The 56,230-nt window shown below is 72.4% G+C and carries 52 protein-coding genes and 2 tRNA genes (1 of these 54 only partly in view); 12 read left to right on the top strand and 42 right to left on the bottom strand.

What is annotated here, in order from left to right:
* Positions 1 to 141 precede the first annotated feature (141 nt).
* From nusB to ACZ7IF_RS13405, 14 genes are all read right to left on the bottom strand, one after another.
* A complete protein-coding gene (gene nusB, locus ACZ7IF_RS13340) occupies positions 142 to 573 on the bottom strand; it encodes a transcription antitermination factor NusB (RefSeq protein ID WP_470968616.1) in 432 nt (143 codons plus the stop codon).
* A gap of 2 nt (positions 574 to 575) precedes the next feature.
* Positions 576 to 1,142, bottom strand: a complete 567-nt coding sequence (efp, locus tag ACZ7IF_RS13345) for an elongation factor P (protein ID WP_470968622.1) — start codon at positions 1,140 to 1,142, stop codon at positions 576 to 578.
* Positions 1,143 to 1,201: 59 nt separating this feature from the next.
* Positions 1,202 to 2,308, bottom strand: a complete 1,107-nt coding sequence (locus tag ACZ7IF_RS13350) for an aminopeptidase P family protein (RefSeq protein ID WP_470968626.1) — start codon at positions 2,306 to 2,308, stop codon at positions 1,202 to 1,204.
* Between the two features lie 79 nt (positions 2,309 to 2,387).
* Positions 2,388 to 3,119, bottom strand: a complete 732-nt coding sequence (locus tag ACZ7IF_RS13355; RefSeq protein WP_470968630.1) for an AAA family ATPase — start codon at positions 3,117 to 3,119, stop codon at positions 2,388 to 2,390.
* Between the two features lie 46 nt (positions 3,120 to 3,165).
* Complete coding sequence (gene aroQ, locus ACZ7IF_RS13360) at positions 3,166 to 3,606, bottom strand: type II 3-dehydroquinate dehydratase (RefSeq protein WP_281205782.1); 441 nt, start codon at positions 3,604 to 3,606, stop codon at positions 3,166 to 3,168.
* Complete coding sequence (gene aroB / locus ACZ7IF_RS13365) at positions 3,603 to 4,694, bottom strand: 3-dehydroquinate synthase (RefSeq protein ID WP_470968636.1); 1,092 nt, start codon at positions 4,692 to 4,694, stop codon at positions 3,603 to 3,605. Before aroB ends, aroQ begins: the two co-directional genes overlap by 4 nt.
* Positions 4,691 to 5,209, bottom strand: coding sequence for a shikimate kinase (locus tag ACZ7IF_RS13370; protein ID WP_470968643.1), 519 nt, complete (start codon positions 5,207 to 5,209; stop codon positions 4,691 to 4,693). The genes aroB and ACZ7IF_RS13370 overlap by 4 nt, the downstream gene beginning before the upstream one ends.
* On the bottom strand, positions 5,206 to 6,390 hold the full coding sequence (gene aroC, locus ACZ7IF_RS13375; RefSeq protein WP_470968650.1) for a chorismate synthase: 1,185 nt from the start codon (positions 6,388 to 6,390) through the stop codon (positions 5,206 to 5,208). The genes ACZ7IF_RS13370 and aroC overlap by 4 nt, the downstream gene beginning before the upstream one ends.
* A gap of 187 nt (positions 6,391 to 6,577) precedes the next feature.
* Positions 6,578 to 7,402 (bottom strand): shikimate dehydrogenase, encoded by an 825-nt coding sequence (locus ACZ7IF_RS13380; RefSeq protein ID WP_470968657.1) that lies wholly within the window; start codon positions 7,400 to 7,402, stop codon positions 6,578 to 6,580.
* A gap of 7 nt (positions 7,403 to 7,409) precedes the next feature.
* Positions 7,410 to 9,137, bottom strand: a complete 1,728-nt coding sequence (gene mltG, locus ACZ7IF_RS13385; RefSeq protein ID WP_470968660.1) for an endolytic transglycosylase MltG — start codon at positions 9,135 to 9,137, stop codon at positions 7,410 to 7,412.
* Positions 9,138 to 9,265: 128 nt separating this feature from the next.
* Entirely contained in the window at positions 9,266 to 9,736 is a 471-nt protein-coding gene (gene ruvX, locus ACZ7IF_RS13390) for a Holliday junction resolvase RuvX (RefSeq protein WP_401248797.1), read from the bottom strand.
* Between the two features lie 2 nt (positions 9,737 to 9,738).
* The gene (gene alaS / locus ACZ7IF_RS13395) at positions 9,739 to 12,408 is read right to left on the bottom strand and encodes an alanine--tRNA ligase (protein ID WP_470968666.1); all 2,670 of its coding nucleotides are present in this window, start codon (positions 12,406 to 12,408) and stop codon (positions 9,739 to 9,741) included.
* Positions 12,408 to 12,779 (bottom strand): DUF6167 family protein, encoded by a 372-nt coding sequence (locus ACZ7IF_RS13400; protein WP_470968669.1) that lies wholly within the window; start codon positions 12,777 to 12,779, stop codon positions 12,408 to 12,410. Before ACZ7IF_RS13400 ends, alaS begins: the two co-directional genes overlap by 1 nt.
* A gap of 8 nt (positions 12,780 to 12,787) precedes the next feature.
* Positions 12,788 to 13,216, bottom strand: coding sequence for a DUF948 domain-containing protein (locus ACZ7IF_RS13405; protein ID WP_469115006.1), 429 nt, complete (start codon positions 13,214 to 13,216; stop codon positions 12,788 to 12,790).
* A gap of 180 nt (positions 13,217 to 13,396) precedes the next feature.
* On the opposite strand from ACZ7IF_RS13405, the gene ACZ7IF_RS13410 reads away from it, so the two are divergent.
* Complete coding sequence (locus ACZ7IF_RS13410; RefSeq protein ID WP_470968679.1) at positions 13,397 to 15,565, top strand: ATP-binding protein; 2,169 nt, start codon at positions 13,397 to 13,399, stop codon at positions 15,563 to 15,565.
* 17 nt (positions 15,566 to 15,582) lie between these two features.
* Here ACZ7IF_RS13410 and rpsD read toward each other — a convergent pair whose 3' ends face one another.
* On the bottom strand, positions 15,583 to 16,194 hold the full coding sequence (gene rpsD, locus ACZ7IF_RS13415) for a 30S ribosomal protein S4 (RefSeq protein ID WP_365156943.1): 612 nt from the start codon (positions 16,192 to 16,194) through the stop codon (positions 15,583 to 15,585).
* 55 nt (positions 16,195 to 16,249) lie between these two features.
* On the opposite strand from rpsD, the gene ACZ7IF_RS13420 reads away from it, so the two are divergent.
* Positions 16,250 to 17,152 (top strand): DUF2470 domain-containing protein, encoded by a 903-nt coding sequence (locus ACZ7IF_RS13420; RefSeq protein ID WP_470968684.1) that lies wholly within the window; start codon positions 16,250 to 16,252, stop codon positions 17,150 to 17,152.
* A 4-nt stretch (positions 17,153 to 17,156) separates the two neighbouring features.
* Here ACZ7IF_RS13420 and ACZ7IF_RS13425 read toward each other — a convergent pair whose 3' ends face one another.
* The 5 genes from ACZ7IF_RS13425 to ACZ7IF_RS13445 all read right to left on the bottom strand — a co-directional run bounded on the left by ACZ7IF_RS13425 (position 17,157) and on the right by ACZ7IF_RS13445 (position 22,145).
* Positions 17,157 to 17,801 carry a GmrSD restriction endonuclease domain-containing protein gene (locus tag ACZ7IF_RS13425; protein WP_470968687.1) on the bottom strand — a complete coding sequence of 215 codons (645 nt, stop codon included), beginning with the start codon at positions 17,799 to 17,801 and terminating at the stop codon, positions 17,157 to 17,159.
* A 170-nt stretch (positions 17,802 to 17,971) separates the two neighbouring features.
* Entirely contained in the window at positions 17,972 to 19,324 is a 1,353-nt protein-coding gene (locus tag ACZ7IF_RS13430) for a replication-associated recombination protein A (RefSeq protein WP_470968692.1), read from the bottom strand.
* Positions 19,325 to 19,364: 40 nt separating this feature from the next.
* Positions 19,365 to 19,979, bottom strand: coding sequence for a vitamin K epoxide reductase family protein (locus ACZ7IF_RS13435; RefSeq protein WP_470968695.1), 615 nt, complete (start codon positions 19,977 to 19,979; stop codon positions 19,365 to 19,367).
* Positions 19,980 to 20,164: 185 nt separating this feature from the next.
* Positions 20,165 to 21,424 (bottom strand): histidine--tRNA ligase, encoded by a 1,260-nt coding sequence (hisS, locus tag ACZ7IF_RS13440; RefSeq protein WP_470968699.1) that lies wholly within the window; start codon positions 21,422 to 21,424, stop codon positions 20,165 to 20,167.
* Between the two features lie 10 nt (positions 21,425 to 21,434).
* Positions 21,435 to 22,145: an MBL fold metallo-hydrolase gene (locus ACZ7IF_RS13445; RefSeq protein WP_470968702.1), complete on the bottom strand. Its 711-nt coding sequence runs from the start codon at positions 22,143 to 22,145 to the stop codon at positions 21,435 to 21,437.
* A 152-nt stretch (positions 22,146 to 22,297) separates the two neighbouring features.
* Between ACZ7IF_RS13445 and ACZ7IF_RS13450 the strand changes: the two genes are divergently transcribed.
* From ACZ7IF_RS13450 to ACZ7IF_RS13460, 3 genes are all read left to right on the top strand, one after another.
* Complete coding sequence (locus tag ACZ7IF_RS13450) at positions 22,298 to 23,080, top strand: peptidylprolyl isomerase (RefSeq protein ID WP_470968706.1); 783 nt, start codon at positions 22,298 to 22,300, stop codon at positions 23,078 to 23,080.
* 189 nt (positions 23,081 to 23,269) lie between these two features.
* Positions 23,270 to 24,499, top strand: coding sequence for a DUF349 domain-containing protein (locus ACZ7IF_RS13455; RefSeq protein WP_470968711.1), 1,230 nt, complete (start codon positions 23,270 to 23,272; stop codon positions 24,497 to 24,499).
* Positions 24,500 to 24,766: 267 nt separating this feature from the next.
* Complete coding sequence (locus tag ACZ7IF_RS13460) at positions 24,767 to 26,017, top strand: glycosyltransferase family 39 protein (protein ID WP_470968717.1); 1,251 nt, start codon at positions 24,767 to 24,769, stop codon at positions 26,015 to 26,017.
* 78 nt (positions 26,018 to 26,095) lie between these two features.
* On the opposite strand, the gene ACZ7IF_RS13465 is transcribed toward ACZ7IF_RS13460, so the two are convergent.
* The 15 genes from ACZ7IF_RS13465 to pgsA form a co-directional block, all read right to left on the bottom strand.
* Positions 26,096 to 28,519, bottom strand: coding sequence for a RelA/SpoT family protein (locus ACZ7IF_RS13465; RefSeq protein ID WP_470968721.1), 2,424 nt, complete (start codon positions 28,517 to 28,519; stop codon positions 26,096 to 26,098).
* A gap of 234 nt (positions 28,520 to 28,753) precedes the next feature.
* Positions 28,754 to 29,311 carry an adenine phosphoribosyltransferase gene (locus ACZ7IF_RS13470; RefSeq protein ID WP_470968724.1) on the bottom strand — a complete coding sequence of 186 codons (558 nt, stop codon included), beginning with the start codon at positions 29,309 to 29,311 and terminating at the stop codon, positions 28,754 to 28,756.
* The gene (secF, locus tag ACZ7IF_RS13475) at positions 29,308 to 30,363 is read right to left on the bottom strand and encodes a protein translocase subunit SecF (RefSeq protein ID WP_470968727.1); all 1,056 of its coding nucleotides are present in this window, start codon (positions 30,361 to 30,363) and stop codon (positions 29,308 to 29,310) included. Before secF ends, ACZ7IF_RS13470 begins: the two co-directional genes overlap by 4 nt.
* A 3-nt stretch (positions 30,364 to 30,366) precedes the next feature.
* Positions 30,367 to 32,172: a protein translocase subunit SecD gene (gene secD, locus ACZ7IF_RS13480; RefSeq protein ID WP_470968732.1), complete on the bottom strand. Its 1,806-nt coding sequence runs from the start codon at positions 32,170 to 32,172 to the stop codon at positions 30,367 to 30,369.
* Between the two features lie 150 nt (positions 32,173 to 32,322).
* Complete coding sequence (gene yajC / locus ACZ7IF_RS13485; protein WP_470968735.1) at positions 32,323 to 32,766, bottom strand: preprotein translocase subunit YajC; 444 nt, start codon at positions 32,764 to 32,766, stop codon at positions 32,323 to 32,325.
* A 164-nt stretch (positions 32,767 to 32,930) separates the two neighbouring features.
* Complete coding sequence (ruvB, locus tag ACZ7IF_RS13490) at positions 32,931 to 33,992, bottom strand: Holliday junction branch migration DNA helicase RuvB (protein ID WP_470968739.1); 1,062 nt, start codon at positions 33,990 to 33,992, stop codon at positions 32,931 to 32,933.
* A gap of 219 nt (positions 33,993 to 34,211) precedes the next feature.
* Positions 34,212 to 34,838, bottom strand: a complete 627-nt coding sequence (ruvA, locus tag ACZ7IF_RS13495) for a Holliday junction branch migration protein RuvA (protein WP_470968742.1) — start codon at positions 34,836 to 34,838, stop codon at positions 34,212 to 34,214.
* Positions 34,835 to 35,407, bottom strand: coding sequence for a crossover junction endodeoxyribonuclease RuvC (gene ruvC / locus ACZ7IF_RS13500; RefSeq protein WP_470968745.1), 573 nt, complete (start codon positions 35,405 to 35,407; stop codon positions 34,835 to 34,837). The genes ruvA and ruvC overlap by 4 nt, the downstream gene beginning before the upstream one ends.
* Before the next feature lie 121 nt (positions 35,408 to 35,528).
* The gene (locus ACZ7IF_RS13505; protein ID WP_470968748.1) at positions 35,529 to 36,281 is read right to left on the bottom strand and encodes a YebC/PmpR family DNA-binding transcriptional regulator; all 753 of its coding nucleotides are present in this window, start codon (positions 36,279 to 36,281) and stop codon (positions 35,529 to 35,531) included.
* A gap of 57 nt (positions 36,282 to 36,338) precedes the next feature.
* Complete coding sequence (gene pdxT / locus ACZ7IF_RS13510; RefSeq protein WP_470968751.1) at positions 36,339 to 36,929, bottom strand: pyridoxal 5'-phosphate synthase glutaminase subunit PdxT; 591 nt, start codon at positions 36,927 to 36,929, stop codon at positions 36,339 to 36,341.
* Positions 36,930 to 36,937: 8 nt separating this feature from the next.
* Positions 36,938 to 37,855: a pyridoxal 5'-phosphate synthase lyase subunit PdxS gene (pdxS, locus tag ACZ7IF_RS13515; protein WP_007263067.1), complete on the bottom strand. Its 918-nt coding sequence runs from the start codon at positions 37,853 to 37,855 to the stop codon at positions 36,938 to 36,940.
* Between the two features lie 137 nt (positions 37,856 to 37,992).
* Positions 37,993 to 38,535, bottom strand: coding sequence for a LemA family protein (locus tag ACZ7IF_RS13520; protein ID WP_405981586.1), 543 nt, complete (start codon positions 38,533 to 38,535; stop codon positions 37,993 to 37,995).
* A 28-nt stretch (positions 38,536 to 38,563) separates the two neighbouring features.
* A complete protein-coding gene (locus ACZ7IF_RS13525) occupies positions 38,564 to 39,727 on the bottom strand; it encodes a glycosyltransferase family 4 protein (RefSeq protein ID WP_470968755.1) in 1,164 nt (387 codons plus the stop codon).
* Positions 39,727 to 40,629 (bottom strand): phosphatidylinositol mannoside acyltransferase, encoded by a 903-nt coding sequence (locus ACZ7IF_RS13530; protein WP_470968759.1) that lies wholly within the window; start codon positions 40,627 to 40,629, stop codon positions 39,727 to 39,729. Before ACZ7IF_RS13530 ends, ACZ7IF_RS13525 begins: the two co-directional genes overlap by 1 nt.
* Positions 40,629 to 41,294 (bottom strand): phosphatidylinositol phosphate synthase, encoded by a 666-nt coding sequence (gene pgsA, locus ACZ7IF_RS13535; RefSeq protein WP_470968762.1) that lies wholly within the window; start codon positions 41,292 to 41,294, stop codon positions 40,629 to 40,631. The genes ACZ7IF_RS13530 and pgsA overlap by 1 nt, the downstream gene beginning before the upstream one ends.
* 254 nt (positions 41,295 to 41,548) lie before the next feature.
* Between pgsA and ACZ7IF_RS13540 the strand changes: the two genes are divergently transcribed.
* The 3 genes from ACZ7IF_RS13540 to ACZ7IF_RS13550 all read left to right on the top strand — a co-directional run bounded on the left by ACZ7IF_RS13540 (position 41,549) and on the right by ACZ7IF_RS13550 (position 46,103).
* Positions 41,549 to 43,753 (top strand): elongation factor G-like protein EF-G2, encoded by a 2,205-nt coding sequence (locus ACZ7IF_RS13540; protein WP_470968765.1) that lies wholly within the window; start codon positions 41,549 to 41,551, stop codon positions 43,751 to 43,753.
* Positions 43,754 to 43,977: 224 nt separating this feature from the next.
* Positions 43,978 to 45,660, top strand: a complete 1,683-nt coding sequence (locus ACZ7IF_RS13545) for a hypothetical protein (protein ID WP_470968768.1) — start codon at positions 43,978 to 43,980, stop codon at positions 45,658 to 45,660.
* A gap of 41 nt (positions 45,661 to 45,701) precedes the next feature.
* Positions 45,702 to 46,103, top strand: a complete 402-nt coding sequence (locus tag ACZ7IF_RS13550) for a DnaJ family domain-containing protein (RefSeq protein WP_470968772.1) — start codon at positions 45,702 to 45,704, stop codon at positions 46,101 to 46,103.
* Here ACZ7IF_RS13550 and ACZ7IF_RS13555 read toward each other — a convergent pair whose 3' ends face one another.
* Positions 46,104 to 46,664, bottom strand: a complete 561-nt coding sequence (locus ACZ7IF_RS13555) for an HIT family protein (protein WP_470968777.1) — start codon at positions 46,662 to 46,664, stop codon at positions 46,104 to 46,106.
* Between the two features lie 95 nt (positions 46,665 to 46,759).
* A complete protein-coding gene (gene thrS, locus ACZ7IF_RS13560; protein ID WP_362474180.1) occupies positions 46,760 to 48,736 on the bottom strand; it encodes a threonine--tRNA ligase in 1,977 nt (658 codons plus the stop codon).
* 198 nt (positions 48,737 to 48,934) lie between these two features.
* Here thrS and ACZ7IF_RS13565 point away from each other — a divergent pair, with 198 nt between their 5' ends.
* The gene (locus ACZ7IF_RS13565) at positions 48,935 to 49,402 is read left to right on the top strand and encodes a GNAT family N-acetyltransferase (RefSeq protein WP_470968783.1); all 468 of its coding nucleotides are present in this window, start codon (positions 48,935 to 48,937) and stop codon (positions 49,400 to 49,402) included.
* 80 nt (positions 49,403 to 49,482) lie between these two features.
* A complete protein-coding gene (locus tag ACZ7IF_RS13570) occupies positions 49,483 to 50,187 on the top strand; it encodes a hypothetical protein (protein ID WP_470968787.1) in 705 nt (234 codons plus the stop codon).
* Positions 50,188 to 50,199: 12 nt separating this feature from the next.
* Here ACZ7IF_RS13570 and ACZ7IF_RS13575 read toward each other — a convergent pair whose 3' ends face one another.
* Positions 50,200 to 51,405 carry a hypothetical protein gene (locus ACZ7IF_RS13575; RefSeq protein WP_470968792.1) on the bottom strand — a complete coding sequence of 402 codons (1,206 nt, stop codon included), beginning with the start codon at positions 51,403 to 51,405 and terminating at the stop codon, positions 50,200 to 50,202.
* Positions 51,405 to 51,983, bottom strand: coding sequence for a DUF4365 domain-containing protein (locus tag ACZ7IF_RS13580; RefSeq protein ID WP_470968795.1), 579 nt, complete (start codon positions 51,981 to 51,983; stop codon positions 51,405 to 51,407). The genes ACZ7IF_RS13575 and ACZ7IF_RS13580 overlap by 1 nt, the downstream gene beginning before the upstream one ends.
* 229 nt (positions 51,984 to 52,212) lie before the next feature.
* Here ACZ7IF_RS13580 and ACZ7IF_RS13585 point away from each other — a divergent pair, with 229 nt between their 5' ends.
* Entirely contained in the window at positions 52,213 to 52,938 is a 726-nt protein-coding gene (locus tag ACZ7IF_RS13585; protein WP_362474165.1) for a 3'-5' exonuclease, read from the top strand.
* A gap of 67 nt (positions 52,939 to 53,005) precedes the next feature.
* Here the strand turns inward: ACZ7IF_RS13585 and ACZ7IF_RS13590 are convergent.
* A tRNA-Val gene (locus ACZ7IF_RS13590) sits at positions 53,006 to 53,077 on the bottom strand.
* A 38-nt stretch (positions 53,078 to 53,115) separates the two neighbouring features.
* Positions 53,116 to 53,589 (bottom strand): SRPBCC family protein, encoded by a 474-nt coding sequence (locus ACZ7IF_RS13595; protein ID WP_470968805.1) that lies wholly within the window; start codon positions 53,587 to 53,589, stop codon positions 53,116 to 53,118.
* Between the two features lie 151 nt (positions 53,590 to 53,740).
* Here ACZ7IF_RS13595 and ACZ7IF_RS13600 point away from each other — a divergent pair, with 151 nt between their 5' ends.
* Positions 53,741 to 56,089, top strand: coding sequence for an SCO7613 C-terminal domain-containing membrane protein (locus tag ACZ7IF_RS13600; protein WP_470968812.1), 2,349 nt, complete (start codon positions 53,741 to 53,743; stop codon positions 56,087 to 56,089).
* A gap of 82 nt (positions 56,090 to 56,171) precedes the next feature.
* Here the strand turns inward: ACZ7IF_RS13600 and ACZ7IF_RS13605 are convergent.
* Positions 56,172 to 56,230: transfer RNA gene (locus ACZ7IF_RS13605), tRNA-Val, on the bottom strand; it runs 13 nt beyond the window's last position.

Here is a 56,230-nt window from a genome sequence, read left to right on the forward strand (position 1 = left end):
CCCGGGCACACACCCCCCCTTGTTTTCTTTAGGCGTGAGAGCGACAGGATCCCCGCCACACCCGAAGGAGGGAAGAAAGGGGGGGGCGCCCCGGGGCCCCCCCCCCCCCCCCCCCCCCCCGCTCAGCCGTCCGGCTCCGGGCTATTCGCCCCGGCGCAGACTCGGCTTCAGGTCCTTGAAGCGGGCCAGCAGGCCGTTCACGAACGCGGGCGAGTCTTCCGTGGAGAACTCCTTGGCCAGCTGCACGGCCTCGTCGATCGCCACGATGTCCGGGGTCTCGTCGACCCAGATCAGCTCGTAGGCACCCAGCCGCAGGATGTTCCGGTCGGCGACCGGCATGCGGTCGAGCTCCCAGTCCACGGCGTAGGTGACGATCAGGTCGTCGATGCGGTTCACCTTGTCGGCGTAGCCCTCGACGAGGTCCATCGTGAAGGCGTTGACCGGCGGCTGCCGGTCGTCCGACCGCGAGTGGCGGATCCAGTCCGCGAGGACCTCGCGCACGGGCACGCCGCGCTGGTCGGCCTCGAAGAGGATCTGGAAGGCGCGCTTGCGCGCGTTGCTCCGGGCAGCCACGGTTAGCTGTTCACCCGGCCGAGGTAGGCGCTGGTGCGGGTGTCGACCTTGATCTTCTCGCCGGTGGTGACGAAGAGCGGGACCTGGATCTCGTGGCCGGTCTCCAGCTTGGCGGGCTTCGTGCCGCCGGTGGAGCGGTCGCCCTGGACGCCCGGGTCGGTGTGCTCGATGGTCAGCTCGACGGCGGCCGGCAGCTCGACGTAGAGCACCTCGCCCTCGTGCTGGGCCACGGAGGCGGTGAAGCCCTCGATGAGGAAGTTGGCGGCGTCGCCGACGGCCTTGCGGTCGACCATCAGCTGGTCGTAGGTGCTCATGTCCATGAAGACGAAGTAGTCGCCGTCCATGTACGAGAACTGCATGTCACGCCGGTCGATCGTGGCGGTCTCGACCTTCGTGCCGGCGTTGAAGGTCTTGTCGACGACCTTGCCGGAGAGCACGTGCTTGAGCTTGGTGCGCACGAAGGCCGGGCCCTTGCCGGGCTTGACGTGCTGGAACTCGACGACGGACCAGAGCTGGTCACCGTCGAGCTTGAGCACCATGCCGTTCTTGAGGTCGTTCGTGGAAGCCACGGTTGCGGAATCTCCTGCACTGGAAGACCACGGATGCGCGCACGGTCCGGCGGTGCGGACTAGAGCGCGAGCAGCTCCTTGGTCGTAATGGTGAGTAGCTCGGGACCGCCGTCCGCCTCGGGGCGCACGACGAGCGTGTCATCGATCCGGACACCTCCCCGGCCGGGGAGGTGAACCCCCGGTTCGACGGTGACCGGCACGCAAGCGTCCAGTTTACCCATTGCCGTAGGTGCAAGCTGCGGGTCCTCGTCGATTTCCAGGCCGACCCCGTGTCCCATCCATCCCGCCAGGGCCTCACCGTGCCCCGCCGAGTCCAGTACGGAACGTGCCGCGTGGTCCACGTCGCGGTACGCGGCGCCGGGCACCAGGGCCTGGCGGCCCGCCCGCTGGGCGGCGAAGACCAGGTCGTACAGCTCGATCTGCCAGTCGGCCGGAGTGGTGCCGATCACGAAGGTGCGGCCGATCTCGCAGCGGTAGCCCCGGTAGTTGGCGCCGAGGCAGACGGAGAGGAAGTCGCCCTCCTCCACCCGCCGGTCGGAGGGCCGGTGCCGGGAGCGGCCCGAGTGCGGGCCGGTGCCCACGGAGGTCGGGAACGCCGGGCCGTCCGCGCCGTGGTCGACGAGCCGGCGCTCCAGCTCCAGGGCGAGGTGGCGTTCGGTCCGGCCGACGAGGATCGACTCCAGCAGCTCGCCGAGAGCCTGGTCGGCGATCTCGGCGGCGATCCGCAGACAGGCGATCTCCTCCTCGTCCTTGACCAGCCGCTGCTGCTCCACCGCCGTGCCGAGGTCGGCCAGCCGCAGCCGGGGCGCGACCGAGTGCACGGCCCGGTGCCGGCCGACGGTGAGGTGGTGCTCCTCGACGGCGAGGGAGTCGGCCCGGCCCGCCGCGGCCAGATCGGCGGCGGCCACGGCCGGATCGGCGCCGGGGGTGGGCAGTACGGAGACCCGCAGCCCCTCCGCGAGCCGCCCCTCGTCCGCCTCGCCGGTGGGCGCCCCGGGGCAGAACAGCACGTCCTCGGCGGGCCCGACCAGCAGGACGGCGCCCAGCGGGGACGCCCCGGCGAGGTAGCGGACGTTCGCCGGACGCGTGACCAGGGCGGCGGAGTTGCCCGCGGCGGCGCAGCGCTCGCGGAGCAGGCCCCTGCGGGACTCGTACACGTCTGACATGTCTTCGAGCCTACGAGCGCCCCGCGCATCCGGCCCGGCGAGCGCGTCCGGACGGGGCCGGGACGGCCTCGGGGCGTCCCTACCAGCGGGGCGGGCTCGTCAGCGCCCGCGCGAGGGCCTCGTCCAGGGCCCTCGCGGTGCCCTCGACGTCGAGGTGGGAGTTGTCGATGATCGGCAGCCCTGAGCCGTACCAGCCCGCCATCCGGCCGTGGATGCGGGCGACCTCCTCGTCGGAGAGCCGGCGGTTGCCGGAGCGGGCCGCGTTGCGGTCGAGGACGACGTCCAGGCCGGGCAGCAGCACGACCGGCAGCAGGGCGGGCCCCACGTGGCGCTTCCAGCCGCCGAGGCCCACCACGGGCCGGTCCGGGAAGACGGCGTCGTCGAGGATGCAGGAGATCCCGTTGGCCAGGAAGTTGCGGGCGGCGAAGCCGCAGGTGCGGCGGGCGAGGCGGTACTGGGCCTCGGAGTGCTCGTTCCAGCCGGCCTGCGGGTCCGCGAAGCCCGAGCAGACCCATTCGCGGACGTCGTCCAGGCTGATGTGCGCGGTCGGCACCGGGCGGGTGCCCGCCCAGTGCCGGGCCACGGTCGTCTTGCCCGCGCCGGCCGGGCCGATGAGCAGTACGGCGAGCACGGCCCCGCCGGTACCGGGCGCGGGCGCCGTCACGGGGGCCGCGGCGGGAGGCAGCGGGATGTGCCCCGTCGCGTCGGGGACCGGCGCCACGGGCCAGCCCTGCGCAGGGGGTATCGGCGGCTGCGGGGGAACCGCCGGGTGCTGTCCCGGCGGACCCCAGCCCCCCACTCCGTGCTGCATCCGCGCCACTCCGTCTCGTTCAGGCGACTGATGCGAGAACGTTATCTCAGGCCGTGACCTCTTCCGCCAGCGCACGCAGCGCCAGCCGGTAGGAGCCCAGTCCGAAGCCCGCGACGGTACCGGTCGCCACGGCCGCGATGACCGAGGTGTGCCGGAACTCCTCCCGGGCGTACGGGTTCGAGATGTGCACCTCGATCAGCGGCGCGGTGCGCTGCGCGGCCGCGTCCCGCATGGCGTACGAGTAGTGCGTGAAGGCGCCCGGGTTGATGACGACCGGGATCTTGCCGTCCGCCGCCTCGTGCAGCCAGCGCACCAGCTCGCCCTCGTCGTTGGTCTCGCGGACCTCCACGTCGAAGCCGAGCTCGGCGCCCAGGGTGCGGCAGCTCTCCACGAGGCCCGCGTACGAGGTGGCCCCGTACACGTCGGGCTCGCGGGACCCGAGCCGGCCCAGGTTCGGGCCGTTCAGGACCAGCACCCGGCGGCTCACGCGGAGACCTCGCCGTACGCGGCGACCAGGTGCGCCGGGTCCGGGCCCTCCAGCACGGTGGGCTTGGCCAGGCCGTCCAGGACGATGAAGCGCAGCAGGTTGCCGCGGGACTTCTTGTCGACCTGCATGGTCTGGAGCAGCTTGGTCCACTGGTCGCCGCGGTAGGTCAGCGGCAGGCCCACCGAGGCCAGCACCGCCTTGTGGCGGTCGGCGGTGGCGTCGTCGAGCCGCCCGGCCAGCCGGCCGAGCTCGGCCGCGAAGACCATGCCGACGGAGACGGCCGCGCCGTGCCGCCACTTGTAGCGCTCGTTCTTCTCGATGGCGTGCGCGAGGGTGTGGCCGTAGTTGAGGATCTCCCGCAGCCCCGACTCCTTGAGGTCGCTGGAGACCACGTCGGCCTTGACCTGGATGGAGCGGACGATCAGCTCGGCCGTGTGCGGGCCCGCGGGCGTGCGGGCCGCCGCCGGGTCCTCCTCGATCAGGTCGAGGATCACCGGGTCGGAGATGAACCCCGCCTTGATGATCTCGGCGAGGCCGCTGACGTAGTCGTTGACCGGCAGCGACTCCAGCGCGGCGAGGTCGCAGAGCACCCCGGCCGGCGGGTGGAAGGCGCCGACGAGGTTCTTGCCCTCGGCGGTGTTGATGCCGGTCTTGCCGCCGACGGCCGCGTCCACCATCGCGAGGACGGTGGTCGGGACGGCGATCCAGCGCACCCCGCGCAGCCAGCTGGCCGCGACGAAGCCCGCCAGGTCGGTGGTGGCGCCGCCGCCCACGCCGACGATGACGTCGGTGCGGGTGAAGTTGGACTGGCCGAGCGCCTTCCAGCAGTACGCGGCCACCTCGACGGTCTTGGCCTCCTCGGCGTTCGGCACCTGGATGGCGACCGCCTCGTAGCCCTGCTCCGCCAGGTCCGCGCGCAGCGCCTCGCCGGTCTCGGCCAGCGCCTCGGGGTGGATCACGGCGACCCGCTGGGCCTTGTCGCCGATCAGGCCGCCCAGCTCGCCGAGCAGCTGCCGGCCGACCAGCACGTCGTACGCGTCGTGTCCGGCGCTGGCGCCGACGTTGATCCGCGTCACCTGGTCTGTCATACGTCCTTCAACTCCAGAGCGTCGAGGACCGCCTGGGCGACCTCTTCGGGGGTGCGGTCGTCGGTGGCCACGACGACGCGCGCGACTTCGGTGTACAGGTGGCGCCTGGCCTCCATCAGCTCGCGCCACTGGCGGCGCGGGTTGACGGCGAGCAGCGGGCGGGCGGCGCCGAGCCCGACGCGGCGCACGGCCTCCTCGACGTCCATCGACAGGTAGGCGACGGGCAGCCCGGCCAGCAGGGCGCGGGTGCCCTCGTCGAGGACGGCGCCGCCGCCGAGGGCGAGGACTCCGGTGTGCTCGGCGACGGCGGCCGCGACGGCCTCGCGCTCCAGCTCACGGAAGTACGGCTCGCCCTCGTCGACGAAGATGTCGGAGACCTCCCGGCCCTGGGCCGCGACGATGTCCGCGTCGGTGTCCCGGTAGGGGACGCCGAGCCGGCGGGCGAGCAGGCCGCCCACCGTGGACTTGCCGGAGCCCATGGGGCCGACGAGTACGACCAGGGGGCCGCCCGTCACCGGATCTGCAGGTTGTCGAGGTAGGACCGCACGTTGCGGCGGGTCTCGGCGACGGAGTCGCCGCCGAACTTCTCGACCACGGCGTCGGCCAGCACCAGCGCGACCATGGCCTCGGCGACGATGCCCGCGGCGGGCACGGCGCAGACGTCGGAGCGCTGGTGGTGGGCCACGGTGGCCTCGCCGGTGGCCACGTCGACGGTGGCCAGGGCACGCGGCACGGTCGCGATGGGCTTCATCGCGGCGCGTACGCGCAGCAGCTCGCCGGTGGTCAGGCCGCCCTCGGTGCCGCCGGAGCGGCCGGAGGTGCGCTTGAGGCCCTCGGGGGTGGAGACGATCTCGTCGTGCGCCTGGGAGCCGGGCACCCGGGCCAGCTCGAAGCCGTCGCCGACCTCGACGCCCTTGATGGCCTGGATGCCCATGAGCGCGGCGGCGAGGCGGGCGTCGAGGCGGCGGTCCCAGTGGACGTGGGAGCCGAGGCCGACGGGCACGCCGTACGCGAGGACCTCGACGACGCCGCCGAGGGTGTCGCCGTCCTTGTGGGCCTGGTCGATCTCCGCGACCATCGCCTTCGACGCGTCCGCGTCGAGGCAGCGCACCGGGTCGGCGTCGAGCTTGTCGACGTCGGCGGGGGTCGGGTAGACGCCGTAGGGGGCCTTGGCCGAGGCCAGCTCCACCACGTGCGAGACGATCTCGATGCCCGCGACCTCCTTGATGAAGGAGCGGGCGACGGCGCCGAGGGCGACGCGGGCGGCGGTCTCACGGGCGCTGGCGCGCTCCAGGATCGGCCGGGCCTCGTCGAAGCCGTACTTCTGCATGCCCGCGAGGTCGGCGTGGCCGGGGCGGGGACGGGTCAGCGGCGCGTTGCGGCCGGTGTCCTTGAGCAGCGAGGGGTCGACCGGGTCGGCCGACATGACCGTCTCCCACTTGGGCCACTCGGTGTTGCCGATCATGACCGCGACCGGGGAGCCCTGGGACAGCCCGTGGCGGACGCCGCCGAGGAAGGTGATCTCGTCCTGCTCGAACTTCATGCGGGCACCGCGGCCATAGCCGAGCCGGCGCCTCGCCAGGTGGTCGGCCACCAGCTCGGTGGTGACCGGAACGCCGGCGGGAAGACCCTCCAGCGTCGCGACCAGTGCCGGTCCGTGCGACTCTCCTGCGGTCAGCCAACGCAACCTGCTCAACGATGCTCCTCATGCTCGCGCCTGGCACTGCGACGGCCCGTCCGGCTGCGCGGACCGGACGGCCGTACCCGAATCCTCCCACGTCCGGGCCGTCCCGCGGATCTCGGTCCAGCTGACGGACGACCCGGGCGAGCCGGACGTGCGCGATGGTGCCGGGTACGGCTATCGGCTTCCTACGCGCGGGGCGTCAGTGCCGGGCGCGCAGGGCCGCTTCGCCGGCGGTCCGCATGGCGGCCAGGGGGCCGGGGGTGCGTCCGGTCATCTGCTCGACCTGGAGCACGGCCTGGTGGACGAGCAGGTCGAGGCCGCCGAGGAGGGTGCCTCCGCGCCCGGACCAGGCGGCGGCCAGGGCGGTGGGCCAGGGGTCGTAGAGGACGTCGAAGAGGGTGCCGGGCGCGTCCGGGACGGCGCGGGCCAGCTCGTCCGTGGCGCCGGCCGGGGTGGTGGCGATGACGAGCGGGGCGTCCAGGGCGTCGGCCGCCCGCGACCAGTCGGCCGTACGGACGTCGACGCCGAGCCGCTCGCCCCACTGGCGCATCTCGTCGGCGCGGGCGGGCGAGCGGACGTACGCGGTCACCTCGCCGGTGCAGATCCGGGCGAGGGCGGCGAGCGCCGAGGAGGCGGTGGCCCCCGCCCCCAGGATCGCGGCGGCTGGCACCTTCTCGACGCCGCGCTCGTGCAGGGCGGCGACGATCCCCGGGATGTCGGTGTTGTCGCCGACGCGGCGGCCGTCCTCGGTGAACACCACCGTGTTGACGGCCTCCACCGAGGCGGCGGTGTCGCTGATCCCGTCGAGCAGCGGGATGACCGCCCGCTTGAGCGGCATGGTCAGCGAGAGCCCGGCCCACTCGGGGCCGAGGTCCGCCACGAACGCGGGCAGCGCGGCCTCGTCGATCTCGAACCGGTCGTAGGACCAGTCGAGGCCGAGCTCCCGGTACGCGGCGCGGTGCAGCACCGGTGAGAGGGAGTGCTCGATGGGCGAACCCAGCACCGCGGCCCGTATCCGTGACATGTCCTGCCTACCCGCCGTTCTTCTGCTTCTGCCGTGCCTGGAACTCGTCGGCGAGCTTCATGTGCTCTTCGTAGGTCTTGGTGAAGGTCGTCTTGTTGCCGTCGACCGACACGAAGAACATCCAGCCGCCGTGGTCGGGGTTGAGCGTAGCGGTCAGCGCGTCCGCGCCGGGGTTCCCGATCGGGCCGGGCGGCAGTCCCTTCACGAAGTGCGTGTTGTACGGGTTGTCGAAGGCCTGGGCTTCCTTCAGATTGAAGTTGATCTCGCTCTGGTTCTTGACGTAGTTGTACGTCGAGTCGAACTGGAGCCTCTGGTTCGTGACGTCGTTGGTCTTCTTGAGGCGGTTGTAGACCACCTCGGCCATCTTGCGGAAGTCGTCGTGGTTCTTGCCCTCGGCGTTGACGAGGCTGGCGACGGTGATCACCTGGATCGGGTTCTCCAGGTTCAGCTCCTTGGCCTTGCCCTCGATCCCCATCTCCAGGTACTTGTCCGCCGAGTGCTTGACCATCTGCCGGAGCAGGGACTCCGGGGTGCTGTCCTTGCTGAGGTCGTAGCGCATCGGGAACAGGAAGCCCTCGAGCGGATCGACGGCCTTCGGGTTGTTGGCGGCCCACGCCGGCAGGCCGAGGTTCTTGGCCTCGCGCTGGGCGATGTCCTTCGTGGTGCCCTCCGGCTTGCCGAGCTTCTTGTCGATCGCCTCGTACACCTTGGAGTTGCGCATGCCCTCGGTGACGGTGAGGACGCTCAGCTTGCTGGGGTCGATCATCACCGCGACGGCCGCCGCGGCCGACATCTTCTTCTTCAGCGGGTAGATGCCGGGCTGGATCGACTGGCCCCCGGGCTTGGCCTTGGCGGCGTCGACGAAGGCCTGGGCGCTGGCGACCACGCCGGCTTCCTTGAGGATCCGGCCCATCTGGCCCAGGCCGGCGTTCTTGGGGATCTCGACCTCGACGGTCTCGCCGCTGCCCTCGCCGGCGAAGTCCTCGGCCGGGGCGAAGCGGTCGTGGAGGTAGTTGTAGCCGTAGTAGCCGCCACCGCCGACCACGCCGATGATCACCACGGCGGCGATCAGGCAGGCCATGCCGCTGCGTTTCTTGGGTTTGCCGCCCTTGCCGCCCTTGGCGCGGCCGCCGGCGCGGCGCCCGTGCGCGGGCGCCTCCTCGTCGGCGTCAGTGGCGCGGCCGCCCTCGGGGAGGAGCTCCTCATCGGGCTCCTCGACGAGCGGCTCCTCGACCGGTTCCGGTTCGAGGTGGCGCAGGCCGGGCGGCTGCGGCGGCGGGTAGGCCTCGGCCGTGGTGTACAGGTCGGGGGCCTCGCCGGGGTAGGCCCCGGCCGTCTGCTGGGCGTACGGGTCCCCGCCGGCGTACGGGTCGACCTGTACGGCCGCGGCCGCGTACTGGCCCTGGCCGGTGTCCCAGCCCTGGCCGTTGCTGCCGTCGTACACCGGCTGCGGCGCCATGGGCTGGGCCATCTGCTGCTGGACCATCTGCTGCTGGGCCGCCTGCTGGTACTGGACCTGCTGGGCGTAGGCCTGCTCGTCGTACTGCTGCGGGTACTGGCCCGCGTACTGCTGCTGGTACTGCGGCTCCTGCGGATGCGGGTAGTACTGCTGCGGGTCCCCGCCGTAGGGCACCTGCGCCTGCTGCGTCTGGTGCGCGGTCCACCCCTGGTCCCCGTAGAGGGGGTCCTGGGGGTTCCACGGTTCGGAGCCGTGGCCCCGGCCATAGTCAGTCATCGGTCCCCTAGAGCCGCGAGACGAAGGTCGCTGCTTACGTCGGCCGCGACACCCGGTTCCGCCTCTTTGGTGGTGAGCGACGGCTGTTCGAATGCCGTCTCATCGCGCGGAACGTTACCGTATCGCGATCAGACAACCACTTCGACGCACTCACCGGGCGGATTACCTGATACCCGTTCGGTCTCAAGAGCGTTCTGGAGGATGATCACGGCGGCCGCCTGGTCGATGACCGCACGGCCCTTCTTCGCGTTCTTCCCGGAGGCCCGCAGTCCCTGGGCGGCGGTGACCGTGGTCATCCGCTCGTCCACCAGACGGACCGTCACCGGCTTGATCCCCTTGGCCAGTTCGTTCGCGAATGCGCGCACCTTGGCCGCGGCCGGCCCCTCCCGCCCGCTGAGCGAGCGGGGGAGGCCGACCACGACTTCGAGGGGCTCGTACTCCTCGACGAGCTGCCGCAGCCGCCGGTGGGCGAAGGGGATGTCCCGGCCCGGGACGGTCTCCACCGGCGTGGCGAGCACCCCGTCGGGGTCGCAGGACGCGACCCCGATCCGGGCGTCTCCGACATCGATGGCCAGTCGGCGGCCGCGGCGCAGGGTCATCGTCAGGCCGTCTCTGCCACGAGGCGCTCGACGGCGGCGATGGCCTCGGGCACGGCGCCCGGGTTCTGGCCGCCGCCCTGGGCCACGTCCGGCTTGCCGCCACCGCCGCCGCCGAGGGTCTTGGCGGCGGTGCGGACCAGGTCACCGGCCTTGAGGCCGCGCTCGCGGGCCGCCTCGTTGGTGGCGATGACGGTCAGCGGGCGGTCGTTCGCCACGGTGAACAGGGCGACGACGGCCGGGCGGTCGCCCTGGATGCGGCCGCGGACGTCGAGGACCAGCTTGCGCAGGTCGTCGGCGCCCGTGCCGTCCGGCACCTGGCCGACGACGAGGGCGACGCCGCGGATGTCCTGGGCGTTCGAGGCGAGACCGGCGGCGGCCTGGAGGACCTTCTCCGCGCGGAACTTCTCGATCTCCTTCTCGGCGTCCTTCAGCTTGCCGAGCATGGAGGCGATCTTCTCCGGCAGCTCCTCCGGACGGCCCTTGACGAGCTCCTGGAGCTGGGCGACGACCGTGTGCTCCTTGGCGAGGAAGTTGTACGCGTCGACGCCGACCAGGGCCTCGACACGGCGCACGCCGGAGCCGATGGAGGACTCGCCGAGCAGCTTCACCAGGCCCAGCTGGGAGGTGTTGCCGACGTGCGTGCCGCCGCACAGCTCCTTGGAGAAGTCGCCGATGGTGACGACGCGGACCCGCTCGCCGTACTTCTCGCCGAACTCGGCGATGGCGCCCTGCTTCTTCGCCTCGTCGATGCTCATGATCTCGGCGGTGACGTCGAGCTCGCGGGAGAGCACGTCGTTGATCTTCTGCTCGACGTCGGTGAGGACCGAGCCGGGGACGGCGTTCGGCGAGCCGAAGTCGAAGCGGAAGCGGCCGGGGCTGTTCTCGGAGCCGGCCTGGGCGGCCGTCGGGCCGAGGGCGTCGCGCAGCGCCTGGTGGGTCAGGTGCGTGGCCGAGTGGGCGCGGGCGATGGCCCGGCGGCGCTTGACGTCGATGGCGGCGTACGCGGAGGCGCCCACCGTGACCTCGCCGACCTGGACGGAGCCCTTGTGCACGGAGACACCGGGGACCGGCTGCTGGACGTCGCGGACCTCGATGACGGCACCGGTGTCGAGCTTGATGCGGCCCTGGTCGGCGAGCTGGCCGCCGCCCTCGGCGTAGAAGGGGGTGCGGTCGAGGACGACCTCGACCTCGTCGCCCTCGGAGGCGGCGGGCGCGGAGACGCCGTTGACCAGGAGGCCGACGATGGTGGACTCGCCCTGGGTGGTCGAGTAGCCGGTGAACTCGGTGGCGCCGGCGCCGTCGGCGATCTCCCGGTAGGCCGACATGTCGGCGTGGCCGGTCTTCTTGGCCTTGGCGTCGGCCTTGGCGCGGTCGCGCTGCTCCTGCATCAGGCGGCGGAAGCCGGGCTCGTCCACGGTGAGGCCCTGCTCGGCGGCCATCTCCAGGGTGAGGTCGATCGGGAAGCCCCAGGTGTCGTGGAGCAGGAACGCCTTGTCGCCGGAGAGGACCGTGCCGCCGGCGGCCTTGGTCTCGGTCACGGCGGTGTCGAGGATGTTCGTGCCGCCCTTGACGGCCTTCAGGAAGGCGGCCTCTTCGGCGAGGGCGACGGTCTCGATGCGCTTGCGGTCGGTGACCAGCTCGGGGTACTGCTGCCCCATCGTGTTGATCACGACGTCGATCAGGTCCTGCACGACCGGGCCGGTGGCGCCCATGAGGCGCATGTTGCGGATGGCGCGGCGCATGATGCGGCGCAGCACGTAGCCGCGGCCCTCGTTGCCGGGGGTGACGCCGTCGCCGATGAGCATGACGGAGGTGCGCATGTGGTCGGCGACCACGCGCATCGAGACGTCGGTGTGCTGCGCGGCGCCGTACTGGACGCCGGTCAGCTCGGTGGCCTTGTCCATGACCACGCGCAGGGTGTCGGTCTCGTACATGTTCTGCACGCCCTGCAGGATCATCGCGAGGCGTTCGAGGCCGAGACCGGTGTCGATGTTCTTCGACGGCAGGTCGCCGAGGATCGGGAAGTCTTCCTTCCCGTCGCCGGCGCCGCGCTCGTACTGCATGAAGACCAGGTTCCAGATCTCCACGTAGCGCTCGTCGTTGACGGCCGGGCCGCCCTCGACGCCGAACTCGGGGCCGCGGTCGTAGTTGATCTCGGAGCAGGGGCCGCAGGGGCCGGGGACGCCCATGGACCAGAAGTTGTCCTTCTTGCCCAGGCGCTGGATGCGCTCGGCGGGAACGCCGATCACGTCGCGCCAGATCGTCTCGGCCTCGTCGTCGTCGAGGTAGACCGTGATCCAGAGCTTCTCGGGCTCCAGGCCGTAGCCGCCGTCCGCCACGGGGCTGGTGAGCAGCTCCCAGGCGTACTTGATGGCGCCTTCCTTGAAGTAGTCCCCGAAGGAGAAGTTGCCGCACATCTGGAAGAACGTGCCGTGGCGGGTGGTCTTGCCGACCTCTTCGATGTCCGGCGTACGGACGCACTTCTGCACGCTGGTGGCGCGGGGGGCCGGGGGCTTGGTCTCGCCGAGGAAGTACGGCTTGAAGGGGACCATGCCCGCGTTGACCAGCAGCAGAGTCGGGTCGTCCGCGATGAGCGACGCCGAAGGGACAACGGTGTGACCGCGCTCCTCGAAGAAGCTCAGCCAGCGGCGGCGGATTTCAGCCGACTCCATCAGTGGTCCTCATTCCGGTTGTGCGTGACCGTCGAGTTGTTCGAACGGTAGGTGGTCTTGTCGTTCTGGTGGTACTCGATGGCCCGCAGCCGCCGCGGCCCGGGGAGGGCGGTGACGTTGTCGGGCCGGGCTGTGTCTTCTTCGGACCGGCACAACCCAAGTGCGTCGTTCAGCTCGTCCTCGCGCTGCGTCATTCCCGCCTTGACGTCGAGGGCGAATTCCTTGAGGCGGTGCCCGGCCTCCACGGCCTTGTCGGCCGCCTGGGCGGCGAGGCTCTCCGGGGTCAGCTTCTTCAGCTGGCGGTTGACCTTGGTGGTGGCCCACACGCCGGCGGCGGCGCCTGCGGTGAACCAGAAGGCTCGGCGGAACATCGGCGGTCTCAGCCCTTCTGCTTCCGGCGCCGGGCCGGCGGCACCGTACGGCCGACGATCACGGTTCGCCGGGTGGTCTTCTGCGGGGCGTCCTCGGTGCGGCCCAGCGCCTTGCGGACGCCGTAGCCGAAGGCCGCGACCTTGACCAGGGGTCCGCCGAACGTGGTGGCCACGGTGGAGGACAGCGCGGAGGCGTTGGAGGTGACCTCCTGGACGTCGCTCGCGATCGCGTCGACCCGGTCGAGCTGGGTGCGCGCGGAGCGGACGGTGGTCGAGGCGTCCGCCAGCAGCGGGACGGCCTGCTCCGTGACGTCGGCCACGAGCTTGGTGGTCGCGCGGAGCACCTGCGCGAGCCGCACCAGCACCACCGCGAGGAAGGACACCAGAATGGCCCAGAAGACGGCCACGAGGATGCCGGCCACCTCTCCACCGGACACGTTGCACCGCTCCCTGATCTGCTTGCCTACGGTTTCACTACGGATCGACTACGGAGAAAAGTCTTCCTCCGACCCTATCGCGCCGGAGATCCGCCGCAGTACCGGAATTCCGGGTCCGGTGCACGCCCCCGCCGACCCGCCTTGTACGCGGCGCGTCCGGAACAGTACTCTCCGTGTCCCATGCGACAGCGACCCACCCGACGAGCGCCGTCGGGCAATCTTCCCTCGGAGCTGAGTTCCCTCGTCGGGCGGGGTGCCGAACTCGCCGGGGTGGCGCGGCTCCTGGACTCCTCCCGGCTGGTCACGGTGACCGGGGTGGGCGGGGTGGGGAAGTCCCGGCTTGCGCTGGCCGCGGCCCGGGCGGCCGCCGAGGAGCCGCAGGAACGCTACTGCGACGGCGTCTGGCTGGCCGAACTGTCCTGCGTACGCGATCCGGCGCTGCTGGAGTTCACCCTGGCCGAGGCCCTCCACCTCACCGACCACACCGTCCGCCCGCCCCGCACGGTGCTGGCCGAGCACCTGGCCGGACGCCGTCTCCTGCTGGTCCTCGACGGGTACGAGCAGCTGGTCGACGAGACGGCCGCCCTGCTGCGGGAGCTGCTGCTCCGCTCCCCCGGCCTGCGGGTGCTCGCGGCCGGGCGGTGCCCGCTCGGCCTGGACGGGGAGTCGCTCTTCGCGCTGGCCCCGCCCGCCCCCGCCGAGGCCCTGGCCCTGCTGGCCGAACGGGCCGCGGCAGCCGACCCGGCCTTCGCGGTGACGGCGGCGAACCGCCCCGCCCTGACCGAGCTGTGCGCCCGGCTCGACGGGATCCCGCTGGCCCTGGAGCTGGCCGCGGCCCGGCTGCGGATGCTGTCCCCGGAGCAGGTACTGGCCCGGCTGGAGGACCGGTTCGTCCTGCTGACCGGCGGTGCGCGCGGGGCACTGCCCCGGCACCGGGGGCTGCGGACGGCGATCGGGTGGAGCCACGAGCTGTGCACCCCGGCGCAGCGGCTGCTGTGGGCCCGGCTGTCGGTGTTCGCCGGGCGCTTCGACCTGGACGCCGCCGAGTACGTGTGCGCGGGTCCCGACCTGCCGGCGGACGACGTGCTCGACCTGGTCGGGGAGCTGCTCGCGCAGTCGGTGCTGGCCCGGGAGGAGACGGCGGCGGGGGTGCGCTACCGGATGCTGGAGACCGTACGGCTGTACGGGGCGGGGTGGCTGGAGTCGCTGGGTGACGCCCGGCGGCTGCGGCGGCGGCACCGGGACTGGTACGTGGGGCTGGCCACGTGGTGCGAGCTGGACTGGTTCGGCCCGCGCCAGCAGGAGGTGGCCGCGCTGGTGGAGGCGGAGCTGGCGAACCTGCGCCTCGCTCTGGAGTTCTGCCTGGAGGAGCCCGGGGAACAGCACCTGGGGCAGTACCTGGCGGGCACCCTGTGGTTCTACTGGGCGGGCTGCGGCCGGCTCACCGAGGGCCGGCACTGGCTCGCCCACAGCCTGGAGTCCGCCCCCGAACAGGCCGGGGACGGAGGGGAGGCCGAGGAGTACGAGGGCTCGCGGCTGAAGGCGTTGTGGGTGCTGGGGTACGTGGCGGCGCTCCAGGGTGACGCGGTGGCCTCGGCGGGGGCGCTGCACGAGTGCCGGGACGGCGCGGAGCGGACGGGGAACCGGGTGGCGGCCGCGTACGCGGTGCACCGGCTGGGGTGTCTGGCGCTGGTCTCGGACGAGATGGTCCGGGCCGGTGAGCTGCTGGGCGAGGCGCTGGAGCGCTACCGGGAGACCGGGGAGCTGAACAGCAACGTGCTGATGTGCCAGGTGGAGCTGGCGATGGCGCTGGCCTTCCAGGGCGATCTGGCGGGCGCGGTCTCGCTGTGCGAGGAGGTCCGGGACATCTGCCTGGAGCGCGGGGAGCGCTGGACGAAGGCGTACGCCCTGTACGTACTGGCGTACGCGGCCCTGGACGCGGGGGACCCGGCGCGGGCCCGGCGGCTGCTCACCGAGTGCGTGATGGTGAACCACACGTTCCGGGACCTGGTCGGGCTGGTGCTGGCGGTGGAGCTGCTGGCGCTGGTCACGGTCACCGAGGGCGCGGCGGCCGAGGCCGCGGTGCTCCAGGGCGCGGCGGAGCCGATGTGGGACGGGGTCGGGCTGCGGCTGTTCGGGTCGGGGTACTTCAACGCGCCACGCCTGGCGTGCCAGGAGCGAGCCGGGGAGGCGCTGGGCCCGGAGCGGTACGCGGCGCACGCGGCCGAGGGGAGGCAGCTGACGGTCGAGGCGCTGGTGCTGCGGGCGCAGTGGGTTCCCGGCCGGCGCCCGGCAACGCAAAGGCCCGCCGCCCCCCGGAGGGGACGGCGGGCCGATACCAGCCTGTGAGGGCTACGGCCGCCGGATCAGCGGGCGTAGTACTCGACGACGAGCTGCTCGTCGCAGATGACCGGGATTTCCTTGCGGTTCGGGTCGCGGTCGAGGCGGAAGGCCAGGGCCTTCAGGTTGACCTGCAGGTAGCGCGGGGTCTCGCCCTCACCGGCGTAGCCACCCTCGCGGGCAACCTGGAAGGGGTGCTTCTCGCGGCTGCGCTCGCGGACCGTGATGACGTCGTCGGGACGCACGCGGAACGACGGCTTGTCGACCTTGCCACCGTTGACCTCGATGTGGCCGTGGACGACCATCTGGCGGGCCTGGTAGATGGTGCGGGCGACGCCGGCACGCAGGACCAGGGCGTCCAGACGACGCTCGAGCTCGACGACCAGCGCCTCGCCCGTCTTGCCCTCGGCCTTCTTCGCGCGGTCGTACGCGCGGGCCATCTGGCGCTCGGAGATGTCGTACTGGGCGCGCAGACGCTGCTTCTCGAGCAGACGGACCTTGTAGTCCGAGTTCTGCTTGCGGCCACGGCCGTGCTCGCCCGGCGGGTAGGGGCGGGCCTCGAAGTACTTGACGGCCTTCGGCGTCAGGGCGATGCCGAGGGCACGAGACTTCTTGACCTTGGGTCGCTTCTGGTTCACGGGGAACCTACCTCCATGTAAGTTAGGTGAGGCTTACCTTAGCGAGGAGGACGTAATGTCTCGACCACATGGGATCCCCCTGCCCAGTGCGCGCCGCAGTTCGGATTTCAACGAAACGAAATCCGCTTCCGACGACGATAAGCAAGGTCAGCCGCGTCCCAGGGAAGGCGTTCGGCAGCTCACCGGAGCCGAACGCGTACGAACCCTCGTAGAGTCCAACGCCTCAGTATCCCTCACCCTGCCAGGTGCTTCCGACCAGGCCGAGTGGTGGACAGGGGTGCCGGCCGCGCGGACCGTCACCCCGGACGGGGACGTGATTCTCCTGGTACCAGGGGAATCCGCGGCTGCCAGGGCTGCCGCTCACGCCCAGGACGACGACCTCACCGCCGTGATCGAGATCACGGATGTGGCGCCGGTGTCCGTGCCACATCGTATCCGAGCCCGCGCCCGCCTCGCCGGGTGGCTGACCCCGGTCCGCGGGGACGACCGCGCGGTCTGCGCGGCGCTGCTCGCGGAGCGGCACCCGGTGGGCGAGCTGCTGGGCCTGGCCGAGTCGCAGGACCCGCCGTACGCCGGCCGCCCCGCCTGGATGATGCTGCGCCTGGAGGTCGGCGAGATCGCGCTGGAGGACCTGTGGGGCGCCGGGCCGGTGGACCCGGACGAACTGGCGGCCGCCGAGCCCGACCCGCTCATCGCCCACGAGACGGAGCTGCTCCAGCACCTCGCCTCCGCCCACGCCGAGCGCGTCGCCGACCTGTGCGGGCTGCTGGGCTCCCGGAAGACGGCCGGGATGACCGCCGTCCCGCTGGCCCTGGACCGCCTCGGACTGCGCGTGCGCTTCACCGGCGGCCCCGGCCGGCCCTCCTTCGACGCCCGGTTCGACTTCCCGGAGCCGGTGGCGGACGTCTGCGGCCTGCGCCGCGCCATGCGCGCCCTGTTCGCCGCCGCCGCGCACTGAGGTCTCACCGGGGGCAGGCGGCCGGCAGTTCCCGGAGCGCGAGCTTCTCGGGCGGCGTGACGGACAGCCGGTACTTGGCCTTGATCCCGGTGTAGCGGCGCCCGTACTCGCACCAGTAGGCCCGCCGCGGCGGCCGCCACTTGTCGGCCGTCCGGCTGCCCTTGTCCTGGTTGGTCTGCTTGTCCACGGCGAGCAGCACGTCGAGGTCGTTGGCGTACTCCAGCCTGCGCTGCGGCGTCCAGGCGTACGCGCCCGCCCGCCAGGCCGCGCCCAGCGCGACGACGTGGCCGGCAGGAGTACGGGAGCGCCTTGCCGGTGTACGGGTCGTGCAGCACCCCGGAGACCACCACGCAGGGGTTGCGGTCCCCCTCGCGCAGCTCGGAGAGGTCCCTGCGCAGCACGTCGTCCCGGGTGTCGCAGCCGTTGCGCCCGCCGACGCCGTCGGTCTCGTCCGACCAGTACCGGCCGAACTCCTCCCTCTTGTACGTCTGCCGGTTCTTGCCCCACCCGACCGGCAGCCCGGCGAGCTGCACCTCGGCGGTGGTCCTGTCCGGCGGAAAGCCCGCCCCGGTGAGCGGCACCGGCCGGTGGGCCGCGCCCGGGTGCTGGCGCCCGGCGGCGAGCAGCGCGGCTGCGACGACGAGCCCACGGCATCCCATGCCCGGACCCTAGGCCCCGCCCGCCGCTGACCGGGCCGGTTTCAGCCCCGCCGGCGTTTGAGGGGCGGGGGTCCGGGGACGGAGCCCCCGGGGAACGGAGGAAGGGCGGGGCTGGGAGCGGCGCCGCGGGCATCCGCACGCCGCCCGGCCGGGGAAGGGCTCAGCCGGAACCCCGCAGCCGCTCGCGGACCTTGTCCACCACGTCCGCGTACCGCGCCTCCGCCCCGTACCGCGTCGGCTCGTAGTACCGCTTCCCGTGGATCTCGTCCGGCGCGTACTGCTGCGCCGCGATCGCGCCCGGCACGTCGTGCGGGTAGACGTAGCCCACCGCGTGCCCCAGCTTCGCCGCGCCCTTGTAGTGCCCGTCCCGCAGGTGCGCCGGCACGGCCCCGGCCAGCCCGGCCCGTACGTCGGCCAGCGCCGCGCCGATCGCGGTCGTGGCGGTGTTCGACTTCGGGGCCAGCGCCAGCGCGATGGTCGCGTGCGACAGGGTCAGCGCGGCCTCCGGGAAGCCGATCATCGCCACGGCCTGCGCGGCCGCCACCGCCAGCGGCAGGGCCGTCGGGTCCGCCAGGCCGATGTCCTCGCTCGCGGAGATCATCAGGCGCCGCGCGATGAACCGGGGGTCCTCGCCGGCCTCGATCATCCGGGCCAGGTAGTGCAGCGCGGCGTCCACGTCCGAGCCCCGGATCGACTTGATCAGGGCGCTGGCCACGTCGTAGTGCTGGTCGCCGTCCTTGTCGTAGCGGACCGCCGCCCGGTCGACGGCCTCCTCAAGGGTCTGGAGGGTGATCTCCTCCTCGCCCTTGGCGATGGCCGAGCCGGCCCCCGCCTCCAGCGCGGTCAGCGCCCGGCGGGCGTCGCCGCCGGCGATGCGCAGCAGGTGCGCCTCGGCGTCGGCGGGCAGGGACACCACCCCGCCGAGGCCCCGCTCCTCCGTCAGGGCGCGCCGCATCAGGGCCCGCAGGTCCTCGTCGGTCAGCGGTTCCAGGGTGAGGAGCAGCGAGCGCGACAGCAGCGGGGAGATGATCGAGAAGTACGGGTTCTCCGTGGTCGCCGCGATCAGGGTGACCCAGCGGTTCTCCACGGCGGGCAGCAGCGAGTCCTGCTGCGCCTTGCTGAAGCGGTGGATCTCGTCGAGGAAGAGGACGGTCTCCTTGCCGTAGCCGCCGGCGGCGCGCTTGGCGCCCTCGATGACGGCCCGGACCTCCTTGACGCCCGCCGTGATCGCGGACAGCTCGACGAACCGCTTCCGGGTGGCCTGGCTGACCACGTACGCGAGGGTGGTCTTGCCGATGCCGGGCGGTCCCCAGAGGATCACCGACGAGGCGCCGGCCGGTCCCCCGGCGCCCTCCCCCACCAGCCGGCGCAGCGGCGAGCCCGGCTTCAGCAGGTGCTGCTGGCCGACGACCTCGTCCAGGTTGCGCGGGCGCATGCGGACGGCGAGCGGGGAGCTCGCGGGGTCCTTCTCCTGGCGGTCCTCGGCTGCGGCGGTGAAGAGGTCTGGTTCCACACCGGAAGCCTAAGCGAGCCCACCGACAGCGCGGCCCGGCTCAGGAGGTCCAGAAGTCCCACCAGCGGGTCAGGACCAGCATGCCGATGATCCCGATGTGCAGTACGGGCAGCACCCACGTGAACTCGTCCAGGAAGCCGCGCAGCCAGCCGGGGGCGGGCAGCAGGCCCTGGCGCACGTTGTGCGAGGTGACGTACCAGAACATCAGGATGGTGGCGACCCAGGCCAGGCAGCACCACAGGCAGAGCGAGTTGATGTTGTACAGCGACTGGTACGTCAGCCAGGCGCAGAATCCGACGCCGAAGAGGGTGCCGGCGTTGAGGGTCAGCCAGTACCAGCGGCCGAACCGGGCCCCGGCCAGCAGGCTCATGCCGACGCAGACCACGATGCCGTAGGCGACCAGGCCGAGCATCGGGTTGGGGAAGCCGAAGACGGCCGCCTGCTCGCTCTTCATGATGTTGCCGCAGGAGACGACCGGGTTCAGGGAGCAGCCCGGGACGAAGTTCGGGTCCTCCAGCAGCTTGAACTTGTCGATGGTGATCACCCAGGCGGCCAGCAGGCCGGCCGCTCCGGTGATGACCAGCAGCAGGGCCAGCGCCCGGCTCCCGCCGAAGGTCCGCGGAGCGGTGTCCGCGCCTGCGCCTGTTGTCGTCATCCCGATCCCGCCGCTCCGCTTCCGCAAGGTCATCAAGCAGGGGCCATTGTGCCGTACGGCGGCGGGCGCCATCCGTTCGCAGGAGATAAGGACGGCCCGGAAACACCCCGGGCGGCACCCCGGAAAACACCGGGGGCGGGGGGGGGGGGGGCCCCCCCCCCCCCCCCCGGCGGACGGCACTGGTGTCAGGCCAGACGGGCCCGTACCTCGGCGACCACGTCGGCGACCGCCACGGCGGCCTGCTCGCCGGACTCCATGTCCTTGAGCTGGACCACGCCCTCGGCGAGGTCGCGGTCGCCCGCGACGATCGCGAAGCGCGCACCGCTGCGGTTGGCGTCCTTCATGGCGCCCTTGAGGCCCTTTCCACCGTAGGACATGTCGGCCGCGACCCCGGCCTTGCGCAGCTCGGTCACCAGACCGAAGACGGCCGGCTTGGCCTCGCCCAGCGCGACCGCGAACACCGACGTCGAGGCCGGGACGTCCAGCTCCACGCCCTCCGCTTCGAGGGCGAGGACGGTGCGGTCCACGCCGAGCGCCCAGCCGACCGACGGCAGCGCCGGTCCGCCGATCATCTCGGACAGGCCGTCGTAGCGGCCGCCGCCGCCCACCGCGGACTGCGAGCCCAGGCCGTCGTGGACGAACTCGAAGGTGGTGCGGGTGTAGTAGTCGAGGCCGCGCACGAGCTTCTCGTCGTCCTCGAAGGCGACCCCGGCGGCCGTGACCAGGGCCCGGACCTCCTCGTGGTACGCCTTGCACGCGTCGCACAGGTGGTCGCGCAGCACGGGCGCGCCCACCAGCTGCTTCTGCACCTCGGGCCGCTTGTCGTCGAGGACGCGCAGCGGGTTGATCTCGGCCCGGCGGACGGTCTCCTCGTCGAGGTCGAGGCCGCGCAGGAAGCCCTGGAGCGCCTCCCGGTACACCGGGCGGCACTCCTTGTCGCCGAGCGAGTTCAGCAGGATGCGGAAGTTGCGCAGGCCCAGCGAGCGGTACGCCTGGTCCGCGAGGATGATCAGCTCGGCGTCCAGCGCCGGGTCCTCGGCGCCGATGGCCTCGGCGCCGACCTGCGAGAAGTGGCGGTAGCGGCCCTTCTGCGGCTTCTCGTAGCGGTAGTACGAGCCCGAGTACCAGAGCTTGACCGGCAGGTTGCCCTTCTTGTGCAGGCTGGCCTCCAGCGCGGCGCGCAGGACGGAGGCGGTGCCCTCGGGGCGCAGCGCGAGCTGGTCGCCGCCCTTGGTCTCGAAGGCGTACATCTCCTTGGAGACGATGTCGGTGGACTCGCCGACGCCGCGGGCGAAGAGGCCGACGTCCTCGAAGCCGGGGGTCTCGATGTAGCCGTAGCCGGAGTTGCGCAGGGGCGCCGAGATGGCCTCGCGCACCGCCAGGTACTTCACGGAAACCGGCGGGATCAGGTCGTACGTGCCCTTGGGGGCCTGAAAAGTAGCCACGAAACTCTCGTCACATTCCTCGTCGTGGGGCGGCGGTGCCGTCCCCCAGGCCGGCGGCGACTTCCCGGAGGTACGGGTTGGTCGCGCGCTCACGGCCGATGGTGGTCTGGGGACCGTGGCCGGACAGCACCACCGTCGAGTCCTCCAGCGGCAGGCACACGCGGGCCAGCGACTGGAGCATCTCGGCGTGGGAGCCGCCGGGCAGGTCGGTGCGTCCGATGGAGCCGGCGAACAGCAGGTCGCCCGAGAAGAAGACCGGCGGGACGTCGGCCTGCTCGGGCATCCGGAAGGTCACCGACCCCTTGGTATGCCCGGGCGCGTGCGCCACCGAGAACTCCATCCCGGCCAGCTTCAGGGCGGCGCCGTCGGTGAGCTCGCGGACGTCGTCCGGCTCGCCCACGGTCAGCTCCCCCATGAGCGGCATGCCGATGGAGCGGCCGAGCGCCTTCTCCGGGTCGCTCATCATGTAGCGGTCCTCGGGGTGGATCCAGGCCGGTACGTCGTGTGCTCCGCACACCGGGACCACCGAGGCCACATGATCGATGTGGCCATGGGTGAGGACGACGGCGACGGGCTTGAGACGGTGCTTCTTCAACGTCTCCTCGACGCCCTGGGCGGCCTGGTGGCCCGGGTCGATGATGACGCACTCCTCACCGGCGGCGGGGGCGACCAGGTAGCAGTTGGTGCCCCAGGCCCCGGCGGGGAATCCGGCAATCAGCACGTTCGTCCTCAATCGTCGTCCGGCGGGAGGCAGCAGATCGGAATCTGCTGCTCAGAGCCTACCGGCGCCCCTCATTACACAGCGAACCCATATACGGTACGGCCTAACCCAGCCCGGACAGCGGTACCAGAGACGCACAAGGAGACGACCCGGTGGTCACGAGCGATCAGCGTCGGCGACAGCTCGCCAGGGAGAAGTACGAGCGCCAGCAGAAGCGCCGCGCGGAGGCCCGGCGCAAGTCGCGGCAGCGTCTGGCGGTCATCGGCGCGGCCTCGGCCGTGGTGATCGCCACGCTGGTCGGCCTCGTCGTGGCCGGCGTCTTCGACGGCGGGGACACGAAGGACTCGGCGGCCGCCCCCTCGTCTTCGCCGTCGGCGCCCACGCCGAAGAAGTCCCCCTCCCCCGCCATGGCGATCGACGACAAGGCGAAGTACACCTTCGACCTGAAGACCAGCGCGGGCGACGTGAAGTTCGAGATGGACGCCGCGAAGACCCCGCAGACGGTCAACTCGTTCAAGTCGCTCGCCGACAAGGGCTTCTTCGACAAGACCAAGTGCCACCGCCTGGTCACCGGCGGGATCTTCGTCCTCCAGTGCGGCGACCCGGAGGGCACCGGCATGGGCGGCCCCGGCTACAACGTCCCGGACGAGAACCTGGACTCCCTGGGCAAGCCGAACGAGCAGGGGCAGGTGGTCTACCCGGCCGGCACGGTGGCGATGGCCAACACCGGCCGCCCCGGCACCGGCGGCAGCCAGTTCTTCCTCGTCTACAAGGACAGCCCGCTCGCCCCGTCCTACACCCCCTTCGGAAAGATCGACGCGGCCGGTCTGAAGGTGCTGGAGGAGGTGGCCAAGACCGGGACCGCCGACGGGGCCCAGGACGGGGCCCCCAAGACCCCGGTGACCATCGAGAAGGGCACCGTCACCAAGAACTGACGGGGCACCGCGGCCCCGGGCCCGGCCGGCCCGCCGCCCCTACGTCGATATTCCGTCGTGCGGGATGCGGACAGCCGGCCCGGCGGTCGCCTATGTTGGCGTTGTGCAGGGCGGGCGCTGCCCGCCCCAGGAAACTGTGGACGATGCCCGGGGGTCCACCCCCGGCGGGCATCAGGTGGAGGAGGCGCTGTGAGCAGCGACCCGTGGGGCCGAGTCGACGAGACCGGCACCGTGTACGTGCGTACTTCCGAGGGCGAGCAGGTCGTCGGCTCGTGGCAGGCGGGCACCCCCGAGGAGGCCCTGGCCTACTTCGAGCGCAAGTACGAGGGCTTGGTGGTCGAGATCGGCCTCCTCGAACGGCGGGTTCGGACCACCGATCTGTCCGCCAAGGACGCCCAGACGGCGATCGAGCACCTGCGTACCCAGGTGGACGAGCACCACGCCGTGGGCGACCTGGAGGCGCTGCGCGTCCGGCTCGACAAGCTGGTGGCGACGGTCGACTCGCGGCGCGAGGAGCGCAAGGTCCAGAAGGCCAAGCAGGCGGACGAGGCCCGTACGGCCAAGGACGCCCTGGTCACCGAGGCCGAGCAGCTGGCGCAGAGCGACCAGTGGCGCAGCGCCGGTGAGCGGCTGCGCGCGCTGGTGGACATCTGGAAGGGCCTGCCCCGGCTCGACCGCAAGTCGGACGACGAGCTGTGGCACCGCTTCTCGCACGCCCGCTCCGCCTTCTCCAAGCGCCGCAAGGCCCACTTCGCCGCGCTGGACGCGCAGCGCGAGGACGCCCGCAAGGCCAAGGAGAAGCTGGTCGCGGAGGCCGAGTCGCTGTCGAAGTCGACGGACTGGGGTCCGACGGCGGCCCGCTACCGCGAGCTGATGGACAGCTGGAAGGCGGCGGGCCGGGCGCAGCGCGAGGCCGAGGACGACCTGTGGAACCGTTTCCGCGGTGCCCAGGACGTGTTCTTCGCGGCGCGCGGCGAGGTCTTCGCGGAGCGCGACGCCGAGCAGGTCGAGAACCTGAAGCTGAAGGAGGAGCTGGCCGTCGAGGCGGAGAAGCTCGTCCCGGTGACGGACCTGAAGGCGGCCCGGGCCGCGTTCCGCTCCATCAACGAGCGCTGGGAGGGCATCGGCCACGTGCCGCGCGACGCCCGTCCCAAGGTCGAGGGCCGGATGCACGCCGTGGAGCGGGCCATCCAGGAGGCCGAGGAGGGCGAGTGGCGCCGTACGAACCCGGAGGCGCGGGCCCGTGCGGCCGGCCTGACGGGGCAGCTGCAGGCGGCCGTCGACAAGCTGCGTGAGCAGGTCGACGCTGCGCGCGCGGCCGGCAACAACGCGAAGGCCGACAAGCTGGCCCGTGAGCTGGAGGGCCGGCAGGCCCTGCTGGACCAGGCGCTGAAGGGCCTGGAGGAGTTCGGCGGCTGACGCCGCCGCGGCCTTCCGTCCCGGAGGGCCGAAACCGATGGGCACCGCCGGTTCCGTCCGGTGGTGCCCATCGGCCGTCGCGGGGCGGGCGCCGCGCGGGCGATCTTCGTACGCGGTTCCCCGGCCCGGCCCGCACTCGTCCCATTTGTGCGTCCCATTCGTTACGTGGCCCGGACACAGGGTGCGCGCTGGCAGCACCTGTCACCTGTGTACCGTTGTACGGTGCCGCCTCGGCGGCCTTCTGCCGGGCAACGACCAGGATCGAATGTGACGCATACCCAGATACGCGCTGATGTCCCAGACTCACTTCTCGTTGCCCGGCCGGTCACCAGCAAGAAGGACTCGGGACTCCGGGGCGTCGGGCGGCGCGTACTCGCCAGTCTGAAGCGTGCCCGGAAGGCGCTGCTGGTCCACATCGCGCTGCGTGCCACCGGGCTCGCCGTCATGGCGCTCTGGGCGCACCGCAAGAACGTACAGCCGCTGGAGATCCTGGGCGGGCGCTGGGACTCCGTCTACTACCTGCACATCGCCGAGAACAGCCTGACGACTCCGCTGGCGACCCCCTCCCCCTGCGCCTTCGCGGGGCCGAGCTGCCAGATGGCGTTCTTCCCGGTCTACCCGACGCTGGTGCGGTGGATCTCCTACGTCACGCACCTGCCCATGAACTGGGTGGCGATGGGGCTGGCGCTGTTCGCCTCGGTGATCGCCGCGTGGGGCATCTTCGCCGTCACCGACAAGATCTACGGACGCCGGGTCGCGCTCTTCACCTGTGCCCTGTTCGCGATCGTGCCGGCGGCTCTGGTCCAGTCGATGGCGTACACCGAGCCGCTGTTCCTCGCCCTTTCGGTGTGGGCGATGTACGCGGTGATGACGAAGTCCTGGCTGACGGCCGGCGTGCTGGCCTTCTTCGCCGGGGCCACCCGCCCCTCCGGTTCGGCGATCGTCGCGGCCGTGGTGCTGGCGGGCGTCTGGGAGTACGTGCAGTGGCGCCGGAAGCGGCGTTCGCAGCGTCCGGCCGTGGGCCGGATCGTGGCGGCCTCGCTGATCGCCCCGCTGGGCTGGTTCGGGTACGTGGGCTACGTCGGCTGGCACTTCGGCCGCTGGGACGGCTACTTCGAGCTCCAGCGCCGGTGGGGTTCGGTCTACGACGGCGGCTTCGACACCCTCAACGAGCTGAAGAAGACCTTCACCGAGGTGCACACCACCCTCAACCACGTGGTGGTCTCGCTGACGGTGGTCACGGCCGTGGTGCTGTTCGTCCTCATGACGCGCAGGCGCCGGCCCCCCATGGTCGTCTGGATCTTCGCGGCCATGATCATGCTGATGGCGCTGGGCGGTGCGGGCTTCTACTTCTCGAAGATGCGCTTCATCATGCCGGCGTTCCCGCTGCTGTTCCCCTTCGCGCTGGCCCTCGCCCGGGCCCGCAGGAGCACCGTGGTGTGGATCCTCGGTTCGGCCACCGCCGTCTCCGCGCTCTTCGGAGGCAACCTCAACTTCGTCTGGTGGGGCTGCCCCTGATCCGGCCGTTCCCCGACGCGACAGTGGGCGCCACCCCCTCGGGGGCGGCGCCCACTGTCATGTCCGGGGCGCCCCGGCCTAGGGGCGGCGGGCCGAGGTGACGCGGTAGACGTCGTAGACGCCCTCGACGCCCCGTACGGCCTTCAGGACGTGGCCCAGGTGCTTGGGGTCGCCCATCTCGAAGGTGAACCGGGAGGTGGCCACCCGGTCGCGGGAGGTCTGCACGGCCGCGGAGAGGATGTTCACGTGCTGGTCCGACAGGACCCGGGTGACGTCCGACAGCAGCCGGGACCGGTCCAGCGCCTCGACCTGGATGGCGACCAGGAAGACGGAGGACTGGGTCGGCGCCCACTCCACCTCCAGCATCCGCTCGGGCTGCTGGGAGAGGGAGTCGACGTTGACGCAGTCGGCGCGGTGAACCGATACGCCACTGCCGCGCGTGACGAAGCCGATGATCGGGTCGCCCGGCACCGGGGTGCAGCAGCGGGCCAGCTTCACCCACACGTCCTCGACGCCCTTGACGACCACGCCCGGGTCGGCGTTGCCGCGCCGCTTGGCGCGGGCGCGCGACGGCGGGACGCTCTCCTCGATGTCCTCGTTGGCGGCCTCCTCGCCGCCCAGGGCCTGCACCAGCTTCTGCACGACGCCCTGCGCGGCCACGTGGCCCTCGCCGATCGCCGCGTACAGGGAGGAGATGTCCGGGTAGCGCATCTCGTGCGCCAGGGTGACGAGGGAGTCGCCCGTCAGGATGCGCTGGATCGGCAGGTTCTGCTTGCGCATGGCCCGCGCGATGGCGTCCTTGCCGTGCTCGATGGCCTCGTCGCGGCGCTCCTTGGAGAACCAGGCGCGGATCTTGTTGCGGGCCCGCGGGGACTTGACGAAGCCGAGCCAGTCGCGGGACGGGCCCGCGCCCTCGGCCTTGGAGGTGAACACCTCGACCAGGTCGCCGTTGTCCAGGGTCGATTCGAGCGGTACGAGCCGCCCGTTGACCCGCGCCCCTATGGTGCGGTGGCCGACCTCGGTGTGGACGGCGTACGCGAAGTCCACGGAGGTCGCGCCGGCGGGCAGCGCGATGACGTCGCCCTTGGGGGTGAAGACGAAGACCTCGTTGCGGGAGAGGTCGAAACGCAGCGAGTCGAGGAACTCGCCCGGGTCCTCGGTCTCCTTCTGCCAGTCGAGCAGCTGGCGCAGCCAGGCCATGTCGTTGACCGTGTCCTGGCCGGCGCTGCCCTTGGCGGCCTGCGGGACGTCGGTGCGGACCTTGGAGGCGCCGGCGACGGTCTGCTGCTTGTACTTCCAGTGCGCGGCGATGCCGTACTCGGCGCGGCGGTGCATGTCGAAGGTGCGGATCTGGAGTTCGACCGGCTTGCCGCTGGGCCCGATGACCGTCGTGTGGAGCGACTGGTACATGTTGAACTTGGGCATCGCGATGTAGTCCTTGAACCGGCCGGGGACCGGGTTCCAGCGCGCGTGCACCGTGCCGAGGGCCGCGTAGCAGTCCCGGACGGTGTCCACGAGGACGCGGATGCCCACCAGGTCGTAGATCTCCGCGAAGTCACGGCCGCGGACGATCATCTTCTGGTAGACGCTGTAGTAGTGCTTGGGTCTGCCGGTGACGGTGGCCTTGATCCGGGCGGCCCGCAGGTCGACCATCACCTCGTCCGTGACGACGGCGAGGTACTCGTCGCGCTTGGGCGCCCGCTCGGCGACGAGCCGCACGATCTCGTCGTACATCTTGGGGTAGAGGATCGCGAAGGCGAGGTCCTCCAGCTCCCACTTGATCGTGTTCATGCCGAGGCGGTGGGCCAGCGGCGCGTAGATCTCGAGGGTCTCGCGGGCCTTCTTCTCCTGCTTCTCCCGCTTGAGGTAGCGCATGGTGCGCATGTTGTGCAGACGGTCGGCGAGCTTGATGACCAGGACGCGCGGGTCCTTGGCCATGGCGACGACCATCTTGCGGACGGTCTCGGCCTGGGCCGCCTCGCCGAACTTGACCCGGTCGAGCTTGGTGACGCCGTCGACGAGGAGGGCGACCGCGTCACCGAAGTCGCGGCGGAGCTGTTCCAGGCCGTACTCGGTGTCCTCGACGGTGTCGTGCAGCAGGCCGGCCATCAGGGTGGCGGGGTCCATGCCCAGCTCGGCGAGGATGGTGGTCACCGCGAGCGGGTGGGTGATGTACGGGTCGCCGCTCTTGCGCTTCTGGCCGCGGTGCCAGCGTTCGGCGACCTGGTAGGCCTGCTCGATCTGGCGCAGCGTCGCCGTCTCGATCTTCGGGTCGTTGCTGCGGACTATGCGGAGCAGGGGTTCCAGTACCGGGTTGTACGGGTTGGAACGCTGCACGCCGAGGCGTGCCAGCCTGGCGCGCACCCGGTTGGAGGACCCGGCCGGCCTGGCCGGGACGGGCTTGACCGGCGGAGCCGGCGGGGGCGTGGCTGCGGCCGCCGCGGCCGGGTCGGCCTTCGGGTCGGGCTGTGCGGCGGAGAGTGGCTGGACCTCGTCTGGCAAGAGCGCTCCTCATGCGGATCCGGGGCCCCGGTCAGGTCCGGATAACCCATGGTAGCGAGGGTTCCGCCGCCCCGTTCTCCGTGGTCGCTCCCCGGGACGCGACCCCAGGCCCGCTCCGCCCCGCCCCCAGCGGTGGCCCTTTCCGGCCCCGCCCGCGATCGGGGCGGGCCCCGCACGCGAAGACGGCGGGTACCCGGCGATTCCCGGGTACCCGCCGCTTCGGCAGAGCAGGGGTCAGACCACGATCAGCGCGTCCAGCGGGGCACCCGCCAGGGCGGGGGCCAGCTTGGCCCGCCCCGGGAGGAAGGACAGCTCCATCAGGACCGCCACCCCGGCGACCTCGGCACCGGCCCGCCGGATCAGCTCCAGCGACGCCTCGGCGGTGCCGCCGGTCGCGAGGACGTCGTCGATGACCATGACCTTGTCACCGGCCGACAGGTCCTCCGCGTGGACCTCGATCTCGGCGGTGCCGTACTCCAGCTCGTACGACTGCGCGAGCGTGGCGCCCGGCAGCTTGCCGGCCTTGCGTACGGGGACGAAGCCGATGCCCGCCTGGACGGCGACCGGGGCCGCGAGGATGAACCCGCGCGCCTCCAGGCCGACGATCTTGGTGGCGCCGTACCGGACTGCCAGCTCCACCAGCGCCTCCGTCAGCGCCGCGAAGGCCTTCGGGTCGGCGAGCAGCGGGGTGATGTCCTTGAACATCACGCCGGGCTTCGGGTAGTCCGGGACGTCCTTGATCCGGCCGAGCAGCAGCTCGCGGAGTTCGGGGGTGGAGGAGGGCGCGGTCACCGGCGCCGCCTCCCCTGGCCGCCCTGGGCCACGACCTGCGGGGCGTCGCCGGCGTCGGTGCCCTCGGCGTCCTCGCCCTTGGCCGCCGCGGCGGCGCGCTTCGCGAGCACCCGCTTGGTCAGCGCCTTCATCGCCGGCTCGCGCTCCTTCAGGTCCACGACCAGCGGGGTCGCGATGAAGATCGAGGAGTACGCACCGGCCGCGAGGCCGACGAACAGCGACAGCGAGATGTCGTTGAGCATGCCCGCGCCCAGGAAGCCGCCGCCGATGAACAGCAGGCCCGCGACCGGGAGCAGTGCGACGACGGTGGTGTTGATCGAGCGGACCAGCGTGCCGTTGATGCTGCGGTTGGCGATCTCGCTGAAGGTGTAGCGGGTCTGCTTGGTGATGTCCTTCGACCCCTCCTTCAGACCGTCGAAGACGACGACGGTGTCGTAGAGGGAGTAGCCGAGGATGGTGAGCAGACCGATCACGGTGCCCGGGGTGACCTCGAAGCCGACCAGCGCGTACACGCCGACGGTGATGGTGAGGTCGTGGATCAGCGCGATCAGCGCGGCGACGGCCATCCGCCATTCGAAGGCGATGGCGAGGTAGATCACCACGAGGACCATGAAGACGCCGAGGCCGGTCCAGGCCTTGTTCGCGATCTGCTCGCCCCAGCTCGGGCCGACCAGGTCGGCGTTGATCTGGTTCGCGTCGACCTTGAGCTCGGTGCCGAGCTGCTTCTTCACGGAGGCGGCGGAGTCGGTGTCCAGACCGGAGATCTGGATGCGCAGGCCGCCGGTGCCGAGCTCCTGGACGATCGCGTCGTGCCCCGAGGCCTTCTCCGCGCTCTCGGTGGCCTTGGCGACGGAGACGGCGGTCTTCGGGGTGGTGAAGACGGCGCCGCCCTTGAACTCGATGCCCATGTTGAGGCCCTGGACGGCCAGGGCCACGATCGCCGTGATGGTGATCAGGATGGAAACGCCGTACCAGAGAAAGCGCTTGCCGACGAAGTCGTAGCCGACCTCACCGCGGTACAGCCTGGCGCCGAGATCTCCCAGCTTCGACATCTCTCACGCCTCCTTTGCGTCGACGGGGGCGGGGACGGGCGCGCCGCGGCGGGACCGGCGCAGCGGCGGCTTGGCGCCCAGCCGCTTCGGGTCCAGCCCGGACCACGGGTGCCCGCTGGAGAAGAACTTCGTCCGGGCCAGCAGGGTCATGACGGGCTTGGTGAACAGGAACACCACGACCACGTCGAGGAGGGTGGTCAGACCCAGCGTGAAGGCGAAGCCCTGGACCTTGCCGACGGTGACGACGAAGAGCACCGCGGCGGCGAGGAACGACACGAAGTCGGAGACCAGGATGGTGCGGCGGGCACGCGGCCAGGCGCGCTCGACGGCCGGACGCAGGGTGCGGCCCTCGCGGATCTCGTCGCGGATCCGCTCGAAGTACACGATGAACGAGTCGGCCGTGATGCCGATCGCGACGATCGCGCCGCAGACGGCCGGCAGGTTCAGGGCGAAGCCGATGCCCTTGCCCAGCAGCGCCATGATCGTGTACGTGAGGATCGCGGAGACCAGGAGGCTGACGATGGCGATGAAGGCCAGGCCCCGGTAGTACACCAGCAGGTAGATCACCACGAGCGCGAGGCCGATGGCGCCGGCGATCAGGCCGGCCTTCAGCTGCTCGCCGCCGAGCGCGGCGGTGACGGTGGTGACGCTGTCCTCCTGGAAGGACAGCGGCAGGGCGCCGTACGAGAGCATGTTGCCCAGGTCCTGCGCGGACTGCTGGGTGAAGCCGCCGGAGATCTCGGCGTTGCCGCCGGTCAGCGCCTGGCTGACGGACGGGTCGGAGATGACCTCGCCGTCGAGCACGATCGCGAACTGGTTCTGCGGGGACTGCTTGGTGGCCAGCTCACCGGTGATCTTGGCGAACTTGTCGGCGCCCTTGTCGGTGAACTGCATGGTGACGATCCACTGACCGCGCTGCTGGTCGATGACGCCCTTGGCGTCCTTCACGTCCTGGCCGTCGACCTGGGCCGGACCGAGGACCCACTTGCCCCAGGCGTTGCCGCGCTGGCCACAGGCGATCATCGGGTCCGTGGGCTTCACGCCCTTGCCGGCCGAGGCGCGCTGGTCCTCCTTGGTGCAGTCCAGCGCGGCGAACTTCGCCTGCAGGTCCGCGACGGCCGGGTCGGCCGACGGGGTCGGAGCGGGGGCCGGGGCGGAAGGCGTGGCCTTGCTGTCGTCTGCCTTCTTCGACTCGCTCGCCGAGGGCGAGGGAGTGGGGGTGCCCGGGGCCTTGAGGGCCTCGCTGAGCACACGGCCCTGGGAAGTGGCGCTGGACGACGGGGTGGCCGACGCGGAGGGCTTGGAGCCATCGGCCTTCGGGGCACCGGAGCCGCTCGCGGAGGGGCTCGGAGACGTACCCGGGGACGTGCTCGGCTTCGGCTCCGGAGCGGCGGGGGCGCCGTCGGCGAAGGCCAGCACGGGGCGGAAGTACAGCTGGGCGGTGGTACCGACCTGCTGGCGGGCCTGCTGCTCGTTCACCCCCTTGGGGATGTTCACGATGATGTGGTCGCGGCCCTGCGTCTGGACCTCGGCCTCCGAGACACCGAGACCGTTGACGCGGCGCTCGATGATGCCGACCGCCGTGTTCATGTTGGTCTCGTTGACGGCGTCCGGCTTGCCGGGCTCGCTCTTGGCCTTGAGCGTGATGCTCGTACCGCCGGCGAGGTCGATGCCCAGGCGGGGCGTCGTCTGCTTCGTGAGGAACATCCCCGCGGTGAGCGCCACCATCGCGATCAGGATGAAGGCCAGGGCGCGCCCCGGCCTCCCCTGAGCCCCCGTGGGCCGCCGGCCCTTCTTCGGTGCTGCCACCTTGTCGTTTCTCCCTGTCCAACCGTCCCGCGCCGGGTCAGCGCGCGGACGGCCACGAAATGTGTGGTGGGGACCCCTGCCCCCCGCAGAAGTTCACTGCGGGAACCGCGGCGGATGCCGGTCGGACACCGCCGCGGCTCCTGCCGGACGCTACTTGGCGCCGGGCTCGCCGTCGGTCTTGCCGTCCTTCGGCTCGTCGTCGTCCTTGGGCTCGTCCTTCTTGCCCAGGTCGAGCTTGGGGGCGTCGCCCTCGGTCAGCGAGGAGGCGTCGTCGGGGACGACCGGCGCGCCGTCCTCCGGGGCCTCGGAGAAGCCGTGGACGATCCGGTTGTACTCGGCGTCCTCCAGCACGGCACCGATGGCGTTCTTCGCGTAGACCGCGTGGACACCCGGGGCCACCTCAAGGGTGACGGTGTCCTCACCGATCTCCTTGACCGTGGCGTACATGCCGCCGATGGTGCGCACGCCGGTGCCGGTCGTCATCTGGTCACGCATCGAAGCGGCCTGGGCCTGCTTCTTCTTGGCGGACCGGGTCATCAGGAACATCGCCCCGATGAGCACGATGAACGGGAGCAAGAAGCTGATGTTGTTCACGGGACGAGGATCCTTCGCACGGCCGCGCCGGGGAGCGGCCATTTCTACGGGGGTGGGCACGCCGACCCGAAGGGTCGGCATCGGCGGAGTCTAGGCGAGTCCGCACCGATGGAACAACGCCCAGCATGGCACCGCAGTTCCTGACCGGTCGAACCTCCGCGCCGTCAGGCCCCGAACAGGCCCTGTTGTCCGCTTGATCCGCCGCCGCCCTGCTGCGGCGGGACGAGCCCCAGGTGGGCCCATGCGGCGGGGGTCGCGATCCGGCCGCGCGGGGTACGGGCGAGCAGCCCTTCCCTGACCAGGAAGGGCTCGGCGACCTCCTCGACCGTCTCGCGCTCCTCCCCCACGGCGACGGCGAGGGTCGACAGCCCGACGGGTCCGCCGCCGAACAGCTTGAGGAGCGCCTCCAGCACGGCCCGGTCCAGCCGGTCGAGCCCGCGCGCGTCCACCTCGTACACCTGGAGGGCGGTGGCGGCCACCTCACGGGTGATCACCCCGTCGACCTTCACCTGCGCGTAGTCGCGCACGCGGCGCAGCAGCCGGTTGGCGATGCGGGGGGTGCCGCGGGAGCGGCCGGCGATCTCGGCGGCCCCGGCGGTGTCGATCTCGACGTCGAGGAGGCCGGCGGAGCGGTGGACGACGCGTTCCAGCTCGGCGGGGGCGTAGAACTCCATGTGCCCGGTGAACCCGAACCGGTCGCGCAGCGGCGGCGGCAGCAGGCCGGCCCGGGTCGTCGCCCCGACGAGGGTGAACGGCGGCAGCTCCAGCGGGATGGCGGTGGCGCCCGGGCCCTTGCCGACGATCACGTCGACGCGGAAGTCCTCCATGGCCATGTACAGCATCTCCTCGGCGGGCCGGGACATGCGGTGGATCTCGTCGAGGAAGAGCACCTCCCCCTCCTGGAGGGAGGACAGGATCGCGGCGAGGTCCCCGGCGTGCTGGATGGCGGGGCCGGAGGTGATCCGGATGGGCGCGCCCATCTCGGCCGCGATGATCATGGAGAGGGTGGTCTTGCCGAGTCCGGGTGCGCCGGACAGCAGCACGTGGTCGGCGGTGGCGCCGCGCTGGCGGGCGGCCTTCAGCACGAGGTCCAGCTGCTGGCGGACCTTCTCCTGGCCGACGAACTCGCCGAGGTCCTTCGGGCGCAGCGCCGCCTCGACGGCGGTGTCCTCCCCGTCGGCGGCCGCGGCCACGATCCGGTCGTCGCTCTCGTCGTCCCAGTTCACGGTGTTCAGTCTGCCTTCTACGTCGTTGCGGTGGTCACCCGGGTGCGGGGTCCCGCTGCGCGGTGGCTCCCCGCCCCGCCCTTCCCCCGTTCCGCGGGGGCCCGCCCCGGACCCCCGCGCCTCACTCGCCGGCGGGGCTGAATCAGCCCCGCCGGCGAGTGAGGCGAGAACGGGGGGAAGGGCGGGGAGGGGCAGCCCCGCGCAGCGGGACGGGGCCCGTCAGCGGGCACGGTTGAGGGACTGGAGCGCGGCCCGCAGCAGCTGCGGAACGGGCGCCGAACCGCCGGAGGCAATGGCCGCCTCGGCCTGCGGCGCCACGGCCGAAACCGCTTCCTCCGCGTCCCGCGAGGCGTACCCCAGCCCGATCAGCGCGGCGGTGAGCTGCTCCGTCCAGGGCGCCGGCCCCGCCGCGGCGGGCGCACGCTGGACGCCCACCACGGCGGCCGGGGACCCCAGCTTGCCCTTCAGCTCCAGCAGCAGCTTCTGCGCACCCTTCGGCCCGATCCCCGGCACCGCCGTCAGCGCCTTCGCGTCCCCCGCGGCGAAAGCCACCCGCAGCGCGTCCGGGCTGTGCACCCCGAGCATCGCCTGCGCCACCCGGGGACCGACCCCGCTCGCGGTCTGGAGCAGCTCGAAGACCTGCCGCTCGTCGTCGTCCGCGAAGCCGTACAGGGTCAGCGAGTCCTCCCGCACGACCAGCGAGGTGGCCAGCCGCGCCTGCTCGCCCACCCGGAGCCCCGCGATGGTGCCCGGCGTGCACTGCACCGCCATCCCCACTCCCCCGACCTCGATCACGGCCAGGGTGGGGGCGAGCGCGGCGACCTGGCCGCTGACGAAGGCGATCATCGGGTACGGCCTTTCAAGGCTGGGGCAGAGGCGGCGGCAGAGGCGGCGGCAGAGGCGGCGGCGTGCTGGGCCACCGCCTGCTGGAGGCGGTTCTGGGCGGGGGCCCGCCAGATGTGGCAGATGGCGAGGGCGAGGGCGTCTGCGGCGTCGGCCGGTTTCGGCGGTTCGGCGAGCCGCAGCAGCCGGGTGACCATCGCCCCGACCTGCGCCTTGTCGGCGCGGCCGCTGCCGGTGACTGCGGCCTTGACCTCGCTCGGGGTGTGCAGTGCGACCGGTATCCCGCGGCGCGCGGCGCACAGCATGGCGACGGCGCTGGCCTGGGCGGTGCCCATCACGGTGCGCACGTTGTGCTGGCTGAAAACCCGCTCCACGGCGACGAACTCCGGCCGGTGCGTATCGAGCCATTCCTCGATGCCGGCCTCGATCGCGACGAGCCGGTGCCCGAGCTCGGCGTCGGCGGGCGTCCGCACGACCCCGACGCCGATCATGGTCAGGGGCCGCCCGGCGACTCCCTCGACCACGCCGACACCGCACCTGGTCAGTCCCGGGTCCACACCCAGTACGCGCACTCCGCCCCCTCTTCCGACACCTGTCCGTGCAGGCTATCCGCCCCCGCCGACAATGCGACGGCGGGCCGACAGGGTGTGTCCTGTCGGCCCGCCGAAGGGAAAGCGGTAGGTGCGGCGCCGGTCAGGCGTCGACCTTCTCCATGACCTCGTCCGAGACGTCGAAGTTGGCGAAGACGTTCTGCACGTCGTCGCTGTCCTCCAGCGCGTCGATCAGCTTGAAGATCTTGCGCGCGCCCTCTTCGTCGAGCTCGACCTGCATGGTCGGGACGAAGCTGGAGTCGGCGGAGTCGTAGTCGATGCCGGCTTCCTGGAGCGCGGTGCGGACCGCGACCAGGTCGGTGGCCTCGCTGATGATCTCCCAGGTCTCGCCGTTGTCGTTGACCTCTTCGGCACCGGCCTCCAGGACCGCGCCCAGGACGTCGTCCTCGGAGAGCTCGGCCTTGGGCAGCAGGATGACGCCCTTGCGGTTGAACAGGTACGAGACCGAGCCCGGGTCGGCCATGGAGCCGCCGTTGCGGGTCATGGCGACGCGGACGTCGGAGGCGGCACGGTTGCGGTTGTCGGTGAGGCACTCGATGAGCACCGCGACACCGTTGGGGCCGTAGCCTTCGTACATGATCGTCTCGTAGTCGGCGCCGCCGGCCTCGAGGCCGCCGCCGCGCTTGACCGCGGAGTCGATGTTCTTGTTCGGGACCGACTGCTTCTTGGCCTTCTGAACGGCGTCGAAGAGCGTCGGGTTGCCGTCGATGTCGGCGCCGCCCATACGGGCCGCGACCTCGATGTTCTTGATCAGCTTCGCGAAGAGCTTACCGCGCTTGGCATCGATCACGGCCTTCTTGTGCTTCGTCGTAGCCCATTTAGAGTGGCCGGACATCCGCCTGTCTCCTTCGCGTAACCAACAGTGTTCACCAACGATCCTACCGGGACCTCGTCACAGCCCCGCGCGCACCATGTCGACGAAGTACGCGTGGACGCGGTCGTCGCCGGTCAGTTCGGGGTGGAACGAGGTCGCGAGGACGTTGCCCTGGCGCACGGCGACCGTGTGGCCGTCGTACGTCGCGAGCACCTCGACGCTGCCGCCGACCGACTCGACCCACGGGGCGCGGATGAAGACGCCCTCGACGGGGCCGCCGTCTATGCCCGCGAAGTCGACCTGCGCCTCGAAGGACTCGTTCTGGCGGCCGAAGGCGTTGCGGCGCACGATCATGTCGATGCCGCCGAGCGTCTCCTGGTCCTCACGGCCGTCGAGCAGCTTGTCGGCGAGCATGATCATGCCGGCGCAGGTGCCGTAGACGGGCATGCCGGCGCGCACGCGCTCGCGCAGCGGCTCCAGCATGCCGAACAGCACGGCGAGCTTCGACATGGTCGTGGACTCGCCGCCGGGGATCACCAGGGCGTCGACCTCGGCGAGCTCCTCGGGGCGCCGGACCGGCCTGGCCACGGCGTCCGCCGCGGCCAGGGCGATCAGGTGCTCCCGTACGTCGCCCTGGAGGGCCAGGACACCAATGACGGGGGTGGTCATGACAGTGACTACCAGCCGCGGTTGGCGTAGCGCTCGGCCTCGGGGAGGGTGTCGCAGTTGATGCCGACCATGGCCTCGCCCAGGTTGCGGGACGCGTCCGCGATGACCTTCGGGTCGTCGAAGAAGGTGGTGGCCTTCACGATGGCGGCGGCGCGCTTGGCCGGGTCGCCGGACTTGAAGATGCCGGAGCCGACGAAGACGCCCTCGGCGCCGAGCTGGCGCATCAGGGCGGCGTCGGCCGGGGTGGCGACACCACCGGCGGAGAACAGCACGACGGGGAGCTTGCCGAGCTCGGCGACCTCCTTGACGAGCTCGTACGGGGCGCGCAGCTCCTTGGCGGCGGCGTACAGCTCGTTGTTGTCGTAGCCGCGCAGCTGGGCGATCTCGTTCTTGATCTGGCGCAGGTGGCGGACGGCCTCGACGACGTTGCCGGTGCCGGCCTCGCCCTTCGAGCGGATCATGGCCGCACCCTCGGCGATGCGGCGCAGGGCCTCGCCCAGGTTGGTGGCGCCACAGACGAAGGGGGTGGTGAAGGCCCACTTGTCGGAGTGGTTGATCTCGTCGGCCGGGGTCAGGACCTCGGACTCGTCGATGTAGTCGACGCCGAGGGACTGGAGGACCTGGGCCTCGACGAAGTGGCCGATGCGGGACTTGGCCATGACCGGGATGGAGACGGCCTCGATGATCTCTTCGATCATGTTCGGGTCGGACATGCGGGCCACGCCGCCGTCCTTGCGGATGTCGGCGGGGACCCGCTCCAGGGCCATGACGGCCACGGCGCCGGCGTCCTCGGCGATCTTCGCCTGCTCGGCGTTGACCACGTCCATGATCACGCCGCCCTTGAGCTGCTCGGCCATGCCGCGCTTGACGCGGGAGGTGCCGATCGCCGACTCAGCGGACTGGGAAGAGGTGGGAAGCGTGCTCACGGGTTGACCTCACTCGAAACGAACGCGAAGGGAAAGACGGGCGGTACTCGGCTGAGAAAACCCCACCGACCAGTCCACTACAAGGGCCAATGTGGAGCCGGTGGCTCTTTCATTTGTCCCCCGCGGCCCTATGAACCTCAGGCGGGGCGGTCCGCGAGATCCACCGGAGGCTCATCGTCCATTTCGAAGGCCAGCGGGAACGGCGCGTGTCCGGCCAGTCTGAACCACCGGACCTTCCGGTGGCGGCGCAGCGCGCGGGCGGCCCGTACGGCGTCGTTGAGGAACCGGCGCGCCATGGGCACCCGGCGCACCGCCGCGGCCAGCTCCTCGGCGGCCTCCACCCCACCCGGGGCGGCCTTCAGCACCTCCACCTGGTCCGCGTCGGCGAACACCGCCCGCAGCGCCTGGCTGAGCTCGCTCTCGGCGACCTCCCGGTGCTCCTCCTCGGCCTGCCGCGCCGCGTGCGCGGCCTCGTACAGCACGAGCGAGGAGGCGGGGTCGAGCGCCCCGGAGGTGGCCACCTCCAGCACCACGGAAGCCCGCCGCACGAGCTGCGCGTCGAGGGCGGCCCGGGCGGCGTCCATCCGCGTGTGCAACCGGTCCAGCCGCCCGGCGGTCCAGCTGAGGTAGACCCCGACGACGGCGAGCGCCACCGCGATCCAGACAAGGTTTTCGATCACGGGCGGCGACACTACCCGCTACGGGCGCCTACGTGTCCCGCGTGAAGCCCAGGCGGGTGCGGAGGGGGACGCGTTCGTCGGTGGCGACGGCCGCCGCGCCGGCGGTGACCGTTTCGTAGACCGCCAGGATGTCCGCGCCCACCGTCGACCAGTCGAAGCGGCGTACGTGCGCCGAGCCGCGGGCGCTCAGTTCCGCGCGGCGGGCCGGGTCGCGCAGGAGGGCGGTCGCCGCAGCGGCCAGGGAGGCGGCGTCCTCGTTGGCGAACAGCTCCCCCGCCGCGCCCTGGTCCAGGACCTGGGCGAAGGCGTCGAGGTCCGAGGCCAGGACGGCCGCGCCCGCCGAGAGGGCCTCGACCAGGATGATGCCGAAGCTCTCGCCGCCCGTGTTGGGGGCGACGTAGACGTCCACGCTGCGCAGCAGGCGGGCCTTGTCCTCGTCGGAGACCATGCCGAGGAACTCCACCCGTGAGCGCAGGTGCTCCGGGAGGGAGGCGACGGCCTCCTGCTCGTCGCCGCGGCCGGCCACGAGCAGGCGTACGTCCGGGCAGGCCTCGACGATGGCGGGGAAGGCGGCCATGAGCACCGGGAGGCCCTTGCGGGGTTCGTCGATGCGGCCGATGAAGCCGAGGGTCTGTCCGCCCCATTCGGCCTTGGGGTCGGCCCGGGCGAAGAAGTCGACGTCGACGCCGTTGGGGATGACCACCGCGTCCCCGCCGAGGTGTTCGACGAGGGTGCGGCGGGCGTACTCGCTCACCGCGATCCGGGCGCTGATCTTCTCCAGCGCCGGCTGGAGGATCGGGTACGCGGCGATCATCGCGCGCGAGCGGGGGTTGGAGGTGTGGAACGTCGCCACGATCGGGCCCTGGGCCGCCCAGCAGGACAGCAGGCCCAGGGAGGGCGAGGCCGGCTCGTGGATGTGGATCACGTCGAAGACGCCCTCGTGCAGCCAGCGGCGTACCCGGGCGGCGGAGAGGAAGCCGAAGTTCAGCCGGGCGACCGACCCGTTGTAGGGCACCGGCACCGCCCGCCCCGCCGAGACCACGTAGGGGGGCAGCGGGGTCTCGTCGTCCGCCGGGGCCAGCACCGACACCTCGTGGCCCTGGCGGATCAGGTGCTCGGCCAGGTCGCGGATGTGGAACTGGACGCCGCCCGGCACGTCCCACGAGTACGGGCACACGATGCCGATCTTCACTACGGGCGCTCCTCCAGGTCGTCGAGCCACAAGCGCTGCAACATGTGCCAGTCCTCCGGGTGCTCCGCGATGCCCGACGCGAAGGCGTCCGCCACCGCCTGGGTCATGGCGGCGGTCTTCTCGGTCCGTGTGCCCTGCTTCGGCACTTCCACCTCGGGGTGGAAGCGGCCGTACATCTTCGGGGTGTCGCCGTAGTACAGGGTGACCGGCAGCAGCACCGCCCCGGTCTGCTGCGCCAGCAGCGCCGGCCCGGCGGGCATCCGGGCCCGGGAGCCGAAGAAGTCCACCTCGACCCCGGAGGCCGACAGGTCCCGGTCGGCGACCAGGCAGATCAGCCCGCCGGAGCGCAGCCGGCGGGCCAGGGTGCCGAAGGAGGAGCCGCCGGTGTGCGGCAGGACCTCCATGCCGAGGCTCTCCCGGTAGGCCACGAAGCGGTCGTAGAGGGACTCGGGCTTGAGCCGCTCGGCGACGGTGGTGAACGGGACGCCGAGGTGGCCGGTGACCCAGGCGCCGGCGAGGTCCCAGTTGGCCAGGTGCGGCAGGGCGGCGATGACCCCGCGCCCGGAGGCGATCGCCTCGCGCAGGAGGTGGTCGTCCTCCAGCCGGACGTCCTCGCCGAACCGCTTCGGGTCCATGGCCGGCAGCCGGAAGGACTCCATCCAGTAGCGCATGTACGAACGCATGCCCGCGTGCGACAGCTCCCGCAGCCGCTCGGGGGTCGCGTCGGGCACCACCCGGGCCAGGTTGGACTCCAGCCGCAGCACGCTCTTGCCGCGCCGCTTCCACGCCACGTCCGCGATCTTGCGGCCGAGGGCCACCGCCGCCGGCTCGGGCAGCTTCTTCACGCCCGCCCAGCCGAGCCCGTACAGCCCGTCGACCAGCTTGTCCTGTGCCTTGCCCATCAGGCCGCCCCGTCCTCGACGCCGGCGGCCGCCGCGTCGGCCTCGGCCGCCTCACGGCGTACGGTGACCACCCGCTGGATCAGCGTGACCAGCGAGCCCGCCGCCACGATCCACAGCGCGACCGGCAGCAGTACCCCGATCCACGACGGGACCCCGAAGGTCTGCAGCCCGGACAGGCCCGCCGCGACCAGGGAGATCACCAGGCGTTCGGCGCGCTCGACGAGCCCGTTGACGGCGACCGGCAGCCCGATCGCCTCGCCGCGGGCCTTCGTGTACGAGACCACCTGCCCGCTGGCCAGGCAGAAGATCGCCACCGCGCACAGCACGTTGTCGTCGCCCAGCCCCGCGTACCAGAGCGCGAGGCCGCCGAAGATCGCCGCGTCGGCCACCCGGTCGAGCGTGGAGTCGAGGAACGCCCCCCACCGGCTGGAGGTCCCGGCCTGGCGGGCCATGTTGCCGTCCACCAGGTCGGAGAAGACGAAGAGGGTGATGGTGATCGTTCCCCAGAAGAGCTCGCCCCGGGGGAAGAAGACCAGCGCTCCGGCCACCACTCCGGCGGTGCCGATGAGGGTGACGGCGTCCGGGCTCACCCCCCGGCGCAGGAGAAATGCGGCGAACGGCGTGAGAACACGCGTGAAGAACGCACGCGCGTACTTGTTCAGCATGGCCTTCCCAGAGGGTCGCTGGGCCGAACGGCCACATCGGCCACCGGCTGGCCCATCGTAGCCAGCGCCCCGCGCCCGCAGCGCCGCGCACCCACCGGTTCGCTCCGGCTGCCTACCCGCCACGGGCCCTCGTCACCCTCCCGCCGTGCACCCGACCGTGGCCGGTACCACGTATGGACGCAGTGTGACGGCAGTGCAAAGCTCGAAGGACCCCGATCACCCTCCTCACCGCGACACCAGGAGGCACGAGAAGCATGGGAGCCACATCACACCAAGCCGGAGCCGCCGGCAGGGCACTGACGGCCGACCGCCCCGATTCCGTACGGAACGTCGTGCTGGTCGGCCACAGCGGCGCCGGGAAGACCACGCTGGTCGAAGCCCTGGCCCTGACCGCGGGGGCCGTGAACCGGGCCGGACGGGTCGAGGACGGGGGCACGGTCTCGGACTACGACGAGATCGAGCACCGCCGCCAGCGCTCCGTCCAGCTGTCCCTGGTCCCCGTCGAATGGGCCGGAATCAAGATCAACATCCTGGACACCCCCGGATACGCCGACTTCGTCGGGGATCTCAGGGCCGGTCTGCGCGCCGCGGACGCGGCCCTCTTCGTCGTCTCCGCCTCCGACGGGATCGACGGAGCCACCCGGATGGTCTGGGACGAGTGCGAGGCCGTCGGCATGCCGCGCGCCATCGTCGTCACCCATTTGGAGGCAGCCCGCGCCGATTACTCCCAGATGACCGCCGTGTGCGGAGAGATCTTCGGAGCCGACGACCCGGACGCCGTCATCCCGCTCTACCTCCCGCTGCACGGACCGGCCGGACCCGACGGCCACTCCCCCGTGACCGGCCTGCTGGGCCTGCTCTCCCGGCGCGTGTACGACTACACCTCCGGCGAGCGCGCCGAACGAGACCCGGACCCCGCCGAGCTCTCCCTCATCGACGCCGCCCGCTCCCGCCTCATCGAGGGGATCATCGCCGAGAGCGAGGACGAGACCCTCATGGACCGCTACCTCGGCGGTGAGGACATCGACGTCAAGACGCTGATCGACGACCTGGAGCGGGCCGTCGCCCGGGGCACCTTCCACCCCGTCCTGATGGCCGCCCCCGCCGCCGAGGGCGCCCGCCAGGGCCTGGGCACGGTGGAACTCCTCGAACTGATCACCGGCGGCTTCCCCACCCCCGCCGAACGCGCCCCCGTAGCCGTCACCGCGCCCGACGGCTCCCCCCGACCCGACGTCACCTGCGATCCGGCCGGGCCGCTGCTCGCCGAGGTCGTCAAGACCTCCTCCGACCCCTACGTCGGCCGCGTCTCCCTGGTCCGCGTCTTCTCCGGCACCCTGCGCCCCGAGGAGACCGTCCACGTCTCCGGGCACGGCCTGGAGGACCGCGGCCACGAGGACCACGACGTCGACGAGCGGATCGGCACCCTCACCTCCCCCTTCGGCAAACAGCAGCGCACCCTGGGCACCTGCATCGCCGGCGACCTCGCCTGCGTGGCCAAACTCACCCGCGCCGAGACCGGCGACACCCTCTCCGCCAAGGACGCCCCGCTCCTCATGGAGCCCTGGCCGATGCCCGAGCCGCTGCTCCCGCTCGCCGTCGAGGCCCACAGCAAGGCCGACGAGGACAAGCTCTCCCAGGGCCTGGCCCGCCTCGTCGCCGAGGACCCCACCCTGCGGCTGGAGCAGAACCCGCACACCCACCAGCTCGTCCTGTGGTGCCTGGGCGAGGCCCACCAGGACCTCGTACTGGAACGGCTCAAGACCCGCTACGGGGTCCAGGTCGACCCCGTCCCCCACAAGGTCAGCCTCCGCGAGACCTTCGGCGCCAAGGCCGCCGGACGCGGACGGCACGTCAAGCAGTCCGGCGGCCACGGCCAGTACGCCATCTGCGAGATCGAGGTCGAACCCCTCCCGCCCGGCAGCGGCATCGAGTTCGTCGACAAGGTCGTCGGCGGCGCCGTCCCCCGCCAGTTCATCCCGTCCGTGGAGAAGGGCGTACGGGCCCAGGCCGCCCGCGGCATCGCGGCCGGCTATCCGCTGGTCGACATACGCATCACCCTGCGCGACGGCAAGGCGCACTCGGTGGACTCCTCCGACGCCGCCTTCCAGACGGCCGGCGCCCTCGCCCTGCGCGAAGCCGCCGCCGACATCCCGATCCACCTGCTGGAGCCCGTCGCCGAGCTCGACGTCGAGGTGCCCGACGAGTACGTCGGCCCGGTCATGAGCGACCTCGCGGGCCGCCGCGGCCGCGTCGTCGGCACCGAGCAGGCCGGCCCCGGCCGGTCCCGGGTGCGCGCCGAGATCCCCGAGATCGAGATCGGCCGCTACGCCGTCGACCTGCGCTCCGTCTCCCACGGCACGGGCCGCTTCAGCCGCGCGTACGCCCGGCACGAACCCATGCCGGCCCATCTCGCGGACAAGATGCGCGAACAGGCCGAGAAGGGAAGCCAGTTGACATAGCACACCGGTTACCGCCCACCCAACCAGCTTGCGGTGGGCGGTATTTCCCTGTCCCATGACCATGGGGGCGGGTGCGCATATAGGCTCTTCGCCGCGACGGAGAGCACAACGGACCACAACAGAGCGCGACACGACCGAGCGCGACACGCCGCGAACGGCGGCGGCACGACTAGCACGACGGCACCACGGGCAAAGAGCACAGTGGCACGGCGATGGGGGCAGCGGTGGCGGACGACGGTTTCGACTTCAGGCCCGGAGCACAGATTCCTCTCCAGGGGGGCGGCGGCCAGACCGCGGCGACCAACGCCCTCGCCTCCGCCGCGTACCGCGACGGCGGCAAGGACACCGCGCTGTCCTCCATACTCGGGGCGAACAGCGAGAACCACCCGGCCTCGGTCAAGGCCCCGAAGATCTCCCTCCTCGAACCCAACCTCGGGGAGGCCTTCTGCCGCGCCGTCGAGGCCCGCACCCTCGGATCCGGCCGCAAACCGCTCATCCAGTCCTTCGGCGCCGACCCGCAGACCGTCGTCGAGCACTGCCTGGCCGCCTCCCGCATCCGCAAGGAACGCGACCGCAAGCTCCGCCTGATCATGCTGGTCAGCGGTGTGGTGTTCCTGCCCGGGCTGCTGCTCTGGCTCGGCCTCTTCCAGCTGCGCAAGACCCTGTCCAAGGGCGAGGGCAAGAAGAGCACCTGGATCGGCACCGCCCTGCTGGTCGGCGTGGTCCTCGTCGGCGCGGTGCTGCTCTACCGGGTGGTGTACCGCCAGCCCGGCAGCGGCCTGCTGGAGCTCTACCTGCTCGGCGCGCTGATCGCCCCCGTCCTCGGCTGGTACCTGGCCCGCCGGATCTGCGAGGGCACCGCCGCCGACCTGCGCTCCCGCTGGGACGGCCTGCTCGGGGGCGGCGCCCCCGTCGCCGCCAAGATCCCGGAGGCGGTCCCCGGCAACCCCGACGAGAAGGCCCGCGAGGACCTGCGCCGCCAGCTGGCGAAGCTGACCGCCGAGGACCGCAGCAACTCCGTCTTCTACGCCGGCCCCAAGGGCATCCTCGGCATGGGCACCCGCTGGGGCAGCTGGCAGATGGCCGAGGAACTGAACCCCAAGGCCGACGGGCACGAGATCCACCCCTTCCGCAGCTGGGACGTCATACGCGCGATCGACTCCCAGCTGCGCAAGCTGGAGCGCGGCCCCCTGCACACCGGCGGCTTCCCGCCCGCCTCCATCCAGCACTGGATCGTCACCCCCGTCGGCGAGGGCGCCGCCGAGGTGGCCCGCCCGAGCGGCGAGGACGTCGACACCTTCCTCGTCAAGCCGCACGAGATCACCCGGATCTGCAACGAGCAGCAGTTCAGCGCCGGCAACCGGCACTACCTCGGCATCCAGTACCCGCTCTGGGACGGCCAGCTCGTCATCACGATGCTGGTCACCGTCACCGTCCTCTACAAGACCCTGCGCGTGGACGTCACCGCCCACGCCCTCGGCCCGGTGCACGGCCTGTTCACCACCAAGTCCAAGCCCCCGGTGGTCGAGGTGCCCAAGTCCATCCGCTTCTGGGAGACCGTGGAACGCCCGCTGCCGCTGGTGGACACCATGGAGGTGGTACGCCTCGCCGCGCGCGCCCCGCTGACCTGGTACCCGCCGCTGCTGGAGTACTTCGGCGGCAAGCTGGTCCTGCCCGAGCCCTTCGGCCTGCGGCACGTCTGGGCGGGCTCCATGTGGCGCCACCGCTTCATGGCGGACGACGCCCTGCGCACCGTGGCCCCGGTGCTGCGGTCGGTGCACACGGCGACGTTCAAGGTGCTGGAGGAGAACGGCGTGGACACCGCGGCCTTCACCAACCGGTCCTCGATCATGAACGGCCTCATCCAGGAACCGGCCCCGCGCAAGGCGGACGTCTACGACGCGTAGGTACGCTGGAGGAGTCCCAGCCGCCCCGGGGAGGAGCCGTCATGACCGAGCGCAAGCCGCCGGGGGTCAGCTTCGAGTCCTTCGTGGACCGGCAGATCAGAGAGGCCGCCGACCGGGGCGAGTTCGAGAACCTGCCGGGCTGGGGAAAGCCGATGGCCTCGCTGGACGCCCCGTACGACGAGATGTGGTGGATCAAGCGCAAGCTGCACGGCGAGGGCTTCGCCACGCTGCCGCCGTCCCTGGCACTGCGCAAGGAGGCCGAGGACGCCCGGGAGGCGGCCCTGGCGGCCGGGACGGAGCGCCGCGCCCGGGAGATCCTGGCAGAGGTCAACGAGAAGATCCGGACGGCCCTGCGCCGGCCCCCGCCGGGCCCGCCGCTCGGCCTCGCCGAGTTCGACGTGGAGGCGGTCCTGGCGGAGCGGCGCGAGGGCCGTACGGACTGATCAGTCGTTCGGCCAGGCGTCGGCGAGCATCTGGCGGGTGTCCGCGAGCAGTTGCGGCAGCACCTTGGTGTGTCCGACGACGGGCATGAAGTTCGTGTCCCCGCCCCAGCGGGGCACGATGTGCTGGTGCAGGTGCGCGGCGATGCCGGCGCCGGCGGCCTCGCCCTGGTTCATGCCGATGTTGAAGCCGTGCGCCCCGGAGGCCTTGCGCAGCGCGACCATGGCCCGCTTGGTGAGGTCCGCCAGCTCCGCCGTCTCCGGCCCGTCGAGCTCCGTGTAGTCGGCGACGTGGCGGTACGGGACGACCATCAGGTGGCCGCCGTTGTACGGATACAGGTTCAGCACCGCGTAGACGTGCCTGCCCCGCGCCACGACCAGACCGTCCGTGTCGGACATCTCCGGAATCCCGCAGAACGGACAGCCGTCCCCGGCTTCCGGGCCGGTCGGCTTGTTCTCGCCCTGGATGTAGGCCATCCGATGGGGGGTCCACAGCCGCTGGAATCCGTCGTGCGTGCCCACACCGTTCTGCCGCTCCGGCTCAATCGTCATGCCATGCAGCATATGACCTCGTCCGGACGAACGAGCGGGGCCCCCGGAAAGTGATCGCTTTCCGGGAGCCCCGCTCGTGGGCCGGTCTGGCCTGGATCAGACCTGGATCAGACCTGGACGCGGTCGGCGACGACCTTGGCCAGCTTCGCCAGTGCCTCGTCCTTCGGGATGCCGTTCTCCTGCGAACCGTCGCGGTAGCGGAAGGAGACGGTGCCCGCGGCCATGTCCTCGTCACCGACGATGATCATGAACGGGACCTTGAGCTTCTGGTGGTTGCGGATCTTCTTCTGCATCCGGTCGGAGGAGGCGTCCACCTCGACGCGCAGGCCCTGCTTCTTCGCCGCGGCCGCGAACTCCTGCAGGTACTCCACGTGCCCGTCGCCGATCGGGATGCCGACCGCCTGGACCGGGGCCAGCCACGGCGGCATGGCGCCCGCGTAGTGCTCCAGCAGCACCGCGAAGAACCGCTCGATGGAGCCGAACAGCGCGCGGTGGATCATGACCGGGCGTTGGCGGGAGCCGTCCGGGCCGGTGTACTCCAGGTCGAAGCGCTCCGGCAGGTTGAAGTCCAGCTGCACGGTCGACATCTGCCAGGTGCGGCCGATGGCGTCGCGCGCCTGCACGGAGATCTTCGGGCCGTAGAAGGCCGCGCCGCCCGGGTCGGGGGTCAGCGGGAGGCCCTGCTTCTCGGCGACCTGCTGGAGGACCGCGGTGGCCTCCTCCCAGACCTCGTCCGAGCCGACGAACTTCTCCGGGTCCTTGGTGGACAGCTCCAGGTAGAAGTCGGTCAGACCGTAGTCGCGCAGCAGGTTCAGCACGAAGGTGAGCGTGCGGTCGAGCTCCTCGGCCATCTGCTCGCGGGTGCAGTAGATGTGCGCGTCGTCCTGGGTGAAGCCCCGGGCGCGGGTCAGGCCGTGCACGACGCCCGACTTCTCGTACCGGTACACGGTGCCGAACTCGAACAGGCGCAGCGGAAGCTCACGGTAGGAGCGGCCGCGCGCGTCGAAGATCAGGTTGTGCATCGGGCAGTTCATGGGCTTGAGGTAGTAGTCGGTACCACCGTCGAGCTGCATGGGGGGGTACATGCCCTCCGCGTACCAGTCCAGGTGGCCGCTCTTCTCGAAGAGGGCGCCCTTGGTGGCGTGCGGGGAGTAGACGAACTCGTAGCCCTCCTCCTCGTGCCGGCGGCGCGAGTAGTCCTCCATCACCCTGCGGATGATGCCTCCGCGCGGGTGGAAGACGGCGAGGCCGGAGCCGATCTCGTCCGGGATGGAGAAGAGGTCGAGCTCGTTGCCGAGCTTGCGGTGGTCGCGCTTCTCGGCCTCGGCGAGGAAGTCGAGGTGCGCCTTCAGCTCCTCCTTCGAGGGCCAGGCGGTGCCGTAGATGCGCTGGAGCATCGGGTTCTTCTCGCTGCCGCGCCAGTAGGCGGCCGCGTTGCGCATCAGCTTGAACGCCGGGATGTTGCGGGTGGTGGGCAGGTGGGGACCGCGGCAGAGGTCCTTCCAGCACAGCTCGCCGGTCTTGGCGTCCAGGTTGTCGTAGATGGTCAGCTCGCCGCCGCCCACCTCGACGTTCGCGCCGTCGTCGGTCGACGCGGAGCCCTTGATGCCGATGAGCTCCAGCTTGTACGGCTCGTCCGCGAGCTCCTCGCGGGCCGCCTCGTCGGAGACCACGCGGCGGGCGAACCTCTGCCCGCGCTTCTGGATCTCCTGCATCTTCTTCTCGATGGTCTTCAGGTCATCGGGAGTGAAGGGCTTGGCGACGTCGAAGTCGTAGTAGAAGCCGTCGCGGACCGGCGGGCCGATGCCCAGCTTGGCCTCGGGGAACAGCTCCTGCACGGCCTGCGCCATGACGTGCGCGGTCGAGTGGCGCAGGATGTTGAGGCCGTCCTCGGAGGAGATCTCCACCGGCTCGACGGTCTCGCCGTCCCGCACCTCGTACGAGAGGTCCTTCAGCTCACCGGCGATGCGCGCGGCGACGATGGTGCGCTCGCCGGCGAAGAGCTCCGCCGCCGTAGTGCCCGTGGCCACCACGCGCTCGTCCCGCTCGGAATCGCGTTGGATGATCACACGGACGTCTGACACCGGTCTCTCCTGACTGAAGGGATGCGCGAGCGAACGCCGCGCGCCTGAATCGTACCGAGCCGAGTGGCCGCGCCGCGAAACGGTTAAACCCCGGGACCGGGGACGGCCCCCGGCCGGCCCGGAAATTCCCCCGGCCCGCCCCCGCTGCGCGGGTAGCGTGGGCCGTTCCCGCCCGACCCCCGAAAGGACCGGCCCGCGATGCCGCACCCCCGCCCGCTGGACCTCGCCGACGACGCGACGGCCGCCGCCGTGCACCGCATCGGCCGGGCCGCCTACGCGGTCGAGGCGGAGCTGATCGGCTTCGACGGCATCCCCGCGCTCGGCGAGAGCCCGGAGGCGATGCGGGCGCGGCCGCTGCGCTGGCTGGGCGCGGTGACGGAGGCGGGCGCGGTCGCTGGCTTCCTGGCCTGGGAGGAGACGCCGGACGGCGTGTCCGTCGACCGGCTGTGCGTGGACCCGGCCTGGTTCCGCCGGGGCATCGCCTCGCTGCTGGTGCGCCACGCCCTGGCGGAGCTCTTCCCGGGCCGCCCGGTCGAGGTGACCACGGGCGCGGACAACACCCCGGCGGTCGCCCTGTACGAGCGCCTCGGCTTCACCCGGGGCGCGGACTTCACCCCCGTCCCCGGCCTGCGGATGGCGTCCTTCACCCTGCGCGGCACCGCTTAGTCCGGCGGGGGAACCGGCGGGTGGCCGGGTACGTCCCAGGGACGCCCGAGCCACAGGGGACCCAGGGGGATCGAGGAAACATGCGCCGTACCGCCGTCACGCTCACCTGCATCGCCGCCGCGCTGCTCACCGGCTGCGGGGCCGCCGCCGGTTCCGGCCCGGCGGCCGAGCCGCCCGCGCCGCCCGTGCCGGCGTCCGCACCGCCGTCCGCGTCCGCGGGCGGGGCGCCGGCCTGCCCGGGATCCGACCGCTCCGAGCCCGGTGCCCCGCCCACCACCATCGACGGGACTCCCGCGAACACCCCCGAGGCCCTGAGCCTGTCGCAGGCCGTCGGCGCCCAGGGGTACGGGGCCTTCGCGGACGTCTACGGCACCCACACCACCGACCGGCCCGCGGGCCGGGTCGCGGTGTGCGTGACCGACCTCGCCCGGGGCCGCCTGCTGCTGGAAGCCGCCCGGAAGGCCGACCCCTCCGTCGACCCGGGCCGCGCCGACCTCTACCTGAGCCGCTACACGCACCGCGCGCTCATGGCCGCCGTGGACCGGCTCACCGCCGACCAGGGCCGGCCGGCCTTCCCGCTGTACAGCTTCTCGGCGGCCCGGGACGCGTCCGGGGTCGTGGTGACGAGCACCGAGGCGGGGGCCGCGTCGACGGACTTGAAGGCCCGTCTGGAGAAGATCACCGGCGGCGTCCCGGTCACGGTCGAACGGGGCGACCCCGCGACCCCCCTCGTGGGCGGCAAGCCCCCCAAGAGCCCGGACACCGCCTCACCGGTCGCCCCCTGATCCGGACAGGACCTAGTCGTCGGACGGGAGCACGTCCTCCGGGTCGAAGGCCGCGTCCAGGGACTTCATCAGCCGGTCCCGCTCCATCTCGTCGAGCGGGACCGGCGTCACCCCCGAGGCCCGGGACAGCCTGCGGAAGCCGCCCCGGCGGGAGAGCCGGCCGCTGACCCGGACCGGCATTCCGGCGAGGTGGGCGTGGACGGCGATCCGGTAGCCCTCCTCGTCGAGCGCGGCCCGTACGTACGGGACCTCCGCGCCCGACAGCACCCGCAGCCGGACGGTCCCCCCGCCGCCCGACGCCGAGCGCCGCATCCGGACCACGGCCCCCGCGAGCCGGACGGCGACGGCCGGCTCGGCCCGGGTGTAGCGGGCGGCGGCCTCGCGCAGCACCGGCAGGTCGCCCGGGGAGAACTCCACCGGCTCGGGCCGTGCCGCGCACCCGGCCGGGACCCCGGCCGCCGGGGCCCAGGCGAGTTCGATCCGGGCCCCTTCCGAGCCCCGGACCAGGGAGATCAGCGCCTCGGCGAGTTCCCGGCTGGCCCCCGCCGCCACCGCGGCGTCGAAGGCCTCCATGCCGCCGGTCGCCCTCTGGTAGTCCACCGCCTCCCGCGCCGCGTGCAGCGCGTGGTGCAGCCGCGTCACCGCCCCGCGCCCCCCGGCCACGGGTACGTACGCGGCGAGCCTGCGCCCGCCCGGGGCGGGTCCCACCAGCACCCCGTCCAGGAAGCGCTCGGCCTGTGCGCGGTGGCGGGCGCCGTAGTACCCGGCGCGGGCGCGGTCGGCGAGGGCCCCGGCCAGCAGCAGCCGGCGGGCGGCCGAACGCAGCCGCTCCTGCGCGGGCCAGGCGGCCTCGCCCTGGAAGCCGTACGGCCCCTGCGGTACCTCCCGCTCCCAGCGGACCTCGTCGCTGGGGACGCTCAGCCCGAGGAGCACCTCCCGGGCGGAGGGCACCCCGCTGCGGGCCAGCGCGGTGAGCGCTTCCTCCAGCAGGTCGGCGCAGTCGGGGAAGCCCCGGTTCTCGGGGACGAGCAGGCTGGTCCCGGCCCGGTCCGGCGGGGTCCAGCGCCCGTAGCGGCCCGCCGCTCCGCCGCGCCGCAGCCAGCCGTGCCGGTGCAGCAGCGCCCCGAGGACCTGCGGGTCGACCTGCCCGGGGTCCGGGGCGCCCGGGGCGAGCCCGGGGCGGGGCAGCGGTTCGAGGTGCGCTGGGTACCGGTCCATCAGGGTGTCCCTCCCGACCCGACCCGGGTCATGATCTCGCACAGCGCCCGGTCGTCGAAGATCCGCTCGGTCGGGATCCGTACGGTGGTGCGGCGCCGGCCGGTCACGGGGTGACCGGCGAGGTTGGTCCAGTAGCAGCAGTGCCGCAGGTCGAGCCGGTCGTGCCCGGCGCTCAGCCACTGCTCCCGCTGCCGCGGTACGAGCATCACCACGAGGATCTTGTGGACGGCGACCGGTGTCCGCGCCAGCTTCACCAGGTGCTCGTTGTCCAGGGTGAAGCCGAAGCTGGCCCCGGCGGGGCGGGGCGGTACCTGGTAGGTCGCCTTCAGCTGCACCTTGATGGTCACCTCGTCGTCGACGACGTGCTCGGGCGCGCCGTGGCTGACGTGCCAGTCGACGCCGTTGTCGGGGAAGGGCTGGGAGAGCGAGCAGCCGGCCGCGGCCGCTACGGCGTGCAGGTAGCCCACCTGGAGGGTCTCCATGCAGGCGGTGGTGGCGAGTGTGCCGCGCAGCGGTCCGGTCGGCGGATCGCCCTGTCCGTGCAGCACCCCGCCCGGTTCGGGCTGTGTGAGCGCCATGGCCGGCTCCCCATGCCTTCCGGGCTCTGCCGTGAACGGTGAACGGGAGTCGAGGGGTGACGACCGGTCATGCGTGCGACCCCCCGAGGGAGTTGTCTCCGTACCCGGCCGCCCGCAAACGGCGTACGGGGCAAACAGCCCGGGTATCACGGATTCGGCGGGGTCGGCGCGTCATGGGGCGGAGGTGCCCGGTGCGGCCCATCCGCCGACCGGGGACGAGGAGTTCGCCATGACACGCTGGTACGAGGGGCCGCTGGCCGCATTCGACACGGAGACCACCGGGGTGGACGTCGAGCAGGACCGGATCGTGTCCGCCGCGCTCGTCGTGCAGGAGTGTGCGGGCGGCCGGGTCCGCTCCACGCGGTGGCTGGTCAATCCCGGCGTCCCGGTGCCGCCGGGCGCCACGGAAGTGCACGGCCTGACCGACGAGCACCTCCAGCGCAACGGCCGGTGGCCGGCGCCGGTGGTGGAGGAGATAGCCCGTGCGCTGGGCGAGCAGCAGGTGGCGGGGCGGCCGGTGGTGGTGATGAACGCGCCGTTCGATCTGACGCTGCTGGACCGGGAGTTGCGCCGGCACCGGGCGTCGACGCTGGCGCGGTACCTGGACAACAGGCCGCTGACGGTGCTGGATCCGCGGGTCCTGGACAAGCACCTGGACCGCTACCGCAAGGGCCGCCGCACGCTGACGGACCTGTGCGCGCACTACGGGATAGAGCTGGAGGGGGCGCACGACGCCTCGGTGGACGCGCAGGCGGCGCTGGAGGTCGTACGGGCGGTCGGGCGCAGGTTCGCGGCGAGGCTGGAGCGGCTCACCCCGGCGGAGCTGCACACGCTCCAGGCGGTGTGGCACGCGGCACAGGCGCGGGGCCTGCAGGCGTGGTTCGCCCGGCAGGGCACTCCGGAGGCGGTGGATCCGCACTGGCCGCTGCGCCCGGAGCTGCCGCAGGCCGCCTGACCGGCTCGGAACGGGCCCGGGAAATGCGGAAGGCCGGTCCGTCATCAGACGGACCGGCCTGTCCCGGTGGGCGATACTGGGATCGAACCAGTGACCCCTTCGGTGTGAACGAAGTGCTCTCCCGCTGAGCTAATCGCCCGGGAACGCACTGAACAATACAAGAGCCTCGGGGCCGGATCAAACCGCTTGGGGCGGAGCGGCCAGCAGGGCCCGCAGGCCGCGCCGCCCGGCCCGCATCATCAGCGCGTGGTTGAGCCGGAACAGCGGCCGCCCGGCGAGCGCGAACCTCCGCAGCAGGGCGGCCCGCACCTCGACCTCCTGCTCGTAGACCGCCCGCGTGCCGCCGGCGCCGGCCGCGCCCCGGGGGCGTACGGTCCACCGCGCCCAGCCCTCGATGTCACCGCTCAGGGCCGCTTCGAGTACGCCCCGCGCGGGGTCGCGGAGCAGGTCGGTGAGGGTGACCCGGATCCCGTACGGGAGGGCCGAGCGGATCAGCGCGGTCCCGGTGCGGTCGTCGATCCGCTCGGCCCGGCGGACCTGGGGCCACCAGTCCGGGTAGCGCGCGGGGTCGGCGAGCAGGGAGTAGACGAGCGCGGGCGGGGCGTCGAGGTCCCACACGCTGCGGAAGCGGTAGTGCGTCCAGCGCGGCATGGCTCCAGTCTGGCCCGCCGGGGCGCGTCGGCGCGGGGCCTTCCCCGATCTGCCACCCTCCCGCTCTCCCGCTCTCCCGAGTAGGTACTCACGGTTCATCTGAGTACGCACGCCCATGTCCTGATGGCGTGACGGGCGCCACACTCCGACCATGGACTCCCCCCTGCCGCCGGCCCACGAGCTGGCGCTCATCGACGGCGAGCTGGCCCAACTGGAGGCCCGGCGCGGCTACTTGCTGGCCCGGCGGGACTGGCTGCTGCGCCTCCTGGCGGCGCAGCCGGCGCCGGCGGCGCAGTTCGGGCCGGGCACGCGGTTCGGGCCGGCCGCGCCCGTCGCCCCGGCGTCGAAGCCGAGCGCCCAGAACGTGCTGCTGACGCTGGGCGCGGTGCTGCTGGCGGTGGCCGCGCTGGCGTTCACCCTGGTCAGCTGGGGCTCCCTGGGGATCGGGGGGCGCTCGGCGGTGCTGGCGCTGCTGACGGCGGCCGCGCTCGCCGCGCCCGCCGCGCTGCTCCGGCGCGGGCTGCGGTCGACGGCCGAGGCGGTCGCGGGGGTGGGGCTGCTGCTGACGGTGCTGGACGCGTACGCGGTGCGCGCGACCGGGCTGTCCGGTGCCGACGGGGTCGCGTACGCGGCGTGGGCGTCGGCGGTGCTGGCGGGGGTCTGGGCCGGGTACGGGGCGGCCCTGGGCCGGCTGCGGCTGCCGCTGCTCGCCGCGGTGGGGGCCGCGCAGCTGCCGTTGCCGCTGGCGGCGGCCGCCGCGGGGGCGGGCCCGCTGGGGGCCGGCGCGGCGCTGCTGGCGACGGCGGCACTGGACGCGGCTCTGGCGGCGGCGGTGGCGCGCCGGGCGGTACGGGTGCCCGCGTGGGTGTGCTCGGGGGTGCTGGGCGGGACGGCGCTGGCGGTGGGGCTGGCGCGGTCCCTCGCGGAGCCGGGTGCGGCCGGGCCGGCGCTGCTGCTGGCGGCGGGGGGCCTGCTGGGCGTGGCGGTGGCCTGGCGCGAGCCGCGGGCTTCGGCGGCCGCCCTGGTCGGGGGCCTGGCGGCGGTGTCGGCGGCCGGGGCGCTGGTCCCGGCCGGGGCGGGCTCCGTGTGGTGGGCGGTCGCGGCGCGGGTGGCGGCGGCGCTCGCGCTGTCGGCGGTGGCGGTGCGGGCGGGCGCGGACGCGGTCCCGGGGGCGGTGCGGCGCGGGCTGCTGCGGGCCGGGGCGGCGGTGGCGGCCCTCGGGGCGCTGGCGGGGCTGTCGGCGGTGGCGGTGGCGCTCGTGGCCCGGGCCGCGGTGCTGCGCGAGGTGTGGGCGGCGACGGCCCCGCAGCAGGGAGGGCCGGGTGCGGGGCTCGCGGTGGCGCTGCTGCTCGCGGCGGGCGCGCTGTGGCTGCCGGGCGGGGTGCTGCCGCGGCCGGCGGCGGGGGCGGCGGCGGTGGTGTGCGGCTGGGCGGCGGTGTTCGCGGCGCCGATGCGGCCGGGCCTGCCGGCCTGGGCGGTGTTCGCCGCGCAGCTCGGGGTGGTGGCGGCGGCCGGGGTGGCGGCGTTGCGGGCTCCGGTGCGCGCGGTGGCGTTCGCAGCCGGGGGGTGCGCGGCCGTCGGGGCCCTCAGCGCGTCCCTGGCCGCCCTGGACGGCCGGGCGGCGACCTTCGCGGTGTTCGGGCTGCTGGGCGCCTGCTGCGCCCTGGGGGCCGCCCACAGGGCCGCCGCGGTGCCGGTGCGGGCGGGCTGCGCGGTGGGCGCCGTCGGGTACGCGGCCGCCCTGGCGGTGGCGCTGGGCGCGGTGGCGGGGCTGCCCTGGTCCTGGCGGGCGGTGGCGGTGCTGGCCGTCCCGGCGCTGGTGGTGGCGCTGGCTCCCCGGCTGGGCCCGGTGCGGGTCGCGGCGGAGGCGTCGGCGGCCGGGGCGGGGGTGGTGGCGGTGGCGCTCGCGGCGGGTGACACGCCGGTGCTGGCGCTGGTGCTCGGGCTGGCCGGGGCGGTCTGCGCGGGGGCGGCGCTGCGGGCGGAGCGGCGTGCGCCGGGCTGGGCGGCGGGGGCGCTGTTCGTGGCGGCCGCCTGGGTACGGCTGGCGGCGTGGGGGGTGGCGGTGCCCGAGGCGTACACGCTGCCGGTGTCGGTGCCGTTGCTCGCGGTGGGGCTGCTGCGCCGCCGCCGGGATCCGGGGGCCTCGTCCTGGTCCGCGTACGGGCCGGGCCTGGCGGCGACCCTGCTGCCGAGCCTGGTGGCCGCCTGGGGCGACGCGTACTGGCAGCGGCCGCTGCTGCTGGGGACGGCGGCGCTGGCCCTGACCCTGGCGGGGGCGCACCGCCGGCTCCAGGCGCCGCTGCTGCTGGGCGGTGCGGTGCTGGCGGCGGTGGCCCTGCACGAGCTGGCCCCGTACGTGGTGCAGGTGGTGGGCGTGCTGCCGCGCTGGCTTCCTCCGGCGCTGGCGGGCCTGCTGCTGCTGGTGGTGGGCGCGACGTACGAGAAGCGGCTGCGTGACGCGCGCCGCCTGCGGGAGGCGATCGGGCGGCTGCGCTGAGGGCCGGCCGCGGAGGCGGCTCCGGGGACGGGTACGACAGAGGCCCGGAGACTCTTCCGAGTCTCCGGGCCTCTGCTCCGGGTGGGCGATACTGGGTTCGAACCAGTGACCCCTTCGGTGTGAACGAAGTGCTCTCCCACT

The organism is Streptomyces sp. NPDC037421 (genome assembly GCF_055602105.1).

What these genes read in the sequence shown, in the direction of transcription:
- ruvA (WP_470968742.1), bottom strand. Translation starts at nt 34,838, where the DNA reads ATGATCGCCTTCGTCAGCGGCCAGGTCGCCGCGCTCGCCCCCACCCTG.
- ACZ7IF_RS13550 (WP_470968772.1), top strand. Translation starts at nt 45,702, where the DNA reads ATGACCGAGCGCAAGCCGCCGGGGGTCAGCTTCGAGTCCTTCGTGGAC.
- alaS (WP_470968666.1), bottom strand. Translation starts at nt 12,408, where the DNA reads ATGGAGTCGGCTGAAATCCGCCGCCGCTGGCTGAGCTTCTTCGAGGAG.
- pdxT (WP_470968751.1), bottom strand. Translation starts at nt 36,929, where the DNA reads ATGACCACCCCCGTCATTGGTGTCCTGGCCCTCCAGGGCGACGTACGG.
- ACZ7IF_RS13355 (WP_470968630.1), bottom strand. Translation starts at nt 3,119, where the DNA reads ATGCAGCACGGAGTGGGGGGCTGGGGTCCGCCGGGACAGCACCCGGCG.
- pgsA (WP_470968762.1), bottom strand. Translation starts at nt 41,294, where the DNA reads ATGCTGAACAAGTACGCGCGTGCGTTCTTCACGCGTGTTCTCACGCCG.
- ACZ7IF_RS13555 (WP_470968777.1), bottom strand. Translation starts at nt 46,664, where the DNA reads ATGCTGCATGGCATGACGATTGAGCCGGAGCGGCAGAACGGTGTGGGC.
- ACZ7IF_RS13595 (WP_470968805.1), bottom strand. Translation starts at nt 53,589, where the DNA reads ATGCCGCGCTGGACGCACTACCGCTTCCGCAGCGTGTGGGACCTCGAC.
- ACZ7IF_RS13585 (WP_362474165.1), top strand. Translation starts at nt 52,213, where the DNA reads ATGACACGCTGGTACGAGGGGCCGCTGGCCGCATTCGACACGGAGACC.
- ACZ7IF_RS13350 (WP_470968626.1), bottom strand. Translation starts at nt 2,308, where the DNA reads ATGTCAGACGTGTACGAGTCCCGCAGGGGCCTGCTCCGCGAGCGCTGC.
- mltG (WP_470968660.1), bottom strand. Translation starts at nt 9,137, where the DNA reads ATGACTGACTATGGCCGGGGCCACGGCTCCGAACCGTGGAACCCCCAG.
- ACZ7IF_RS13380 (WP_470968657.1), bottom strand. Translation starts at nt 7,402, where the DNA reads ATGTCACGGATACGGGCCGCGGTGCTGGGTTCGCCCATCGAGCACTCC.
- ACZ7IF_RS13530 (WP_470968759.1), bottom strand. Translation starts at nt 40,629, where the DNA reads ATGGGCAAGGCACAGGACAAGCTGGTCGACGGGCTGTACGGGCTCGGC.
- ACZ7IF_RS13540 (WP_470968765.1), top strand. Translation starts at nt 41,549, where the DNA reads ATGGGAGCCACATCACACCAAGCCGGAGCCGCCGGCAGGGCACTGACG.
- ACZ7IF_RS13570 (WP_470968787.1), top strand. Translation starts at nt 49,483, where the DNA reads ATGCGCCGTACCGCCGTCACGCTCACCTGCATCGCCGCCGCGCTGCTC.
- aroB (WP_470968636.1), bottom strand. Translation starts at nt 4,694, where the DNA reads ATGACAGACCAGGTGACGCGGATCAACGTCGGCGCCAGCGCCGGACAC.
- ACZ7IF_RS13600 (WP_470968812.1), top strand. Translation starts at nt 53,741, where the DNA reads ATGGACTCCCCCCTGCCGCCGGCCCACGAGCTGGCGCTCATCGACGGC.
- ACZ7IF_RS13575 (WP_470968792.1), bottom strand. Translation starts at nt 51,405, where the DNA reads ATGGACCGGTACCCAGCGCACCTCGAACCGCTGCCCCGCCCCGGGCTC.
- ACZ7IF_RS13435 (WP_470968695.1), bottom strand. Translation starts at nt 19,979, where the DNA reads ATGACGACAACAGGCGCAGGCGCGGACACCGCTCCGCGGACCTTCGGC.
- ACZ7IF_RS13420 (WP_470968684.1), top strand. Translation starts at nt 16,250, where the DNA reads ATGTCTCGACCACATGGGATCCCCCTGCCCAGTGCGCGCCGCAGTTCG.
- ruvX (WP_401248797.1), bottom strand. Translation starts at nt 9,736, where the DNA reads ATGACCCTGCGCCGCGGCCGCCGACTGGCCATCGATGTCGGAGACGCC.
- ACZ7IF_RS13505 (WP_470968748.1), bottom strand. Translation starts at nt 36,281, where the DNA reads ATGTCCGGCCACTCTAAATGGGCTACGACGAAGCACAAGAAGGCCGTG.
- ACZ7IF_RS13400 (WP_470968669.1), bottom strand. Translation starts at nt 12,779, where the DNA reads ATGTTCCGCCGAGCCTTCTGGTTCACCGCAGGCGCCGCCGCCGGCGTG.
- ACZ7IF_RS13410 (WP_470968679.1), top strand. Translation starts at nt 13,397, where the DNA reads ATGCGACAGCGACCCACCCGACGAGCGCCGTCGGGCAATCTTCCCTCG.
- secF (WP_470968727.1), bottom strand. Translation starts at nt 30,363, where the DNA reads ATGTCGAAGCTGGGAGATCTCGGCGCCAGGCTGTACCGCGGTGAGGTC.
- ACZ7IF_RS13565 (WP_470968783.1), top strand. Translation starts at nt 48,935, where the DNA reads ATGCCGCACCCCCGCCCGCTGGACCTCGCCGACGACGCGACGGCCGCC.
- ACZ7IF_RS13580 (WP_470968795.1), bottom strand. Translation starts at nt 51,983, where the DNA reads ATGGCGCTCACACAGCCCGAACCGGGCGGGGTGCTGCACGGACAGGGC.